Source organism: Schaalia sp. 19OD2882 (assembly GCF_018986735.1).
Taxonomy (GTDB): domain Bacteria; phylum Actinomycetota; class Actinomycetes; order Actinomycetales; family Actinomycetaceae; genus Pauljensenia.
In genome coordinates this window covers 1,723,567-1,781,237 of sequence record NZ_CP065521.1, presented here as the reverse complement: position 1 = coordinate 1,781,237, position 57,671 = coordinate 1,723,567, and the positions used below count along the sequence as shown (strand labels likewise).

The 57,671-nt window shown below is 67.1% G+C and carries 46 protein-coding genes and 2 pseudogenes (2 of these 48 only partly in view); 37 read left to right on the top strand and 11 right to left on the bottom strand.

The genetic code is table 11. The features are described from left to right. Positions 1-350, bottom strand: partial view of a type II toxin-antitoxin system PemK/MazF family toxin gene (locus tag I6B53_RS07885; RefSeq protein ID WP_253953824.1) — the 5' portion only. 316 nt of this gene lie to the left of the window's left edge; only the first 350 of its 666 coding nucleotides appear in the window; it begins with the start codon at positions 348-350; its stop codon lies off the left edge, out of view. Positions 351-517: 167 nt separating this feature from the next. On the opposite strand from I6B53_RS07885, the gene I6B53_RS07880 reads away from it, so the two are divergent. From I6B53_RS07880 to I6B53_RS07745, 28 genes are all read left to right on the top strand, one after another. Beyond that, positions 518-1,675, top strand: a complete 1,158-nt coding sequence (locus I6B53_RS07880) for a hypothetical protein (protein ID WP_216763720.1) — start codon at positions 518-520, stop codon at positions 1,673-1,675. A gap of 135 nt (positions 1,676-1,810) precedes the next feature. Beyond that, complete coding sequence (gene lepA, locus I6B53_RS07875) at positions 1,811-3,670, top strand: translation elongation factor 4 (RefSeq protein WP_216763719.1); 1,860 nt, start codon at positions 1,811-1,813, stop codon at positions 3,668-3,670. Between the two features lie 119 nt (positions 3,671-3,789). Continuing rightward, complete coding sequence (gene trmB, locus I6B53_RS07870; RefSeq protein ID WP_216765415.1) at positions 3,790-4,548, top strand: tRNA (guanosine(46)-N7)-methyltransferase TrmB; 759 nt, start codon at positions 3,790-3,792, stop codon at positions 4,546-4,548. Next, positions 4,545-5,798 carry a radical SAM family heme chaperone HemW gene (hemW, locus tag I6B53_RS07865; protein WP_216763718.1) on the top strand — a complete coding sequence of 418 codons (1,254 nt, stop codon included), beginning with the start codon at positions 4,545-4,547 and terminating at the stop codon, positions 5,796-5,798. The genes trmB and hemW overlap by 4 nt, the downstream gene beginning before the upstream one ends. A gap of 194 nt (positions 5,799-5,992) precedes the next feature. Next, positions 5,993-6,400 (top strand): cupin domain-containing protein, encoded by a 408-nt coding sequence (locus I6B53_RS07860; protein ID WP_216763717.1) that lies wholly within the window; start codon positions 5,993-5,995, stop codon positions 6,398-6,400. 164 nt (positions 6,401-6,564) lie between these two features. Next, positions 6,565-8,529 carry an OPT family oligopeptide transporter gene (locus I6B53_RS07855; protein WP_216763716.1) on the top strand — a complete coding sequence of 655 codons (1,965 nt, stop codon included), beginning with the start codon at positions 6,565-6,567 and terminating at the stop codon, positions 8,527-8,529. A gap of 46 nt (positions 8,530-8,575) precedes the next feature. After that, positions 8,576-9,514: a DUF3097 family protein gene (locus I6B53_RS07850; protein ID WP_216763715.1), complete on the top strand. Its 939-nt coding sequence runs from the start codon at positions 8,576-8,578 to the stop codon at positions 9,512-9,514. Positions 9,515-9,630: 116 nt separating this feature from the next. Then, positions 9,631-10,656 carry a heat-inducible transcriptional repressor HrcA gene (gene hrcA / locus I6B53_RS07845; RefSeq protein WP_216763714.1) on the top strand — a complete coding sequence of 342 codons (1,026 nt, stop codon included), beginning with the start codon at positions 9,631-9,633 and terminating at the stop codon, positions 10,654-10,656. 40 nt (positions 10,657-10,696) lie between these two features. Continuing rightward, positions 10,697-11,809 (top strand): molecular chaperone DnaJ, encoded by a 1,113-nt coding sequence (gene dnaJ / locus I6B53_RS07840; RefSeq protein WP_216763713.1) that lies wholly within the window; start codon positions 10,697-10,699, stop codon positions 11,807-11,809. Between the two features lie 3 nt (positions 11,810-11,812). Continuing rightward, a complete protein-coding gene (locus tag I6B53_RS07835) occupies positions 11,813-12,589 on the top strand; it encodes a 16S rRNA (uracil(1498)-N(3))-methyltransferase (protein WP_216763712.1) in 777 nt (258 codons plus the stop codon). Positions 12,590-12,816: 227 nt separating this feature from the next. After that, positions 12,817-13,881 carry a PhoH family protein gene (locus I6B53_RS07830; protein WP_216765414.1) on the top strand — a complete coding sequence of 355 codons (1,065 nt, stop codon included), beginning with the start codon at positions 12,817-12,819 and terminating at the stop codon, positions 13,879-13,881. Next, positions 13,878-14,324 carry an rRNA maturation RNase YbeY gene (ybeY, locus tag I6B53_RS07825; protein WP_216763711.1) on the top strand — a complete coding sequence of 149 codons (447 nt, stop codon included), beginning with the start codon at positions 13,878-13,880 and terminating at the stop codon, positions 14,322-14,324. Before I6B53_RS07830 ends, ybeY begins: the two co-directional genes overlap by 4 nt. A 7-nt stretch (positions 14,325-14,331) precedes the next feature. Further along, positions 14,332-15,627, top strand: coding sequence for a hemolysin family protein (locus I6B53_RS07820; RefSeq protein WP_253953823.1), 1,296 nt, complete (start codon positions 14,332-14,334; stop codon positions 15,625-15,627). Positions 15,628-15,630: 3 nt separating this feature from the next. Beyond that, entirely contained in the window at positions 15,631-16,746 is a 1,116-nt protein-coding gene (era, locus tag I6B53_RS07815) for a GTPase Era (RefSeq protein WP_216763709.1), read from the top strand. 3 nt (positions 16,747-16,749) lie between these two features. Beyond that, positions 16,750-17,739, top strand: coding sequence for a carbamate kinase (arcC, locus tag I6B53_RS07810; RefSeq protein ID WP_216763708.1), 990 nt, complete (start codon positions 16,750-16,752; stop codon positions 17,737-17,739). Positions 17,740-17,792: 53 nt separating this feature from the next. Continuing rightward, complete coding sequence (locus I6B53_RS07805) at positions 17,793-18,326, top strand: methylated-DNA--[protein]-cysteine S-methyltransferase (protein ID WP_216763707.1); 534 nt, start codon at positions 17,793-17,795, stop codon at positions 18,324-18,326. Between the two features lie 57 nt (positions 18,327-18,383). Next, positions 18,384-19,529: a DNA recombination protein RmuC gene (locus I6B53_RS07800; RefSeq protein WP_216763706.1), complete on the top strand. Its 1,146-nt coding sequence runs from the start codon at positions 18,384-18,386 to the stop codon at positions 19,527-19,529. 123 nt (positions 19,530-19,652) lie between these two features. Then, on the top strand, positions 19,653-20,519 hold the full coding sequence (gene amrB / locus I6B53_RS07795; protein WP_216763705.1) for an AmmeMemoRadiSam system protein B: 867 nt from the start codon (positions 19,653-19,655) through the stop codon (positions 20,517-20,519). After that, on the top strand, positions 20,516-21,151 hold the full coding sequence (gene amrA / locus I6B53_RS07790) for an AmmeMemoRadiSam system protein A (protein WP_216763704.1): 636 nt from the start codon (positions 20,516-20,518) through the stop codon (positions 21,149-21,151). Before amrB ends, amrA begins: the two co-directional genes overlap by 4 nt. Further along, on the top strand, positions 21,151-22,206 hold the full coding sequence (gene amrS / locus I6B53_RS07785; protein ID WP_216763703.1) for an AmmeMemoRadiSam system radical SAM enzyme: 1,056 nt from the start codon (positions 21,151-21,153) through the stop codon (positions 22,204-22,206). Before amrA ends, amrS begins: the two co-directional genes overlap by 1 nt. A 232-nt stretch (positions 22,207-22,438) precedes the next feature. Then, positions 22,439-24,151, top strand: a complete 1,713-nt coding sequence (gene leuA, locus I6B53_RS07780) for a 2-isopropylmalate synthase (protein ID WP_216765413.1) — start codon at positions 22,439-22,441, stop codon at positions 24,149-24,151. A gap of 158 nt (positions 24,152-24,309) precedes the next feature. Next, positions 24,310-25,590, top strand: coding sequence for an OmpA family protein (locus I6B53_RS07775; RefSeq protein ID WP_216763702.1), 1,281 nt, complete (start codon positions 24,310-24,312; stop codon positions 25,588-25,590). A gap of 81 nt (positions 25,591-25,671) precedes the next feature. Then, positions 25,672-26,940 carry an OmpA family protein gene (locus I6B53_RS07770; protein ID WP_216763701.1) on the top strand — a complete coding sequence of 423 codons (1,269 nt, stop codon included), beginning with the start codon at positions 25,672-25,674 and terminating at the stop codon, positions 26,938-26,940. A 49-nt stretch (positions 26,941-26,989) separates the two neighbouring features. Then, the gene (locus I6B53_RS07765) at positions 26,990-28,231 is read left to right on the top strand and encodes an OmpA family protein (RefSeq protein WP_216763700.1); all 1,242 of its coding nucleotides are present in this window, start codon (positions 26,990-26,992) and stop codon (positions 28,229-28,231) included. A 94-nt stretch (positions 28,232-28,325) separates the two neighbouring features. Then, entirely contained in the window at positions 28,326-29,063 is a 738-nt protein-coding gene (gene recO, locus I6B53_RS07760; protein ID WP_216763699.1) for a DNA repair protein RecO, read from the top strand. Further along, complete coding sequence (locus I6B53_RS07755; protein WP_216763698.1) at positions 29,060-29,893, top strand: isoprenyl transferase; 834 nt, start codon at positions 29,060-29,062, stop codon at positions 29,891-29,893. The genes recO and I6B53_RS07755 overlap by 4 nt, the downstream gene beginning before the upstream one ends. Before the next feature lie 40 nt (positions 29,894-29,933). Further along, entirely contained in the window at positions 29,934-30,359 is a 426-nt protein-coding gene (locus tag I6B53_RS07750; protein WP_216763697.1) for a pyridoxal 5'-phosphate synthase, read from the top strand. Further along, positions 30,356-30,571, top strand: coding sequence for a pyridoxine 5'-phosphate oxidase C-terminal domain-containing protein (locus I6B53_RS07745; RefSeq protein ID WP_216763696.1), 216 nt, complete (start codon positions 30,356-30,358; stop codon positions 30,569-30,571). The genes I6B53_RS07750 and I6B53_RS07745 overlap by 4 nt, the downstream gene beginning before the upstream one ends. Positions 30,572-30,721: 150 nt before the next feature. On the opposite strand, the gene I6B53_RS07740 is transcribed toward I6B53_RS07745, so the two are convergent. From I6B53_RS07740 to I6B53_RS07710, 7 genes and pseudogenes are all read right to left on the bottom strand, one after another. Next, positions 30,722-30,961, bottom strand: coding sequence for a YbdD/YjiX family protein (locus I6B53_RS07740; protein WP_253953822.1), 240 nt, complete (start codon positions 30,959-30,961; stop codon positions 30,722-30,724). Continuing rightward, on the bottom strand, positions 30,948-33,314 hold the full coding sequence (locus I6B53_RS07735) for a carbon starvation CstA family protein (RefSeq protein WP_216763695.1): 2,367 nt from the start codon (positions 33,312-33,314) through the stop codon (positions 30,948-30,950). Before I6B53_RS07735 ends, I6B53_RS07740 begins: the two co-directional genes overlap by 14 nt. Before the next feature lie 259 nt (positions 33,315-33,573). After that, positions 33,574-33,978, bottom strand: a complete 405-nt coding sequence (locus tag I6B53_RS07730; protein WP_216765411.1) for a Fur family transcriptional regulator — start codon at positions 33,976-33,978, stop codon at positions 33,574-33,576. 31 nt (positions 33,979-34,009) lie between these two features. Next, entirely contained in the window at positions 34,010-34,936 is a 927-nt protein-coding gene (locus I6B53_RS07725) for a metal ABC transporter permease (protein ID WP_216763694.1), read from the bottom strand. Between the two features lies 1 nt (position 34,937). Further along, a pseudogene (locus tag I6B53_RS07720) lies at positions 34,938-35,711 on the bottom strand (metal ABC transporter ATP-binding protein). Next, the gene (locus I6B53_RS07715) at positions 35,708-36,718 is read right to left on the bottom strand and encodes a metal ABC transporter substrate-binding protein (protein WP_216763693.1); all 1,011 of its coding nucleotides are present in this window, start codon (positions 36,716-36,718) and stop codon (positions 35,708-35,710) included. Before I6B53_RS07715 ends, I6B53_RS07720 begins: the two are co-directional and overlap by 4 nt. Next, the gene (locus tag I6B53_RS07710) at positions 36,715-37,794 is read right to left on the bottom strand and encodes a LacI family DNA-binding transcriptional regulator (protein ID WP_216763692.1); all 1,080 of its coding nucleotides are present in this window, start codon (positions 37,792-37,794) and stop codon (positions 36,715-36,717) included. Before I6B53_RS07710 ends, I6B53_RS07715 begins: the two co-directional genes overlap by 4 nt. Positions 37,795-37,964: 170 nt before the next feature. Between I6B53_RS07710 and I6B53_RS07705 the strand changes: the two genes are divergently transcribed. The 5 genes from I6B53_RS07705 to I6B53_RS07685 all read left to right on the top strand — a co-directional run bounded on the left by I6B53_RS07705 (position 37,965) and on the right by I6B53_RS07685 (position 50,414). Continuing rightward, positions 37,965-39,245, top strand: a complete 1,281-nt coding sequence (locus I6B53_RS07705) for a maltose ABC transporter substrate-binding protein (RefSeq protein ID WP_216763691.1) — start codon at positions 37,965-37,967, stop codon at positions 39,243-39,245. Positions 39,246-39,469: 224 nt separating this feature from the next. Beyond that, the gene (locus I6B53_RS07700) at positions 39,470-41,074 is read left to right on the top strand and encodes an ABC transporter permease subunit (protein ID WP_216763690.1); all 1,605 of its coding nucleotides are present in this window, start codon (positions 39,470-39,472) and stop codon (positions 41,072-41,074) included. Then, positions 41,074-41,979: a sugar ABC transporter permease gene (locus I6B53_RS07695; RefSeq protein WP_216763689.1), complete on the top strand. Its 906-nt coding sequence runs from the start codon at positions 41,074-41,076 to the stop codon at positions 41,977-41,979. Before I6B53_RS07700 ends, I6B53_RS07695 begins: the two co-directional genes overlap by 1 nt. Before the next feature lie 178 nt (positions 41,980-42,157). Continuing rightward, positions 42,158-43,549, top strand: a complete 1,392-nt coding sequence (locus tag I6B53_RS07690; RefSeq protein WP_216763688.1) for a glycine--tRNA ligase — start codon at positions 42,158-42,160, stop codon at positions 43,547-43,549. Between the two features lie 883 nt (positions 43,550-44,432). Further along, positions 44,433-50,414 (top strand): DUF4011 domain-containing protein, encoded by a 5,982-nt coding sequence (locus I6B53_RS07685; RefSeq protein ID WP_216763687.1) that lies wholly within the window; start codon positions 44,433-44,435, stop codon positions 50,412-50,414. A gap of 149 nt (positions 50,415-50,563) precedes the next feature. Here the strand turns inward: I6B53_RS07685 and I6B53_RS11100 are convergent. Then, a pseudogene (locus I6B53_RS11100) lies at positions 50,564-51,211 on the bottom strand (alpha/beta fold hydrolase); the annotation flags it as partial. A gap of 79 nt (positions 51,212-51,290) precedes the next feature. Then, a complete protein-coding gene (locus I6B53_RS07680) occupies positions 51,291-51,815 on the bottom strand; it encodes a PadR family transcriptional regulator (protein WP_216763686.1) in 525 nt (174 codons plus the stop codon). Between the two features lie 192 nt (positions 51,816-52,007). On the opposite strand from I6B53_RS07680, the gene dusB reads away from it, so the two are divergent. Together dusB and aroD are read left to right on the top strand one after the other, a co-directional pair. Beyond that, positions 52,008-53,228 (top strand): tRNA dihydrouridine synthase DusB, encoded by a 1,221-nt coding sequence (dusB, locus tag I6B53_RS07675; protein ID WP_216765410.1) that lies wholly within the window; start codon positions 52,008-52,010, stop codon positions 53,226-53,228. Continuing rightward, on the top strand, positions 53,221-54,075 hold the full coding sequence (gene aroD / locus I6B53_RS07670; protein WP_216763685.1) for a type I 3-dehydroquinate dehydratase: 855 nt from the start codon (positions 53,221-53,223) through the stop codon (positions 54,073-54,075). Before dusB ends, aroD begins: the two co-directional genes overlap by 8 nt. Before the next feature lie 29 nt (positions 54,076-54,104). On the opposite strand, the gene I6B53_RS07665 is transcribed toward aroD, so the two are convergent. Continuing rightward, the gene (locus I6B53_RS07665) at positions 54,105-55,382 is read right to left on the bottom strand and encodes a hypothetical protein (protein WP_216763684.1); all 1,278 of its coding nucleotides are present in this window, start codon (positions 55,380-55,382) and stop codon (positions 54,105-54,107) included. Positions 55,383-55,588: 206 nt separating this feature from the next. Here I6B53_RS07665 and I6B53_RS07660 point away from each other — a divergent pair, with 206 nt between their 5' ends. Both I6B53_RS07660 and I6B53_RS07655 read left to right on the top strand, forming a co-directional pair. Further along, positions 55,589-56,752, top strand: a complete 1,164-nt coding sequence (locus I6B53_RS07660; RefSeq protein WP_253953821.1) for a glycosyltransferase family protein — start codon at positions 55,589-55,591, stop codon at positions 56,750-56,752. Further along, on the top strand, positions 56,749-57,671 hold the 5' portion of the coding sequence (locus tag I6B53_RS07655) for a glycosyltransferase (protein WP_216763683.1). It continues 289 nt past the right edge of the window; the window shows 923 of its 1,212 coding nt (coding positions 1-923); it begins with the start codon at positions 56,749-56,751; its stop codon lies beyond the right edge, outside the window. The genes I6B53_RS07660 and I6B53_RS07655 overlap by 4 nt, the downstream gene beginning before the upstream one ends.

Below are 57,671 nucleotides of genomic sequence, written 5' to 3'. Positions count from 1 at the left end.
CACGTCCACACGACCTCACCCGGATCGGCGTCCCCGTCGTCGGCCGGCGCCCACTGCGCACCCGCCAAGGCAACTGCGCGCGTGACCTCGTGGACGCCGGTCCCGCCCTCGCCCCCCGAAAAGGTGGGGGAGCGGTGCGGTGTCGAAGCGGATGAGGAAGGTGTGGACGAACGCGGCGTCGGCCGCGAGTCCGCGCGTCGACGCTCATTGCGGGTGGCGGTCCCACTCGACGCACTCGACCTGCGTGAGCGGCTTGACGGCGAAGCGGTTCCGCCGATCGCCCCTTGGAGGACCGAGTTGAGGAAAGTGCGACCAAGGCCAAGGAGCATGTCGAGGAAAGGGGAGCTCATGGGCCCATCGTCGCGTGCGGCCAGGAGCTCTGTCCACAGGCCCTGGTCGCACGATCCTCCATCCACAAGGGTCGGGCCGCCACTTGTGGCTGACGGAAAGTGAAGGACAGAATCTTTGTGGAACGAATCGTTTCGACGTGATGTCAACCGTACAAGGAGATGCTCCGATGGCACGACACATGACAGCAGGCAGACGAGCAGGCAAAGGCCGTGGCCAGGCGCGGCGCAGGCCGGGGCAGGGTGGGTGGCGGCGACGCCGACGAAGCCTGTTTCCCCCGCAGGCGTCGCCCATCGAAGCCGACGCCCCCGGCACCAGCGCCTTCCCCGCCCAGCGGCGAGCCCGGATCGACGGGGGAAGCTGGCCCTTCTCCCCCTACGAGGTGCCCGGCCTGTCCGCAGCCCTTCGCACCCATCAACACGGGTCCGTCGCCCGCGCCATCGACATGGTGGATGAAATCCTGGCCGAGCACGGCAGCGAGATCTCGCCGATCGCCAAGATCCACGTGCTCAAACTGCTTGTCGACTGGCATGCCGAGGTCGGCAACGAAATGGAAGCCAAACGCCGGGCCAGTCGGGCCGTGCGTGTGGCCATGGCTGAACTCGGCCCACTGCACGAAATCACCCTCGTCATGCGCAACTCCGAGCTGTACTGGATGTGCGTCTGCGGCTACGAGGACCTGGCCTTGAACGCCTTCGCGCAACTGCTGCGCGACATCCGACGCGCTCCCGAGGTGCCACCCGGATTCGAATTCGTCGTACGCAACAACTCGGCAATGCCCCTCAAGGCCAAGGGTCTGTGGGAAAGGGCCGCCCGCGTCTACCGGGACCTGGTGGCCGACATGCAGGGCACTGTCGACCAGGGCGACCCCATGTACCTCATGACCAGGAACAATCTGGGGGAGGTTCTGGCAATGGACCGACGCTTCGCCGAATCCACCGCGGTATACGAAGGCCTCATGGAGGATCTGCTGGAAAGTCACCACTGTGGCGATGAGAGGATTCTCGAACTGCGGCACCTCATCGCCTTGAACCACCACGAGGACGGGAACGTGGCTCTGGCCCGCGAACAGTGGTCCATCCTGGTCGAGGACTGTCGACGCCACCTGGGTGAGACCCATTCCCTCACCGGCAGGCAGCGCATGCTGCAGGTGGGCCTGGCCCTGGACGACGGTGACACCTGGCGCGCCGCACGCTGGTGCCGCGCCCTCGTCGACAACCCACCCGCCGGATTCGGACCCGAGGAGATCGCCCATTTCACGGACTTGCTCGACATCGTGTCAGGTGAGGGGCCGGCGGGCGAGGGCGGGGATGCCTTCGGACTTTGAGCACCCACCCGGGGGCCGCCCTCGCCGCGCGGGTACGGGCGGAGTGTGCGCGACGCGGCACCGGTCAGGTTGGCGCCGGCGGGTGTGAGGATGGGACGATGGTGGGCAACGCCCGACACCTGACGGAGGTCCTCGTTGTCCCCCATCCCCACGCCCGCCCAGGAGGCGTCGATCCGTCCTGCGCACACCGCGCAGGAACACATCCGGAACTTCTGCATCATCGCCCACATCGACCACGGCAAGTCCACCTTGGCCGACCGCATGCTGCAACTGACCGGGATCGTCCAGGCGCGCGACATGAAGGACCAGTACCTGGACCGCATGGACATCGAACGTGAACGCGGCATCACCATCAAGTCCCAGGCCGTGCGCATGCCCTGGGCCGTGGACGATGTCGCCTACGCCCTGAACATGATCGACACCCCCGGCCACGTCGACTTCTCCTACGAGGTCTCCCGGTCGCTGGCGGCTTGTGAAGGCGCCGTCCTACTGGTCGACGCCGCCCAAGGGATCGAAGCCCAGACCTTGGCGAACCTGTACCTGGCCATGGAGAACGACCTGGCCATCATCCCCGTCCTGAACAAGATCGACCTGCCCGGAGCCCAGCCGGAGAAGTACGCCCACGAACTGGCCCAACTCATCGGCTGTGACGAGGACGAGATCCTGCTGGTCTCGGGAAAGACGGGCGCGGGTGTGCCCGAGCTGCTCGACCGCATCGTCGAGGTCGTCCCGGCTCCCTCCGGCGACCCGCGGGCCGCCACCCGCGCCATGATCTTCGACTCCGTCTACGACACCTACCGCGGAGTCGTGACATATGTGCGAGTGGTCGACGGAATGCTCTCCACCCGCGAGCGGGTCAAGATGATGTCCACCGGCGCCACACACGAGCTGCTGGAGATCGGCGTCATCTCGCCCGAACCCTCGCCCTCGACGGGAATCGGTGCGGGCGAGGTCGGCTACCTCATCACCGGCGTGAAGGACGTGCGCCAATCGAAGGTCGGCGACACCGTCACCGCCCAACACAAAGGAGCCACAGAGCCCCTGGCCGGCTACCAGGACCCCAAACCCATGGTCTTCTCCGGCATCTACCCGGTGGACGGCTCCGACTTCCCCGACCTGCGTGACGCCCTGGAACGCCTGCAACTCAACGATGCGGCCCTGACCTACGAACCGGAGTCCTCGGCGGCCCTGGGTTTCGGCTTCCGCTGCGGCTTCCTCGGCCTGCTCCACCTGGAGATCGTCCGCGAGCGCTTGGAACGCGAATTCAACCTGGACCTGATCGCCACCGCGCCGAATGTCGTCTACCAGGTCACCAAGGAGGACCGCGAGGTCGTCCGCGTCGACAATCCCAGCGAATACCCCGAGGGCAAGATCGCGGAGGTGCGTGAACCGGTGGTCAACGCCACCATCTTGACCCCCACGGAATTCACCGGCACCGTCATGGAGCTGTGTCAGGAACGCCGCGGCGCCATGAAGGGCATGGACTACCTGAGTGAGGACCGGGTCGAGATCCACTACACGCTGCCCTTGGCCGAGATCGTCTTCGACTTCTTCGACCACCTCAAGTCCCGCACCCGCGGCTACGCCTCCCTCGACTACCACGAGTCCGGAAACCAGGTGGCCGACTTGGTCAAGGTTGACATCCTGCTGAACGGGGAACGCGTGGACGCCTTCAGCGCCATCGTCCACAAGGACGCCGCCTACCAGTACGGGTTGCGCATGACCAAGCGTCTGAAGGAACTCATCCCCAGGCAACAGTTCGAGATCCCCGTGCAGGCGGCAGTCGGCTCGCGCGTCATCGCCCGCGAGACCATCAAGGCCTTGCGCAAGGACATGCTGGCCAAGTGCTACGGCGGCGACATCACCCGAAAGCGCAAGCTGCTGGAGAAGCAGAAGGAAGGCAAGAAGCGGATGAAGTCGATCGGAAGGGTCGACGTCCCGCAGGAGGCCTTCATCGCTGCCCTGACCAGCGACGTTCCCACGGGAAAGAAATGACGGCGCCGGTGTCGGGCCAGGGGCGAGGCGGCGAGGGCACACCGACCCTTGGCCCCGAGCGGGCGGGCAATGCCGAACGCCGCCGACGCGAGGGGGATGCGCCCGCAGGCGAAGTCTTCATGGCCCGCACGAAGTCCTTCACGCGACGCTCGCGAGAACTGCCCGCGAACTTGCAGCGCACGTGGCAGGCACACGCGCACCGCTTCGTCGTCGACGTGCGTCGCGGCGTCGGACACACCACCGTGGCCGAGGACTTCCGCCTGGACCTGCCGCACCTTTTCGGCCGATGCGCCCCGGTGACCCTGGAGATCGGCTCGGGCACCGGCGAACAAGCCGTCCACGCGGCCGCAGCCCATCCGGAATGCGACTTCCTGTGCTTCGAGGTGTGGGTGCCGGGCATCGCCAAACTCGTGTCCAAGGCGGTCGAGGCCGGCGTGGACAACATCCGCGTCATCGAGGCCGACGCCCAGCAGGCCCTGCCGATCGTCCTGGGTGAGGCCAGCATCGACGAGGTGTGGACCTTCTTTCCCGATCCGTGGCGAAAGTCGCGCCACCACAAGCGCCGCCTGGTCCAAGCGGGCTTCGCCCTGGAGGTGGCGCGGCTGCTCGTGGACGGGGGCCGGTGGCGCCTGTCCACCGACTGGCAGGACTACGCCTGGCAGATGCGTGACGTGGTCGAGGCTTGCCCCGCCTTGGTCAATCCGCATGCGGGGGAACGGCCCGACGCGGCCGACCCGCGCGGGGACCACGGCGGATTCGCCCCCCGCTGGGACGGGCGCCTGGTCACCCACTTCGAGACCCGCGGACATGCTGCTGGGCGTGTCTCACGTGACGTGCTGGGGGTGCGGCGCTCGCGCGCAGAGGCTGACCCGGCGTGAGCCCCGCCCAGCCCGAGGGGCGGCAATGGCCGTCGGACGGGCGCCTGGACGGCGACCTTGCCGAGGTCGGGGCCGGGCGTCCTTTCAGCGTCTACGTGCACGTGCCCTTTTGCACACGGCGTTGCGGCTACTGCGACTTCAACACCTACACGGTGGGTTTCGGGCCGGGCGCCGAACCCGACTCCTATGCGGACACGGTGGTGGCCGAGGCGCGCCTGGCCTCCACCGTGCTGGGCCGGGCCGGTTTCGGTGAGCGCCCCGCCTCCACGGTCTTCCTCGGGGGAGGGACCCCCACCCTGTTGGCCGTGGGTGAGATCGCACGCATCCTTGAGGGGGTGCGCACCCACTTCGGCGTGGCCGGCGGGGCGGAGGTCACCGTCGAGGCGAACCCGGACAGCGTCGACGCTGCGGCGCTGGCCGGCCTGGCCGCAGCCGGGGTCACCAGGGTCTCCTTCGGGATGCAGTCGGCGCTTCCGCATGTGCTGGCGACGCTGGAGCGCACCCACCGGCCCGAACGTCTTCCGCTGGTGGTTGCTTGGGCGCGTGAGGCGGGTCTGGAGGTGTCGGTGGACCTCATCTACGGCACGCCGGGAGAGAGTCTGGGGGATTGGGAGCGCTCCCTCGAGGTGGCGCTGGGGCTTGGAACCGACCACGTGAGCGCCTATGCCCTGGTGGTGGAGGAGGGGACCCGCATGGGGGTGCAGGTGGCGCGCGGTGAGCTGCCCGAACCCGACCCGGATGACGAGGCCGCCAAGTACGAATTGGCGGACCGCTTGCTGGGGGAGGCGGGCTTGGCCTGGTACGAGATCTCGAACTGGGCCAGGCGCGGAGGGGACGAGGGCGGCCTGCCCGCCTCCGCCCTGCGCCGTGCGAGCCGACACAACCTGGCCTATTGGCGTGACCATGACTGGTGGGGGCTGGGGCCGGGAGCCCACTCCCATGTGGGGCGTACCCGCTGGTGGAACGTCAAACACCCGCGCGCCCACGCGGGGCGCGTCCAGGCGGGTTCGTCCCCGGCGGCGGCGGGGGAGGTCCTGGACCCCGCCACGCGGGAGTTGGAGCGCATCATGTTGGCGGTGCGCACCAGCGACGGGGTGGAGGTGCCAGAAGGGCTCGCCCCTGAGGCCATCGCCGCTCTGGTGGCCGATGGTCTGGTCGACGGTGCCGCAGCCCTGCGCGGGCGGATTCGCCTCACCCTGCCAGGGCGCCTACTGGCCGACCACGTGACACGGGTGCTCACCCAGGAGTGAGGCCGGGACGAATGCCCTTGTCGCGTCGCACGACCTGGAGACCTTCGGCTCGGCACCCGGGTGTCGCCGAATCGTCGAGGCGTGGCGCCTGTCGGGCCCACCCCTGCGCGCAATCGGGAGGGAGCGGGCATAGGATCGAAAGCGCCGACCGCCCGATCGGGGCGGGCGACACGAAGGACTGATGGAGGAGTGTCATGAGCGTGGACCACGGACCCAACCCCTACGTCGTCAACATTGAAGAGGCGACGACGCAGAACACGAACTACCGCACGACCCTGTGGACGGGCAGCAACCTGCAACTGACCGTCATGAGCATCGAACCCGGCCACGACATCGGGTTGGAGGTCCATGAGGACCACGACCAGTTCCTGCGCATCGAGGACGGACGGGCCCGGGTGCAGATGGGCCCCGCGAAGGACCAACTCACCTTCGACGTCGAAGCCTCTGACGATGATGCGATCTTCATTCCCGCGGGCTCGTGGCACAACCTCACGTCCATCGGCCAGACTCCGCTGAAGGTCTACTCGATCTACGCCCCGCCGGAGCACGCGCACGGCACCGTGCACGCGACTCGGGAGGAGGCCATTGCCGCCGAGCACTGATTCGCCCGAGCGTCACAGGGCCGCCCTCGCTCACAGCGGGCGGCCCTGTGACCTGCGTGGAGAGCCTGGTGGCACAGCGTCTTGGCGATCATGGGCGATCGTCGTCAGGATCTGAACCCGGTGATACCCTCCGACTGTCCCAATTCCCACAAGGAGATGAAGACATGTCCGCCCCCACACCCGCCGACAGAGGTTCCCTCAAGGAGCTGACGATTCGCGGAATCGTCATTGGTGGAATCATCACCATCATCTTCACCGCTGCGAATGTCTACCTGGGCCTCAAGGCCGGGCTGACATTCGCGACTTCGATCCCCGCCGCAGTCATCTCCATGGCCGTCCTGCGCTACTTCAAGGACCACACCATCCAGGAGAACAACATCGTCCAGACCATCGCGTCTGCGGCGGGAACCCTCTCCGCGATCATCTTCGTCCTGCCGGGCCTGGTCATGGTCGGCTGGTGGCAAGGATTCCCCTACTGGCAGTCGGTGTTCGTCATCGCACTGGGCGGAATCCTGGGCGTCATGTACTCCATCCCGCTGCGCCGCGCCCTGGTCACCAACTCCGACCTGCCCTATCCCGAAGGCGTGGCGGCAGCCGAGGTCCTCAAAGTCGGCGACACCCATGAAGGCGCCGAGGAGTCCCACAAGGGCCTCATGGCCATCGTCTGGGGCGGCCTGTCGTCGGCGGCCTTCGTCGTCCTGGGATCCCTCAAGGCCGTGGCCACGGAAGTCTCCGGAGTGTTCCGCATCGGCGCGGGCGGCACCATGGCCGCTGGCTCCTTGTCCCTGGCCCTCATCGGCGTGGGCCACCTGGTCGGTCTTGGCGTCGGCATCGCCATGGTCGTCGGTCTGTTGATCTCCTACGGGGTACTGCTGCCCATGCAGACCTGGGGTCACGTGGAAGGAGTCGAATCCCTCGCGGACACCGTCGGCACCGTCTTCAAGTCCGAGGTGCGCCTCATGGGTGCCGGCACGATCGCCGTGGCCGCCGTGTGGACCCTGCTCAAACTGCTCGGCCCCATCATCGGTGGAATCCGCGACTCCCTGGTCTCCTCCTCGCGCCGCCAGGCGGGACAAACGGTGGAACTGACCGAACAGGACCTGTCGGCGAAGTTCGTCATCGGCACCACCATTGCTTCGATGCTGCCCATCGGTGTCCTCCTGTGGCTCTTCGTCCGCGGGACCGCCATCGAACACTCCGTCCTGGGCCTCATCATCGTCTCGATCCTGTTCATCTTGCTCACCGGTCTGGCCGTGGCCTCCGTGTGCGGATACATGGCGGGTCTCATCGGCGCGTCGAACTCGCCGATCTCCGGCGTCGGCATCATCGTCGCAATCGCTGCTGCCCTCGTCGTCAAGGCCGTCCACGGCACCGTCACCGGTGACCAGGTGTCCGCCCTGGTGGCCTACACGCTGTTCACCGCTGCCGTCGTCTTCGGTATCGCGACGATCTCCAACGACAATCTCCAGGACCTCAAGACCGGCCAGCTGGTGGCCGCCACCCCGTGGAAGCAGCAGGTGGCCCTGGTCATCGGTGTCGTCTTCGGCTCGATCGTCATCCCGCCCGTCCTCAACCTCATGCAGACCGCCTTCGGCTTCCAAGGAGCCCCCGGCGCTGGGGAGAAGGCGCTGGCGGCCCCCCAGGCCTCGCTGATCTCGGACCTCATCAAGGGCGTCTTCGGTGGCGATCTCAACTGGAACCTCATCGGTGTGGGCGCGGCCATCGGCGTGGTCGTCATCATCATCAACGAGATCCTCACCCGTACGACGAAGAAGCTGTCCCTGCCGGGTCTGGCGGTGGGAATGGGAATGTACCTGCCCATGGCCATCACCATCATGATCCCCATCGGAGCCCTCATCGGCGTGCTGCACGACAAGTGGGCGCAGCGCCAGAGCGACCCCGAGCGCGCCAGGCGCATGGGCACCCTCATGGCCACTGGCCTCATCGTCGGCGAATCCCTGTGGGGCGTCGTCTATGCGGGCATCGTCGGCTTCTCCGGAAAGGACGATCCCTTGGCGCTGGTTCCCGAAGGCTTCGAAGGTCTGACCCAGGTCATCGGCGTCATCCTCTTCGCCGGGATCGTCACCCTGCTGTACAGCAGGGCCCGCACGGTGGGCGCCGACAAGTGAGAGGGGGACACCGGTGTCGGCAGGCGAGGCGGGCCGGGGTTTCCGGGTGAATCCACGCCGATCCTTCGACGACCCTTACGGCCCCGACATCCTCTCGCACGACCCGCACAGGCAGGGGCCCAGCGCCCGCAGACCACGATCCGCCCCGGTCCACGCCGAGATCGGCATGGTCCTGGAGGACGTGACCACCGGGTGGGTCGGTGCCATCACCCGGGTGGAGAAGTCCGGCGGAATGCACGTCCTTGAACTCGAGGACCGACGAGGCCGCCGCCGCAGTTTCCCCTTGGGGCCCGGCTTCTGGTTGGACGGCAAACCAGTCGAGGTCCTGCCGCCCCGGCCCTCCAGGGCGCCGGCGCGCAGTCCCGGGATTGCGCCCGGCGCTCCGGCTGCCCTGACCACTCCCGGTGGCAGACGCGTCACGAACTCCGGATCCATCGCCGCCCCCAAGGGTCCCGCCCGCGTGGCGCGCGCCTCACGCCTGTGGGTGGAAGGCCGACATGATGCGGAACTGGTCCAGCACGTGTGGGGCGATGACCTTGCCGAGGCCGGGGTGGTCGTCCAACTGCTCGACGGGGTCGACAACCTGGAGGCCGTCCTCGACGACTTCCAGCCGGGAGGAACCACCCGGGCCGGAGTCCTCGTGGACCACTTGGTGCCCGGATCGAAGGAGTCGCGCATCGCCCAGGCCCTCCAGGCGCGATGGGGCCAGGGGCTCCTGGTCGTCGGACACCCCTTCGTCGACATCTGGCAGGCGGTCAAACCCCAGCGGGTGGGGCTCGAGCGCTGGCCGGAGATACCCCGTGGCACGGACATCAAACGCGGGACCCTGGCCCACCTCGGATGGCCCCACGCCACCCAGGCCGACATCGCCCACGGCTGGCGCAGGATCCTTGCCACGGTGCGCACCTACAAGGATCTGGAGCCTGCTCTGCTGGGGCGTGTGGAGGAACTCATCGACTTCGTCACCGCTCCCGGTACCCGCTGACACCCCGGCCCGGAGTAGCATTGGCACTCTGGGCGCGTGAGTGCCAAAGTTGTTCCGTGGCCCCGACGGGGACGCGGATGCTCGTGGGAGCAGCTGGACACGCAGGAGGTGGAGGCATGAGCGAGGACCGCAGACTCGACGTGCTGCGCGCCATCGTCTCCGAGTACGTCCACACGCGCGAACCCGTCGGCTCCAAAGTCATCGCCGCCGGCCACGACCTGGGAGTCTCTTCGGCCACCATCCGCAATGACATGGCCCTGCTGGAGGAAGCCGGCCTGATCTACCAGCCCCACACCAGCGCAGGGCGCGTCCCCACCGACCGAGGCTACCGCCTCTTCGTCGACCACCTGACCACCCTCAAGCCCATGAGCGCCCCCGAAAGGCGCGCCGTGGAGGCGTTCCTGGCCAGGGGCGTGGACCTGGACGACGTGGTCACCGGCACCGTGCGCCTGCTCGCCCAGGTCACCCGACAGGTCGCCGTCATCGAGTACCCGACCCTGCATTCCGCCACCCTGCGCCGGATCGAATTGGTGGACCTGACCCCGAGGAGGCTCCTCGTCGTCGTCATCACCTCCGCAGGATCGGTCGAGGAACGCATCGTCGACCTGGACCTGCCGGTCGACACCGAGGACGTCGAACGTCTGCGCGTGCGCGTCAACGAGGAATGCGAAGGACTTGACAGTCAGGCCGCAGCGGAGCGCCTGAACGCCCTGGTGGACGAGGCCGACCCGGCCACCGACGCAGCGCTGGCCTGCATGACCCAGGCGGTCGCCCAGATCACCGAGGACCTCCTACGACCCTCCTCCGAGTCGCGCATGGTCGTGGCGGGCCTGTCGAACATCGCACGCTCCAACGTCGACTTCCGAGACATCACCCCCGTCCTGGACGCCCTTGAGGAGAAGGTCGCCCTGCTGCGCCTGTTCCAGGAGCTTGCCCTGGACGACTCCATCCACGTGAGCATTGGCTCGGAGAACCAGCACGACGGCCTGGCGCAGACTTCGGTGGTGGCCAGCACCTACGGGGCTGCCGACGGCTCACGCGCACACCTGGGCATTGTGGGCCCCACACGCATGGACTATGCGCGCGCCATGTCCTCGGTGCGCGCCGTGGCCGCCTACCTGTCCCGATACCTGAACCACTGAGCCCCAGCGCCCGCAGGGGCAGAACGAGGAAGCACCGGAAGTGAACGACTACTACGAGATCCTGGGTGTCGACCGAGACGCCGACGCCACGGAGATCAAGAAGGCCTACCGCCGCAAGGCGCGCGAACTGCACCCCGACCATGGTGGGGACGAAGAGGCCTTCAAGGACTTGTCGGTGGCCTACGAAACCTTGTCCGACCCGGACAAGCGCCGCATCTACGACTTGGGCGGGTCCGACCCCACGCGCGGAGGCTTCCACGGTGGCGGCGCCGAGTTCGGCGACCTGGGTGACATCTTGGGCGCCATGTTCGGCGGCTTCGGAGGCGCAGGGCGCGGCCCTGTGCCGCGCACCCGACGCGGACAGGACCAGTTGGTCGGCGTCAAGGTGAGCCTGGAAGAGGCCACCTTCGGCGCCACCAAGGAGGTCAAGGTCGGCACCTACGTGCGCTGCGAGGTCTGCCACGGATCCATGTCCGAACCCGGGTCGACGCCCGTACGATGCCCGACCTGCAATGGGCGCGGCGTCGTCGAACACGTCCAGCAGAGTTTTCTCGGTGCCATCCGCACCCAGGCCCCGTGCGGCACCTGCCAGGGACACGGTGACGTCCTGCCCAAGCCCTGCCAGGAGTGCTCGGGCAACGGTCGCGTGCGCACGACGAAGACCCTGTCGGTGGAGATCCCCGTCGGCGTCGACGAAGGCACCCGAATCAGACTGGCGGGCAAGGGCGAAGTCGGCCTGGGAGGGGGCCCTGCCGGAGACCTCTACCTGGAGGTCCACGAGAATCCTCACCCGGTCTTCACCCGCCGCGGCGATGACTTGCACACGCGCATCACCGTGCCGATGACCACTGCGGCTCTGGGCACCACTTTCCCCCTGACGACGCTGGACGGCCCGCAGGACGTGCGCATCAAGCCCGGCACCCAACCCGGTGACGAATTGCGCCTGGACGGCATGGGGGTGGGGCGCCTGCAGAGGCCGGGCCGCGGCAACCTTTACGTCCACGTGGACGTGGAGATCCCCAAGAAGCTGGACGACCGTTCACGTGAGCTGCTCGAACAGCTTGCCGCCCACCGCGGTGAAGACCGTGTGCACACCCCGAAGGACGGACAGAACCTCTTCGAGCGACTTCGCGACAAGTTCATGGGGGAGTGAGCCGTGACCCGGCAGGTCTTCCACACCAGTGGCCTGGACGTCGACGCCTCCACGGTCACGGTCGGCCAGGAGCTGTCCCTGGGCGGTGACGAGGGACACCATGCCTTCGTCAAACGCGTCGAGGTCGGCGAGTGCATCGACCTCGTCGATGGACAGGGCTTGCGTCTGGTCTGCGAGATCGTTTCCGCCGCCAGGCGGGGCCCGCAGTTGCGGGTTGGCGAGGTCGTGGCCGAGGACGCACCGGCCCCGCGGATCGTCCTGGTCCAGGCCCTGGCAAAGGGTGGGCGCGACGAGCAGGCTGTGGAGACCGCCACCGAGGTCGGCATCGACGCCGTCCTGCCTTGGCAGGCCAACCGCTCCATCGTCCGCTGGGCGGGGCCCAAGGCCGACAAGGCGCGTGCCAAGTGGGAGGGGGTCGCCTTGGCGGCCGCCAAGCAGGCCAGACGCGCGTGGGTGCCCGAGGTCCTCGGGGCGGTGGACTCGCGCTCCCTCGCGCGGTGGGCCCGGGGATTCATCGCCGAGGGCGGGGCCGTTCTCGTCTGCCACGAAGAGGCCGTCGGCACCCTGAGTGCACTTGTGGCCGAAAGGTCCCAGCAGCTGCGGGAGTGCGTCGGCATCGCCCTCGTCGTCGGACCTGAAGGGGGCATCGACGGCGACGAACTCGATGCGCTGACCCGGGTCGGAGCCACCCCCGTCCTGTTGGGCCCGCACGTCCTGCGGGCCTCCACCGCCGGACCCGTCGCCGCCGCCCTGGTCGGCGCCGCGGTTGGACGCTGGTGAAAGGGCCGCCCGGTTCCTGGCCTGTGGGCACAAAATGGTCCGGTGTCATCCCATGGTGCGACCGAGGAACTTCGACGAGGTGGTGATCGTCGAGAAGACGATGGAGACCTTTTGGACACACGGTCGTGGGGGAACGACCCCAGCGACCCTTCTTGGGGAAACAGGGTCGGGCAAGGGGACCGGGATAGACTCGGAGGCGCTGAACAGTGCCACCCACCGACCAGGAGATGACCGACCACCGCATGAGTGAGGACACCCCGCCGCCCGCCCCGACCACCCGGCGCGTGACCATCCCGCCCGAAGTGGACCCGCTGAGTGTCCTGGGCGCCTCGGACCAGGTCCTGCGCGCCGTCGAACGCGGCTTCCCCAAAGTGCGCTTCCTCGTCATGGGGCGCGAGATCACCCTGAGTGGCATGGAGGACGAGGTCGACGTCGCCGCCCAACTGCTGATCGAATTGACCCAACTGGCCCGCCGAGGCCAACCCCTGGACGTCCCCGGGGTCGAACACGCGGTGCGCATGCTCACCTCCAGCGCGCTGGCCGGTCGCCCCGCCGACGAGGTCCTGCAGGTCCGAGGCCGCTCCATCCGCCCCAAGTCGCCGGGGCAGAGCGCCTACGTGGACGCCATCGACCGTTCCACCGTCGTCTTCGGCATCGGCCCGGCTGGAACCGGCAAGACCTACCTGGCCATGGCCCAGGCCGTCCAACGGCTCCTGTCGGGACAGGTCAGACGCATTGTCCTGACCCGCCCGGCCGTGGAGGCGGGGGAGAATCTCGGCTTCCTGCCGGGCAGTCTCACCGACAAGATCGACCCCTACCTGCGCCCCCTCTACGACGCCTTGGGGGACATGCTGGACCCGGAAGCCCTTCCCAGACTCATGGCCGCCGGAACCATCGAGGTCGCCCCCTTGGCGTACATGCGCGGACGGACCCTCAACGACAGTTTCATCATCCTGGACGAGGCCCAGAACGCGACAGTTGCCCAGATGAAGATGTTCCTGACCCGTCTGGGGTTCAATTCGCAGGTCGTCGTCACGGGAGACATCTCGCAGATCGACCTGGCCGGCGGGGCCAAGTCGGGCCTGGCCAGCATCCAGCAAGTCCTGGACGGGATCGACGGCATCGAGTTCTGCCACCTGACCAGCGCCGACGTGGTGCGTCACGCGCTGGTGGGGCACATCATCGACGCCTACGACGCCTGGGATGCACGTGTCGAGGGCCTGCGCCGCCGCGAGGGCGGCCGGCGCACACGAGGGGGACGCCACTTGAGCGGAAGGACACCACGGTCATGACCGAAGTCATCAACGAGACCGAGTACGACATCGACGGCACCGAGTTCGTCGAACTGGCCGACTTCGTCCTGACCGCCATGCACGTGTCGACCTCGGCAGAACTCAACATCCTCTTCATCGAACCCGGCCCGATGGAGGACCTGCATGTGCGCTGGCTGGACCTGCCCGGCCCCACTGACGTCATGAGTTTCCCCATGGACGAATTGCGTCCCGGCAGCGAGGACCATCCCACCGGGCCGGGCTGCCTGGGCGACATCTGCATCTGCCCGCAGGTGGCCGAGGCCCAAGCCCACGAGGCCGGCCACACTCTCACCGAGGAGATGCTCATGCTGGCCACACACGGCATTCTCCATCTGCTCGGCTACGACCATGCACTGGAGGCCGAACGCGACGAGATGTTCGCCCTGCAACGGCGTCTGCTGCTCACCTTCTTGGCCAGGTGACAAGCGCGTGAGCGTCGCACTGGTCCTGCTGAGCCTCGTCGCCTCGGCGCTGGCCCTGTGGCTTTCGGCCGTGGAGGCCGCCGTGGCCAAGCTTTCGCGTGCCTCCGTCCAGGACATGGTCGAGGACGCGCGCCCCCACGCGGAGGTTCTGGCTCAGCTTCTCCTGCATCGAGGACGCGCCGACCTGGTGTTGCGCGGCCTGCGCACCTTCTGGCAGGTGGTCCTGGCCGTCGGTGTCACGCTGGCCCTGGTCGAGGCGAGGTTGCCCGCGTGGGCCACCGGCCTGATCGCCCTGGTGTCGGTCTCCGCCCTGCAATTCGTGGCCGTCGTCCTGGTCGGGGCCCGCCTGGGGTCCCGCAATCCCGAGGGAGTCGCCCTTCGCGGCGCCCGTACGGCCACCCGCCTGGTGCGGGTCTCACATGTGCTGGACCCGATGATCCACCTGGTGCGCGGATGGTTCCCCCAGCCCAGCCGCACCGAGGCCGAGGCCCGTGCGGAAATGGCCGAGGACCTGCGTGAAATGGTCGACCAAGTGGGGGAGACCGAGGGGCTGGAGGAAGAGGACCGGCAGATGCTGCGTTCGGTCTTCGAATTGGGGCACACCTTGGTGCGTGAGGTCATGGTTCCGCGCATCGACATGGTCACCCTGGACTCGGAGGTGCCTGCACGCAAGTGCCTGCGCCTGTTCGTGCGCTCCGGGTTCTCGCGCGTGCCGGTGGTCGGCGACGACGTGGACGACGTGCGAGGAGTGCTCTACTTCAAGGATCTGGTCCGAAGGTGGGAGGCCGCCGGAGGCGCCCTGGACCTCACCGCGGAGCAGATGATGCGCCCCGCCGAGTTCACCGTGGAGACCAAACCCGCCGACGACCTGCTGCGTCAGATGCAGGCCGAGCACTTCCACCTGGCCCTGGTCGTCGACGAGTACGGCGGTATCTCGGGTCTGGTCACATTGGAGGACCTGCTGGAGGAAGTCGTGGGAGAACTCACCGACGAACACGACAAGGGAGTCGTCGAACCCGAGCAGCTCGAGGACGGTTCGTGGCGTGTATCCACCCGCATGGGCACGTGGGAGGTCGGTGAGCTGCTGGGCATCGAGTTGGAGGACGAGGACGTCGACTCGATCGGCGGTCTGCTGGCCAAGGCGATCGGACGCGTCCCCCTGCCCGGAGCGGTGGGGCAGGTGGGTCGGATCCGCATGGTCGCCGAGGAGGCGCGCGGCAGACGCCGACAAGTGGGTACCATCGTGTGTTCACTCATCGACCAGGACGAGGACGGGCCCGAAACTGCCCGACAGGAGGATTGACCCGTGCACTTTCCCAGTGACGACGAGCTCATGGCGGGCCCCAATGCCTTCGATGACGTCGACCTGGACGCCCTCGTCGACGAATTCGAGGACGACCCCGAGGTGGACGACCCCGAGGAGGCGGACTCCGACCAGGTGGAGCGTGCCCTGGCCGACCTGCGGGCCCTGCGCGAGCAGACCAATGCCGGGGCGGACCTGGTGCTTCCCGACCATCCCGAGGATTTTCGCGCCGGATTCGTCTCCATCGTCGGCAGGCCCAATGTCGGCAAGTCGACGCTGACGAATGCGCTGGTCGGGCACAAGGTCGCCATCACCTCCGGTCGGCCCGAGACCACCCGTCACAACATCCGAGGCATCGTCCACCGCCCGACCTCGCAATTGGTCCTCGTCGACACCCCCGGGTACCACCGGCCCCGCACTCTGCTGGGAAAGCGACTGAACGACATGGTCCGCGAGGCCTTGGCGGAGGTCGACGTGGTCGTCTTCTGCCTGCCCGCCAACCAGCGGATCGGGCCGGGCGACCAGTTCATCGCCCGCGAATTGCAGGGGGTGCGTCGCCCGGTGGTGGCCGTGGCCACCAAGTGCGACACGGTGACCCGCGAACGCGTCATGCGTCACCTCATGGCCATCGAATCCTTGGGACAGTGGGCGGCGATCGTGCCCGTGTCCTCGCACGAAGGCAAGGGGATCGAGACCCTGCTGGAGGTCCTCACCGATCTCGTGCCGCTCTCGCCACCCCTGTACCCCAGCGGTGACGTGACCGATGAGTCCCGCGACACCCTCATCGCGGAGTTCATCCGTGAGGCGGCCCTTGAGGGGGTCCGTGACGAGTTGCCGCATTCGCTGGCCGTCCAGGTCGAGGAGATCATCGAGCGCCCGTCGCGCGAGGGGGAGACCCGCAAGCCTCTGCTGGACGTGCACGTGAACGTCTACGTCGAACGCGACTCCCAGAAGGCCATCATCATCGGCCGCAAGGGGGCGCGCCTGAAGGAGATCGGCAAGAAGGCCCGGGCCCAGATCGAGGAGCTGCTGGGGCGCAGAATATACTTGGATCTGCATGTACGCACTGCCAAGGACTGGCAGTCCGATCCGAAGATGCTCGGACGACTGGGGTTTTGAAGGGTGGGACGAAGTGTTGTCGCCCTGGGCGGGAACGCCCTGGGCCTGACCCCGCGTGAGCAGGTCGAAGCGCTGCGCAATGCGGCAGCGGGACTGGTGGACCTGGCGACCTCCTGTGACGGCCTTGTGGTGGCGCACGGGAACGGGCCTCAGGTGGGGCAGATCGAACGGGCATTTTCGCTGGGGTGTGCGGTGGATCCGGGGGTTCCGGAGATCGGCATGCCGGAGATGGTGTCCATGAGCCAGGGCTACATCGGTGACCATGTCGTGGCTGTCCTGGAGGAAGAGGTCTCGCGGCGCCGCTCGGGCGAGGAGTCCTGCGCGGGTGCCGGTGGCCCGGCCAGGGGGCGGGTGGCCGCCCTCGTCACCCGTGTGCGCGTGGACGAGGCCGATCCCGCCTTCGCGCACCCGACGAAACCCATCGGGCCCTTCCTGTCCGCCGAGCAGGCCGAGCGTCGACGCGCCGAGCACCCCGACCACGTGTACGGGCAGGATGCCGGTCGCGGGTGGAGGCGCATGGTGCCCTCTCCGAGACCTGTCGAGATCGTCGAGGTCGAGGCCGTCAGGGCCTTGGTGGATGCGGGTTTCCTCACGGTGGCCTGCGGAGGCGGGGGAGTGCCGGTGGTGTCCGATCCTTCGCGTGGGGTTGCAGGGCTGCGCGCCGTGGACGCCGTCATCGACAAGGACCTGACGGCGGCGTTGTTGGCCCACACCTTGGAGGCGGAGACCTTGGTCATCTGCACGGCGGTGCCGCGGGTGGCGATCGGTTGGGGCACCGACCGGCAGGAGTGGCTCAAGGACATGTCCGTGGCGCGGGCGCGCGAGCTCATCGCCGCAGGGGAGTTCGCCCCCGGGTCGATGTTGCCGAAGGTCCTGGCTGCCGTGGAGTTCGTGGAGTCGGCACCTCGGGGCGAGGCTCGCAGGGCCGTCATCTGCGCTTTGGCGGATGCAGGTCGGGCGCTGGGTGGCGGGGTCGGCACCCTCATCCACTGACCGGTGCAGGTGGGGGTGTTTCCGGGTACGGGCTGCGGCGCTAGAGTCTGGGCATGAGCCGAGCCAGCACCAGCCTCCCGCCGACCCTGGTGACGACCATTGCCACCCCTGACGGGCCCTTCACCTTCCTTCGTGACGGGCAGGACCGGGTGATCGCCACCGGGTGGAACACCGGGGTGCCGCGCCTGCTGGCGCTGCTGCACAAGGATCTGCGGGCCGAGGTCGATGAGTTGGTCGAGGCCCCCGGCGGCTTTGCCGCCGAGGCGGTCGAGGCCTACTACGACGGGGAATTGGACGCGATCGGCGCCGTGCCCGTACGTGAGAAGGGCACCCCCATGCAGGAGGCCGGCTGGCGGACCCTGTGCGAGATACCGGCCGGCCAGGCACTGTCCTACTCGGCCTTCGCGGCGCGCTTCACCAGACCCTTGGCGGTGCGCGCCGCCGCCTCCGTGTGTGCCCGCAACCCTGTGGCCCTTTTCGTACCCTGCCACCGGGTCCTGCGCGCCGACGGAAGCCTTGGCGGTTTCGGGTGGGGCCTGGAGGTCAAACGCTCACTGCTCGAACGTGAAGGAGTCGTCCTGGACTGAGGGCGGCGCGCTGGGCGGGTGCGCGCAGATGTGGGTGGCTCCTGTTGCACTGGAGTCATGGATTCCGTGTTGCTCGTCATTGCCGTGGTACTCACCCTTGCCGCCTTCGTCGGCGGATACCTCCTCGGTCGGCGGTCGGCAGGGCGCTTGGACCAGGCGGCCGCCGATCGTTTCGCCGCCATCTCCGACGCCGCCCTGGACAGGCAGGGCGCAGAGGTCGAGCGCGCCGCCCAAGGAAGGGAGTACCGGACCGGTCAGATGCTTGCCCCGGTGGCCCAGGGCCTGCAGGCACTGGAGGCTCGCCTGCAGGCCATCGAGAAGGAACGCGCTGCCATGGCCGCTGACCTGCGCCGACAGGTCGACTCCGTGAGGGTGTCGGGAGAGCAGGTCCGCCGTGAGGCCCGCATCCTGTCCGACGCTCTGCGCACTCCCCAAGTGCGCGGCTCGTGGGCCGAACAGAGCCTGCGTCGCCTTGTCGAGGCCAGCGGCATGGTGGACAGGGTCGACTTCGACCTGCAGGTCACCTACCGGCCCGACTCCGCGCAGGAGGGTGCGGGCGGCTCGCGCCCGGACATGCGCGTGAACCTGCCCGGCGGCAAGTGCGTGTTCGTGGACTCCAAGGCACCCCTGTCGCGTCTTCTTCGCGCACACGCCACCGAGGACGAGGACGAGCGCGCCGTCCACCTGGAGGGGTTCGTGGCCAACCTGCGCACCCACGTCGACCAGTTGGCCTCCAAACGCTATTGGGACCTGGAGGCCGGATCCCCCGAGTTCGTCGTCCTGTACCTTCCCTCCGACGAGGTCCACCGTGAGGCCATGGACCGCGCCCCGGACCTCCATGAGGAGGCCTCCCGCAAGGGAGTGGTCCTGGCGGGCCCGTCGGTTCTGCTGCCCCTGTTGCATGTGGTGGCCAGCGCGTGGCGGCACGTGTCCATCACCGAGGAGGCCACCAAGATCGCTGCTCTGGGGCGGGACCTGCACACGCGCATTGCCACCGTGGGCTCCCATGTCGCCAAACTCGGCCGCAGCCTGGATGCTGCGGTGCTCGCCTACAACAAGGCGGTGGGTTCGCTTGAGAGCCGCGTGCTGGTCAGTGCCCGGCGCTTCGAGGACTTGGGGGTGGCAAAGGATGCGCTGGCCGCTCCGCCGGTGCTCTCCTCGACCACGAGGCCGATGAGTGCACCGGAACTGCTGGAGGACTGACAGCCTGCTGGAGAAGCGACATTGGATCCCCGAGGCGCCAGGTGGGCGGGCAGCGGGCCTTCACATGGGGTGTGCGGCGGCGATAGCCTTCGAGTCAGCGGACTTCGACGCAAGGGGGCGACGATGGCGTCAACGGATGGGAAAGGCCCGGGAAGGGGAGTGCGACCCTGCGCGGTGGCAGGACTCTTCTACCCGGCGGATCCGGCGCGGGCTCGCGCCGAAGTGGAGGCGCTGCTCACCGCTGCCGACAGCCGTGGGGGTGGCTCTGTCGACCACAGGGATGTTCCCCGGCGTGGGTCGGCCCCGAAGGCCCTCATCGTCCCCCACGCGGGCTGGAGGTACTCCGGCGACCTGGCAGCCCTCGGATGGCGCACATTGGTTCCACTACGAGGCACGGTCTCACGCGTGGTGCTCCTGGGCCCCACCCACCGAGTCGCCGTGCGCGGCCTGGCCCTGCCCGACGCCGACCACGTGGACTCGCCCTTGGGGCCCTTGCGCGTCCCCGTCGACGAGGTGCTCTCCCGCACCGCACACCTGCCCACCCCCGTCCGCGTACACGCCGCCACCCACCGTGACGAACACGCCCTGGAAGTGCACTTCCCCTTCATCCACCGTGTCCTTGGCCAGGTCCAGGTCATCCCCCTCAACGTGGGCGTGGCCGACCCCGCCGACGTCGCTGACGTCATCGAGGAACTCTGGGGCGGAAACGAGAGCGTCATTGCCGTGTCCAGCGACCTCTCTCATCACCTCAGCGACCGCCAGGCGCAAGTCGTCGACGCCGAGACCATCACCCGTGTCCTTGACCGCCAAGACGTCGAATCCGGCCGGGCCTGCGGAGCGAGCCCCCTGAACGGATTGCTGGAGGTGTGCAGACGTCGCGACCTCCACCCGCGACTGCTGGGGGCGCACAACTCCAGCACGGTCAATGGTGATGTCGGCCGGGTCGTCGGCTACGCGACCTTTGCCGTGCAGGAAAAGGCGCGCCCATGAACGCCACGACTCACACGCCTCTGGCCCACGGTGCGGGGCAGGAGCTGCTGCGCATCGTCCGGTGCGCCCTGGAAGAGGAGATAGCCCCCGGGGCGCCGCCCTCGTCGGAGGGAAAGGGCTCCGGAAGGGATGGCTCAGTAGAACCGAGGCTCCAGGTCGCCCCCGATGTCGAGGCAGCCCTGGATGCGCCCGGCGCATGCTTCGTCACTCTCACCCTGGACGGGCACCTGCGCGGATGCGTCGGCACCCTGCAGGCCCACCGCTCCCTTCGTCAGGACGCAGCCGCCAACGCCGTGGCCGCAGGCACCCTCGATCCCCGCTTCCCGCGCCTCACCCCCGGAGAACTCGGGAGGATCCGCATCGAAGTCAGCGTCCTGACGGCCCCGAAACCCCTGGACGTGTCCTGCCGCGACGACGCCCTGGGCGCCCTACGGCCCGGAATCGACGGGGTCGTGTGGATCGACGGAACCCACCGCGCCACCTTCCTGCCACAGGTCTGGCAGCAGTTGCCCGACCCCCACGACTTCCTGGCCCACCTGACCCGAAAAGCCGGCATGCCCTCCCACCACTGGGGGCCACACACGCACCTGCAGACCTACCAGGTCCACTCCTTCACCGAAACGGAGAAGTGATGATCGGGCGCTGGCACACCCGACTCTCGGACGGACGCCTGCAGTGCGACCTGTGCCCGCGTCACTGCCGCCTGCGAGAGGGACAGCGCGGGTACTGCTTCGTGCGCGAGGCCCGAGAAGGCGACATCCACCTGAGCACATGGGGACGCTCCAGCGGATTCGCCGTGGACCCCATCGAGAAGAAGCCCCTCAACCACTTCCACCCGGCAACACCTGTCCTGTCCTTCGGCACCGCAGGATGCAATCTCGGGTGCCGCTTCTGCCAGAACTGGGAGATCTCCACCTCTCGCCGGTGGGACACCCTGGCGCAGGTCGCCACTCCGCAACGCATTGCCTCATGGTGCGCGGACCACGACATCGACCAGGTCGCCTTCACCTACAACGACCCAGTGGTCTTCGCCGAATACGCCGTCGACGTCGCCGACGCCTGCCATGACGGGGGAATCCGTACGGTCGCCGTCACCGCAGGTTGGATCAGCGCCCCGGCCCGCCCCGCCTTCTTCGACGCCATGGACGCCACCAACATCGACCTCAAAGCCTTCGACCGTGACCTCCACCGGCGCCTCACGGGCGCCGACCTGGACGACGTCCTGGAAACCATCGCCTGGGTGGCCGCGCGCGGGCGCATGTGGATGGAACTCACGAGTTTGCTCATCCCGGGCCTCAATGACGACCAGCGGCTGCTGCGCGCCCAAGTCCGCTGGATCCTCGACCACGCCGGCCCCGACGTGCCCCTGCACTTCAGCGCCTTCCACCCGGACCACCGCATGAGGGACCACCCGCCCACCCCGCCCTCGACCTTGACGCGGGCCCGCGAAGTGGCCCTGTCCGAAGGACTGCACCACGTGTACACGGGCAATGTCCGCGACCGCCAGGGTGGGACGACCCGGTGTGCACACTGCGCTGAGGTGCTCATTCGGCGCGACCGCTTCGCCGTCACCGACTACCGCTTGACCCCGGCGGGCACCTGCCCCACCTGCGGGGCGAAGCTCGCGGGCCGTTTCGGCGCGGCGCCCGGCCGGGCCAGCCCCATCCCGTGGCGGGCGTGCCTGTGAGGGCTCTGCGCCGCACACCGTGTCCACGATGTGTGCGCCGTGGCACACCGGCCCAACGGCGCAGTTAGAGTGAGGCCATGCGCGCTCGCCTCCTGCTTCTGAGCCGCGACGGGGCCTGAAAGGGTCGGATCCTCGTCGCGGCTGACGTCGTGCCCGGCCCACCCAGCCCAGCGACGAAGGAAGACCCGCGTTGAAGACCACCGGCCATGTTCCCACCCCCACCTCCTCCGGGATGCCCGTACGCAAGTACCGTGCCTTCCTCGACACGAACCCCATCGACCTGCCCGACCGCCAGTGGCCCTCACGCCGCATGACTGCGGCCCCCCGATGGCTGTCCACCGACCTGCGTGACGGCAACCAGTCCCTCATCGAGCCGATGGACCCCGCCCGCAAGCGCCGCATGTTCGACCTGCTTGTGCGTCTGGGCTACAAGGAGATCGAGATCGGCTTCCCAGCCGCCTCACAGACCGACTTCGACTTCGTCCGCTCCCTGGTCCAGGCCGACGCAGTGCCCGAGGACGTCACCTTGTCGGTTCTGACCCAGTCGCGTGCCGAACTCATCGAACGCACCATGGACGCCCTCGTCGGACTGCCCCGCGCCACCGTCCACCTGTACAACGCCACCTCGCCCCTGTTCCGCCAACTCGTCTTCCGCAATGACCGCTCCCAGACCGTGGAACTTGCCGTGGACGGCACACGTGAGGTCATCGCCCGCGCCGACAAGGTCCTGGGGGAGGACACGATCTTCGGCTTCGAGTACTCGCCGGAGATCTTCGTCGACACCGAATTGCACTTCGCCCTGGAGATCTGCGAGTCGGTCATGGACGTGTGGGAGCCCGCCCATGACCGGGAGATCATCCTCAACCTGCCGGCCACCGTCGAACGCGCCACACCGAATGTGTACGCCGACCAGATCGAATACATGAGCCGCCACCTCAGCCGACGCGACTTCATCGCCCTTTCCGCCCACCCGCACAATGACCGCGGCACCGGTGTGGCCTCCGCCGAGCTGGCAGTCCTGGCCGGCGCAGACCGCATTGAAGGATGCCTTCTGGGCCAAGGGGAACGCACCGGCAACGTCGACCTGGTGACGCTGGGTCTGAACCTGTTCAGCCAAGGGATCGACCCGGGCGTCGACTTGTCCGACGTGGACGAGATCCGCCGCACGGTCGAGTACTGCACGTCGATGGAGACCCCGGCGCGCACCCCGTACGTGGGTGAACTCGTGTACACGAGCTTTTCCGGGTCCCATCAGGACGCCATCAAGAAGGGATTCGCCGCTCGCAAGGCCAAGGTGGCCGAGGCCGGCGGCGTCGAGGAGGACGTCGTCTGGGAGCTGCCCTACCTGCCGATCGACCCGCATGACGTGGGCCGCTCCTACGAGGCCGTCGTGCGCGTGAACAGCCAGTCCGGAAAGGGCGGCGTCGCCTACCTCATGTCCGCCTCCCACAACCTGGACCTGCCGCGCCGCCTGCAGATCGAGTTCTCCCGCGTGGTCCAGCACCACACGGACACCTTCGGCGGCGAGATCGACCCCGGTCAGCTCTGGCAGATCTTCGCCGACGAGTACCTGCCGACCTCCGCAGCGCAGGGTCTGGTCCCGTGGGGTCGTTTCGAGCTGGGCACCTCGCGGGTGGCCACCGACAGTGAGGACACGGTTCACCTGGCGGTGACCCTGCGTGACAAAGGGACTCCGGTCGAGGTCGAGGCCGACGGCAACGGCCCGATCGACGCCTTCGTGCAGGCCCTGCACGGCTTCGACCTGGATGTGAGGATCCTCGACTACGCCGAGCACGCGATGAGTCAGGGCCGTGACGCCAAGGCGGCGTCCTATGTGGAGGCCGCCGTGGACGGGAAGATCGTGTGGGGTGTGGGCATCGACCCGTCCATCACCAGGGCGACGTACAAGGCGGTGATCTCCGCGGTGAACCGGGCCCTGCGCTGAGGGGCCCTGCTCCGGAGCTGCGGGCTGTTCGTCGCAGACCGCGGTGGCTCGGATGACGCCCGCAGGCCCCTGGTACGGGATCGCACGGGTGTCATCAGCGGGTGTCGGGACACGGTTGACCTGCGCGGTCACTGCGCAAGTTCTTGTAGCCTCGGGACATGTCGACTCGCCGCACTCGTGTGCACCGCATGGCCCGGTTGGCTGCATCAGGCGCCCTCGTCCTCGTCCCCCTCACCGGATGTGGGATCACGCTGCTGCACGGCCCGACCGAGGTGGATCCCGCAGCGCACCAGTGGCAGGACGCCGAGGGCCCGGGCCAGGACGACAGTGAAGGCGAGGACGGGGCCGACGGCGACGGACTCGTCTCCGGCGCCGCTCTGGCGAAGGTGCCCACCGTCCCCGGATACGCTCCGGGGCAGATCCCGCCCATCCCGTTGGTCCGCATCCCCGACCCGTCGATCGTCGCCGGAGCCTCCTCCACCTTCACCTCCGAGAGCGCGAAGGCCCTGGCTTCGACTCCGGGAATCTTCGTCGAGCTGGCCACCTGTGAAGGCAGCGGCGTGAAACCCGGGTGGACGGTGCTCCACCCGGACGACGGTGGGGAAACGGCCCAGGACGGGACGTCGGCGGCCGGCAACGGCACGGGCATGGGCACCTACTCGGACGGCACCGTGAACATCGTCAACCACGGCGACGGTTCGGTTGTCCACCAGAACATCGTCACCCAGCAGAACCTCAACGTCCTCCCCGACGGGTCGGGGAACTACAACGACCTGACCAGCGGATTGCAGATCCTGCTCCACTCCGACGGATCCGGACACCTGGACGATCCGGCTGCGGACCTGTCGATCTCCATTGCGGGCGACGGGGGTGGAAGCGTCACCTGGGGGGAGGTTTCCGTGACCAACTTCGGTGACGGTTCCGGACGTTACCAGTCGCGGACCCTGGTCATTTCCAATGAGGGAGAAGGGTGGGCGGACGTCAACGGAGTGAGGGTGGCGGCTGAGCCTCTCCCTCCTGTCGGCAAGCTCGGCAGACTCAAGCCGCTGCCGGCGGTGGCTCCCACCGAGTCCTGTGGCACGCTGATCCTCGTCGAGGACAGCGCGCTCTTCGACTTCGGCAAGTCGGAGGTGCGTGCCGATGCCCGGTCCACCATTTCGACTTTGGCGGGGGTCTTCACTTCCTTGTCCGTTCCCAGTGCCACGGTGACCGGGCACACCGACTCGGTTTCCGATGAGGCCTTCAATCAGACTTTGTCGGAGCAGCGTGCTGCTGCGGTGGTCGAGGCGCTGCAGGCTGTGGGGGTCAAGGCCGCGTTGAGTGCCGAAGGCAAGGGGGAGTCCCAGCCTGTGGCTCCCAATGAGAATGCGGACGGGTCGGACAATCCGTCGGGCCGTCAGCTCAACCGCCGGGTGGAGATCTTCGTCCCGAACTTCTGAGGTTCTCATTCCCATGTCCAGCCTGTGATCGTCTGCTCTTTCGCCGGGACTGGAGACCACAGGCTCTTGTAGAGTCTCCACATGGTGACCCTGCGCCGATCCCGCGTGACTTCCTGTGTGTGCATTGCCGTCCTCGCCTTGGCCGCGTCCTGCCTTACGGGGTGCGGTGGCTCTTCCGGTGGGTCGGGCCAGGACCAGTCCGCCGGGGCCACTGCGGAGAAGACCTCCGTCCTGAGCGATGGTGAGGCAGGCGAGAGTTCCGCCTCCTCATCGCAGGTGCGGACCGACCTGTCCGGTCTGCCTGCGGTGCCCGGCTTCGCGCCGGGCGAGATCCCGCCCATCCCCATGTTCCAGTTCCCGGACACTTCGGTGGTCTCCGGCGCGCAGTCGAAGTTCTCCATCGAGACCTTCAAGGCACTGTCCGGTGTGCCCGGAGTCAGCGTGGCTGCCGCCAAGTGCAACGGGACCCAGGTGGTCTCCGGTACGACGGTCCTGTACGGCGACGGTTCCGGACACACCAGTCAGAGCGGGAGGGAGGTCGTCAACTACGGCAATGGTGCGGGCAACTACTCCGATGGGACGGTGACGATCACCAACTACGGCAACGGCGCCGCCCACTACGAGAACACTGCCACCCAGGAGAGCATCGACATCTATGAAAGCGGCGCCGCCTCCTACAAGAACGTGACCACCGGCCGTGAGGTCAACGTCTACGAGTCGGGAGCCGCGAACCTCACGGACCCGGCGATGGGCCTGGAGATCAACATCTACGACAGCGGCGCCGGGAACTACACCCGCGGTGACGTCCAGATCGTCAACGACGGTGACGGCTCAGGCAGGTACGAAGGCCCGGGGCTGACGATCGTCAATCACGGCGATGGCACAGGCCAGATCAATGACGTGGCCGTGCACATGGAGAAGATCCCGCCTCTGGCCCGCCTCCAGAAGATCCCACCGATTCCCGCTGTCAAACCGATCGAGTCCTGCGGAACGGTCATCACTTTGGAAGACGGTGTGCTCTTCGACTTCGGCAAGTCGGAGGTGCGTGCCGATGCCCGGTCCACCATTTCGACTTTGGCGGGGGTCTTCACTTCCTTGTCCGTTCCCAGTGCCACGGTGACCGGGCACACCGACTCGGTTTCCGATGAGGCCTTCAATCAGACTTTGTCGGAGCAGCGTGCTGCTGCGGTGGTCGAGGCGCTGCAGGCTGTGGGGGTCAAGGCCGCGTTGAGTGCCGAAGGCAAGGGGGAGTCCCAGCCTGTGGCTCCCAATGAGAATGCGGACGGGTCGGACAATCCGTCGGGCCGTCAGCTCAACCGCCGGGTGGAGATCTTCGTCCCGGCCTTCTGACCTGCTCTTTTGTGTGGCGGCTTTGCACAAAGACTTGTATCGTGCCCACATGAGCACATCCCGCACCCCGGTCACTGCCCGATTTGCCCTTGCCCTTCCCGCGATCCTCGCCCTCGTCGGCCTCAGCGCCTGCGGTGGCAACACCGCCCCGAACTCCTCCGCCAGTCCCACCCGGACCGAAGCCGCCCAGAGTGCGGCACCTGCGGACGAGGACGCGGCCGAAGAAAGCGCAGTCGCCGATGCTGCTGGCGTGCCGGCAGTGCCGGGTTACGCGCCCGGGGAGATCCCCCCGATCCCCCTCTTCGTGGTCCCGGACACCTCGCTGATCTCCTCGAAGGATGCAAGCTTTGACCTGTCCACCACCACCGAGCTCACGAGCATTCCGGGTGTGAGGGTCTCACCGGCCAAATGCGGTGCTTCGGGCCTGGTCTCCGGCGCCACGGTCTTCGGCCCGGACGGGTCCGCCAACCGCTCCGATGGCACAGGGGCGACGATCAACGGCGGGGACGGCACCGGAAACTACTCCGACGGTTCCGTGTCGATCATCAACGGCGGCGACGGTTCGGGCAACTACTCTGACGGCTCCCGAACCCTCATCGTCGCCTCCGACGGTTCGGGCAACTACTCAGACCCGTTCATCACGGTGGTGGTGGGCGCTGACGGTTCCGGAAACTACTCGAACTCGCAGACGGGGCAGACCATCATCGTCGGCGGTGACGGGTCCGGCAGCTACTCCGCGGGCACGGTCGCCATCACGAACAACGGTGACGGGTCGGGCACCTATGCCGGCCCCGGCCTCAGCATCGTCAACGACGGCGAAGGCCAGGCCACGGTCAACGGCACCCTCATCGACGCCAAGCCCCTGCCTCCCGTCGGCAAGATCGGCAAGATGGCCCCCGTTCCCGCAATCGCCCCCGTCAAAGCCTGCGGAACCCTCATCACTCTTGAAGACGGCGTCCTCTTCGACTTCGGCAAGTCGGAGATCCGCCCGGACGCCCGGGCCACCATCGACAAGGTCGCCCAGGTCTTCACCACCCTCAAGGTGCCGGCCGCCACCGTGACCGGACACACCGACTCCGTCTCGGACGAGGCCTTCAACCTCACGCTCTCCCAGGAGCGCGCCGACGCCGTGGTCACAGCCATGCAGGGCGCCGGCGTGACCGCGAACCTCACTGCCGAAGGCAAGGGGGAGTCCCAGCCGGTGGCCGCCAACGAGAACCCGGACGGCTCCGACAACCCGGCGGGCCGCCAACTCAACCGGCGGGTGGAGATCTTCGTCCCCAGCTTCTGAGCCGGCAGGCACCTGTCGAGCCGGCGGATGCACCCGATGGCGCCGCCGTGTCAGTGGAACAGCCAGCGCCCCGAGGTGTGACAATACGAGGGTGTTGAGGACCTATCGTGACGAGGCCGTCGTGCTGCGCACCCACAAACTGGGTGAAGCCGACCGCATTGTCACCCTGCTGACCCGCGAACACGGCCAGGTCCGAGCTGTGGCCAAAGGGGTGCGGCGCACCACCTCGAAGTTCGGGGCACGCCTGGAACCCTTCGGCGTCATCGACGTCCAATTGCACAAGGGCCGCACCCTGGACACGGTGACCCAGGTCGAAACCATCACCGCACACGGCCACGACCTGGCCGCCGACTTCGACCTCTACGCCTGCGCGCATGTCCTGGTCGAAACGGCCGAACGCCTCACCGGCGACGGTGAGGACTCCACCCACAGCCAGTACCTGCTGCTCGTGGGCGCCCTCTTCGCCCTGTCCCACCGCAGACACGACCCGAATCTGGTCCTCACCTCGTACATGCTGCGGGCCCTTGCCATCGCCGGATGGGCGCCCTCGTGCTTCGACTGCGCCGTGTGCGGCTCTCAGGGGCCCCACCGGTCCTTCTCCATCCCCGAGGGCGGCGCCGTGTGCCTCGCCTGTCGACCCACGGGGGCGGCGGCGCCCTCACCGGAGGCCATGGACCTCATGGGAGACCTCTTGTCAGGGGACTGGGGGCGGGCCGACGCTTCCGAAACCTGGGCGCGAGGCGAGGCACGCGCCCTGGTGACCTCCTACACCCAGTGGCATCTGGAACGGCGCCTGCGTTCGGTCCAGGTCCTCGAGAGGAGTCGCGCATGACCAGCCCCAGCGTTTCCCGCCCCTGCCCGATGGACCGCGCCCCCGCAGACCCGAGCGCCCCGCTGCTGGGCCCCGGCCAGTGGCACCGCGCCGCCCCGCATTTTGCGAAAGGGGAGGTACCTGGCCACGTCGCCCTCGTCATGGACGGGAACGGACGTTGGGCCAACGAACGGGGCCTGGCCCGTACGGAGGGCCACCGGGCGGGGGAGTACGCCCTCATGGACACCATCGCCGGCGCCATCGACGCCGGCGTGCGCCACCTGAGCGTCTACACCTTCAGCACCGAGAACTGGAAGCGCTCGCCTTCCGAGGTCCGCTTCATCATGAGTTACGCCACCGACGTCCTGGCGCGTCGCACCGACCAGCTGCGCGAGTGGGGGGTTCACGTGCGATGGAGCGGCCGCGAGCCGCGCCTGTGGAAGTCCGTCGTGAACGCCCTTCGACGCGCCGACGAAGCCACCCGCCACAACACCACCTTGGACCTGGTCATGTGCGTGAACTACGGCGGCCGTGCCGAGATCGCCGACGCGGCCCGCGACCTCGCGCGACAGGTGGCCGCCGGACGCCTCAAACCCGACGGCATCACCGAGCGTTCCTTCGCCCGTCACCTGTACCTGCCGGATGTGCCCGACGTGGACCTCATGATCCGCACCTCCGGCGAGCAGAGAATCTCCAACTACCTGCTGTGGCAACTGGCGTATGCGGAGATGATGTTCGTCGACACCCCATGGCCGGCCTTCGATCGTGAACACCTGTGGGACTGTCTGCTGGCCTACGCGGGACGTGAGCGGCGTTTCGGGGGCGCCGTCGACGCCGTCGTGGAGCGTTGACGCGTAGGCCCACGGCACGGTGGCGGCGTAGGCTCGGCCCATGGACACCTCCGGGATGCGCATGAGCTACGAGCGCGGCGAATTGGACGAGGCTTGCGCCACCGACAAGCCCTTGGCCATGTTCACCCGCTGGTTCGAGGAGGCCCGCACGGAGCCCGGAGTGGAGGCCAATGCCATGGTCGTCTCGACGGCCGATGCGACCGGGCGCCCCTCCTCCCGGGTGGTGCTGCTCAAGGGCTTCGACGAGTCCGGCCTCGTGTGGTTCACCAACTACCACTCGCGCAAGGGTCGGGAACTGGCCGAGAACCCTCGGGCGGCGCTGCTCTTCGACTGGCACTGGCTGCAACGCCAAGTGCGTGTCGAAGGGCAGGTCGTCCAGGTCAGCCCCGAGAGTCCGACGACTACTTCGCCAAGCGCCCCCTCGACTCGCGCATCGGCGCCTGGGCCTCGCCGCAGAGCCAGGTGATCCCTTCCCGGGCGACCCTTGTGGCCGGTGCCGCCAAGGCCGCCGCCCGCTTCGGCGTGCGTCCGCCGCGCCCCGACCACTGGGGCGGTTACCGTCTGGTGCCCGAGCAGTGGGAGTTCTGGCAGGGCAGGGTCTCGCGCCTCCACGACCGTCTGCGTTACCGGCGCGGCGACGAGGGCGGGGCGTGGGTGCGGGAACGCCTTGCCCCCTGAGCACCTGGGGCCCTGAACACCTCAGCGCCCCGGTACCACGACCTTGGCCGCCCGGGATGCGGGAAGGGGGATGCGCGAGGGGCCGGTGGGGCATGATGCCCCACCGGCCCCGTCCTCGTCGGAGGGTCGAAGGATCGGCTGGTCAGCGCCTCAGCAGCACCCCGTCGAATGGTTCTTCTCGTCGAAGGTGGAGCGGGCGCGCCAGAACTCCTTCTCCGACATGGGCGCGTGGTCGGGGTGCTCGCGCGCGTGCCGCTCGCAGTAGCGCTCGTAGGCGGAATCGCCCATGAAGTCACGCCACAGGATGCGCAGGTGCGCGGCGCCCCCGACAAGGCGGGTCAGGACCGTGGAGGGCATGCCGTGACCGACCTCGGACTCAGTGAGCGCCATGAGGCTTCGACCCGGGAATCAGGTTCGGATCGCCCACGATGCGGTACTCGGCCTCGAGCTTCTTCATGAGCGGGGAGGCGATCATCGTTTCGGGGGCGAAGAAGTTCGACTCCTGGTAGGGGTCCTCCGAGGTCCACGTGTCCCCGGTGCGGATCGTCTGGATGATGCGAACCAGGGCCATGACCATGACGAAGGCGACGGCCACCAGGAACACCACCGACAAGGTGCCCTGGATGAAGGCGTTGCGGATGATGGCCTGCTGGACGGCGACCTGCTCCGGGTCGGTGATGCCGGGCAGGGCGGCGGTGGCCTCACGCCACTGTTGGAAGTATCCGACCTTGGCATCGGTGGAGAAGATCTTCTGCCATGAGGCCGTGAAGGTCACCACCGTGTCGAAGGCCAACGGGATCAACGGGATCCACACGTACTTCGTGTAGCCCTTCCTCACCACCATGACGGTGACCAGCAGCAGGGCCACTGCCGCGATCAGCTGGTTCGCGATGCCGAACAGCGGGTACAAGGTCTTGATGCCACCACGTGGGTCCGTCACACCCATGAGCAGCATCGACCCCCACGAGGCGACGACCACGGCGGTGGTGCCCCAGGCACCGATGTGCCACGACGGGTCGCGGAACTTCGGGAAGAAGTTGCCCAGGGCGTCGGAGAGTTGGAAGCGGGCCACACGGGTGACGGCGTCGACCGCCGAGAGGATGAACAGGGCTTCGAACATGATGGCGAAGTGGTACCAGAAGCCCATCATGGCCCGGCCACCGCCGATCTGGTGGAGGATGTGCGACATGGCGACCGACAGGGTCGGGGCACCACCCGTGCGGGAGATGATCGAGGGCTCACCCATGTCCTTGGCGACCTGCTCCAGGGCCTCGGCGCCGGTGAAGGTCTTCGGGTTTCCGGCCTCGTCCCACGAATCCCACTCGGGCTCCAACGCCTTGCCGTGGGCGTCGGTGACACCCAGCTTGAGCAGTGCCTCCTCAGCGGTTTCGGCGCTGACCTTGGCCGAGGAGACGTTTTCGGCTCCCGCCAGCTTGTTCAGGGTGGCCGCCGGGGTGTTCATCGCGAAGTAGATACCGGGGTTCAAGGAGACGGCAGCGGCCATCGCCATGATGGCGACGAAGGACTCCATGAGCATTCCCGCGTAGCCGATCATGCGGACCTGGGATTCCTTCTGCACCATCTTCGGGCTGGTGCCCGAGGAGACCATGGCGTGCATGCCGGACAGGGCGCCGCAGGCGATGGTGATGAAAAGGAAGGGGAAGATCGATCCGGCGAAGACGGGGCCGGCGGTGTTGAAGGCGAACTCGGTGACGGCCGGCATCTCGGCGATGGGACGCACGATGATGATGCCAACGGCCAGGATCGCGATGGTGCCGACCTTCATGAAGGTCGACAGGTAGTCACGCGGGGTCAGCAGGATCCACACGGGCAGGACCGCCGCGAAGAAGCCGTAGACGACCATGGCCCACACCAAGGTGGTGGGGGACAGGTGCAGGTACTCGCCCAAGGGGGATTCGGCCACCCAGCGGCCGCCGATGATGACGAGGATCAGCAGGGCGAAGCCGACGATCGAGACCTGCGTGATCTTGCCGGGTTGGACGAAGCGCAACCACAGGCCCATGCCGATGGCGATCGGGATGGTCATGCCGACGGAGAACACGCCCCACGGGGACTCGGCCAGCGCGTTGACGCAGACCATGGCCAGGACGGCCAGGACGATCATGAGCATGAAGAAGACGACCACGGTGGCGACCGTGCCACCGATCTTGCCGATCTCATCGGTGGCCATCTGGCCCAGCGAGCGGCCTCCGCGCCTCATGGAGAAGAACAGGACCAGCATGTCCTGGACGGCTCCGGCCACGACCACGCCGAGGATGATCCACAGGGTTCCCGGCAGGTAGCCCATCTGGGCCGCAAGGACCGGGCCGACCAAGGGACCGGCGCCGGCAATGGCGGCGAAGTGGTGGCCGTAGAGAACGACGCGGTGGGTCGGGTCGAAGTCGCGACCGTTGTTGATGCGCTCGGCCGGGGTGGCGTTGGAGTCGTCGGGACGCATGATCTTGCGTTGGACGTACAGCGCGTAGAAGCGGTACCCGATGACGTAGGTGCACACGGCCGTGACGACGAACCAGACGGTGTTGACCTGTTCGCCTCGGGCGATGGCCAACATCCACCATCCGAGGACGCCCAATGCGGTGATACCGACCCACAGGGCTATTTTCAGGGGTGTCCATTTCGTGTGCGGCTTGATGCCGACCGGTACGCCGGCTTTGTTCCTGATGATGAGCTTTTCCTCCTCCGGGGTGTAAGAAGGCAGCTCAGTCGTCTTTTCAGTGGCCATGATCGAATTTCCCTTGGAGTCGATTTGCTTTTGACGGTGAGGTGCGACACGGGTGTGTGCCACCGCCGATGCTAGTACCGACACTTCGAGCATTTGTCGAGATCGTTGACGAGGCGTGTCCCCATCGAGGATGTACCGTTTCACGGCATGGAAATGGGTGACAAGGGCGGCCATTCGTCCCATTTGCACCCGCGGTCGCCCTCGTCCACGTGGTCCCACCGGCCAGAAGATCTTCCCGGACCCGAAGTGGCGTCGGCCATCAGTGGGAGGCGTTCGCCAAGTCCTCCGTGCAGGGCCGGCACAGGCCGAAGAGTTCGATCGAGTGCTCGACCTCGGTGAAGTGGTGCTCTGCGGCGACGGTGGACACCCAGGGCTCGAATTGGTCGAGGCTGATTTCCTCGGCGTGTCCGCAGTTGCGGCACACGAGATGGTGGTGGTGGTCGGAGTTTCCGCAGGAGCGGTACAGCGACTCGCCCTCAGCGCTGCGCAGGACGTCCAGGCGCCCGTCCTCGGCCAGGGTCTGCAGGTTCCGGTAGACGGTGGCAAGACCCACGCGCTGGCCCTGACCGACCAGGTCCTCGTAGACCTGCTGGGCGCTGCGGAAGTCCCTGACGCGTTCGAGTTCGTCGAGGACGGCCTGCCGCTGCTTCGTCATGCGCTGCACAGGAGCCTCCCGGGAAGTGGAATCGTGGTCGTCATGAGTCTCGGCCACTGCGCTCCGGGTGGTCAACCGGAACGCTCAGCGATCTCATCTGCACGGACTTGCGGGCCTTGACGACCCCGGAGCGGATCGCGAAGCCGACGGCGTACAGGCCGATGGCTCCCACGACGATGGTCGCGCCGGGGGAGAGGTCCACGAATGCCGTCACCGTCAAGCCGGTGCCGCAGAGGACCACTCCCAGTCCCATGGCCCAGGCCATGGTGGAACGGAAGGAGCGAGCCCACAGCTGGGCGATGGCCACAGGGACGATCATCAGGGCCGAGACCAGCAGTGATCCGACCGTGCGCATGGCGACCACCACGGTCAGGGCAGACAGGATCGCGATGAGGAAGGACAGTCCTCGCACCGGCAGGCCCGTGGAGCGCGCGAACTCCTCGTCATTGGTCACCGAGTGCAGTGCGGGAGCCAACAGCACCCCGATTCCCAGGATGACGGCCGCAAGGGCGCCCATGGTGGCCACGTCCGCCCAGGAGACGGTGGAGATCGACCCGAAGAGGTAGGAGTTGAGTTGAGCCGATGTGCCACCCGCGGCGCCGATGAGGACGACGCCGCCGGCGATGCCCCCGTAGAACATCATGGCCAGGGCCACGTCCCCGGAGGCGCGGCCGGACTCTCGCACCCATTCGATGGCGACGGCTCCCACCAGGGAGACGACGAGGGCGCCGGGGACGGCCCATTCGGCGGGTGTGGCAACCCCGGCGAAACTTCCTGCCAGCCAGCCGAGGGCGACGCCGGTCAGCGACACGTGGCCGACCCCGTCGCCGAGCATCGCCATGCGCCTGTGGACCAGGTAGGTGCCGACCACCGGGGCGCACAGGCCCACCAGGAGGGCAGCCAGCAGGGAACGCTGGAAGAGCGGTGTGGACATGACCGCGAGGAACTGGTCGAACAGGCCCGTCATCTCAGTACGACTCCAGGTGGTGGTCCCCGCCGCGGTGGGCGGGGTCCATGGGCGGCTCCGGGTGGGGCGGCCCGTCGTGGACGATGTGGCCCGCCCCCAGGCGGATCTCGCGGTCGAGGTGCGCAGCCAGTTCGCCCAGCTCGTGCAGGACGACGAGGATCGTCGTCCCCCGAGCCTTCGCGTGCGCGACCACTTCGGCAAGGCGCTCGCGGGAGTTCTGGTCGATGCCGGCCATCGGTTCGTCCATGATGAGCAGGTCGGGGGCTCGCACCAGGGCGCGGGCGATGAGGACGCGCTGCTGTTGGCCGCCCGAGAGGTGGTGCACGGGGTCCTTGGCCCGGTGTGCCAGACCGACGCTGTCCAGGGCGGCGCGTCCTAGTGCCCGGTCTGCAGGGGTGAGTCACCACTTGCGGCGGCCGAGGAGCCCGGAGCAGACGATCTCCAGGCAGGAGGAGGTGACTGCCTCGCCGGAGGTGGCCCTCTGCGGCACGTAGCCGATCCGGTCCCAGGGGACGGCACCGCTGGCACTGGTGGCGGCTCCGAGCAGTTCGATCCTTCCCCCGGTGACCGGGGCCGAGGCCAGGAGCGCACGCATGAGGGTGGACTTGCCGGTGCCGTTGGCGCCGGTGACTGCCAGGGCCTGCCCCATGGGAACGGTGAAGCTGATGCCGTGCAGGATCAGTGAGGTGTCCCAGGCGACGTGCAGGTTGTCGACGACGACGGCGGGCGCCCCCGTGGTGGGGGTGCCCGCCGAGGTCCCTTCGGCTGTGCTCACTTGCAGGAGAGCGCGGAGCGCAGGGCGTCGATGTTGGCGCGCATGGCGGCCTCGTAGTCCTTGGCCGGGTCGACCTGGGACTCGATCGGGTCCAGGACTGCGGTGGTGATCCCCAGGTCATCGGCAATGGTCTTGGCGGCCTTGGGGTCGATGAGGGCCTCGGTGAAGATGGTCGTCACACCCTCGGCCTTGGCGATGCCGGCGATCTCCTCGAGGCGCTGGTGCGAGGGCGAGGCCTCCGGGTCCAGGCCGGAGATGCCCACCTGGGTGAGCTTCGTGCGATCGGCAAGGTAGCCGAAGGCTTCGTGCGCGGTGACGAAGGTGGTGTGCTCGCAGGACTTCGTGCCATTGACGAGGTCGGTGGCCAACTGGTCCATCTTCTTCTTCGTGGCGGCGGCGTTGGCCGAGTAGGTCTGGGCGTGGGCCGGGTCGGCGTCGGCCAGCGCCTGGCCGATGGCCATTGCCGCCTGTCCCATGCGGGTCGGGTCCAGCCAGAAGTGCGGGTCCTGATTCATCGTGTGGTCGTGGTCGTGGTCGCCCGACATGGCGTCGTGGTCGTGGCCGGAGGCGGCGCCGTCCTCGTGGTTGCCCGACATCGCGTGGTGGTCATGGTCGTGGTCCCCGTTGCCTTCGAGCAACTGGACCGAAGTGGAGACGTCGATGACCGTCTTGGGGCCGTTCTGCTCCACGGCCTCGTCCACGACTGCCTGGAACCCCTTGAGGTAGACGACGGCGTCGGCCTGCCCCAGGGCGCCCACTTGGGCCAGCGAGAGTTCGAGGTCGTGGGGCTCGCCGCCGGCAGGGGTCAGGGACTCAACCGTGACCAGGTCGCCGCCGACCTGCTCGGTGAGGTACTGCAACGGGTAGAACGCGGACATCACGTGGAGTGTGCTGCCCGAAGCGGCTGCATCGGACTGGGGCGCGGTGTTGCCGCACCCGGTCAGGACAAGAGCAAGGGTGCCGAGGGCGGCGGTGGAAGCGAGGACGGGTCGAATCGTCATGCTCATGCCCCCATTTTCGCCCGCTGATAATGGTTGTCAAAGCCGAGGTGGGGAGATCGTGATCGGGATCTCCCGGGGGCCGGTCCGGTGGATCGGCGCACGACCAGGTCGGGTGTGTACTCGAAGTGACCTTCACGCCACTGGCCCTCGTCGATCATCGCGAACAGGGTCTGGGCTGCGGCGGAGGTGATCGCCTGGACGGGCTGACGCACCGTGGTGAGGGCGGGGAAGACGTGCGCCATGAGGCGCGTGTCGTCGAAACCCACCACGGACACGTCCCCGGGGATGTCCAGCCCCAGGGCGTGAAGGGTGCGAATGGCGCCCAGTGCCTGCAGGTCGGATCCGCACACGACGGCAGTGGTGCCCTGGGTGACCAGAGTCTTCATCGCGGCTGCGGCGGCCTCGTAGGTGTAGAAGGTTTCCACGATCGACGGATGGGCCTGCCCCAACAGGTCGCGCATGACCTCTGTGAAGGCCTTGACCTTGCGTTCGGCCGGGACGATGTGGCTCTTGCCGCCCAGCAGGGAGATCCGAGTGTGTCCCAGCGCCACCAGGTGTTCCACCGCGGTTCGAATGCCCAGGGCGTCGCCCGTGGAGAAGTCGGGAGCCTCGATGCCTTGGCGTGCACCATTGATGGTGACGAAGGGGATGCCGCGTTCGCGCAGCTCGACATACCGGTAGGTGTCTCCCAGGTGGTCCGCGTGGCGTCCTGAGACGAAGACGAATCCACTGACGCCGTAGCCGACCAGGGCGTTGACGTACTCGGCCTCCGAGGTGCCGCTAGGGGTCTGGGTGCACACCAGCGGCAGGCCCCCCGCGCGGGCGATCTTGATCTGCAAGGCGTGGGAGAAGGAAGCGAAGATGGGGTTGACCAACTCGGGGACGACCAGGCCGATGGTCCTTGTGCCTCCGGGTCGTTCGAGGGTGGGTCGTTCATAGCCCAAGGAGTCGATGGCCACCAGGACCCGGTGTCGGGTGTCCTCCGAGACCTGGCCGGTTCCATTGATGACGCGCGAGACGGTTGCCATCGACACTCCGGCATGCGCCGCGATGTCGGTCATGCGGGTGCGGTTCTTCGTCATCGAAGGTCCTTGCTCGTCGGTGGATCGGGTGGTCCTCTGACCCCAAATGTAACAGTCCGGAAACCATGCAGAAACGCATTGCAGAAAGCGCCGTGAAACAGTTACATTTGCTTTCACCGACGGGGTTGTCGGATCGGCAGCCCGTCCCACCCACGACAACAGGAGTTGACATGCGACGAGGCATTGCGGCGATGGGAGCCATCGCGCTGACCGCCACTCTGGCCGCCTGCGGCGGCACCACCACGACCCCGGCCAGCGGCGACGCCATGGGCTCGGGCGCGATGGCGCAGTCCGGCGCAGATGCGAACCAGTCGGCCGGCGGCACCACCGGCGAGCTCGGCACCCTGACCATCTGGGCCGACGACACCCGTTACCCGCAGCTGCTTCAGTTCGCCGGTGACTTCACCGCGGCGACGAAGATCGGCCTCAACGTCGTCCAGAAGCCGACTGCGGACATTGCCAAGGAATTCATCACCCAGGTTCCCACCGGCAACGGCCCGGACATCGTCGTCACCGCCCACGACCGCCTGGGTCAGCTGGTCGAGAACGGCGTGGTCGCCACCGCCGACATCGCCGCCGTCAAGGACAAGTTCTCGCCCGCCTCCGTCCAGGGTGTCACCTACGGTGGCCAGACCTACGGCGTTCCCTACGCCGTCGAGTCCGTCGCCCTGGTCCGCAACAACAAGCTGACCAAGGACACTCCGAAGACCTACGACGAGATGATCACCTCCGGCAAGGCCGCCAATGTCGAGCGTCCCTTCGTCGTCCAGGCCGGCGCCAACGGCGAGCACGACCCCTACCACCTCTACGCCTTCCAGACCTCTTTCGGCGCCCCCGTCTTCAAGCAGGACGCGGACGGCTCCTACACCACTGAGCTCGGCATGAAGGGCGCCGAAGGCACCCAGTTCGCCGAGTGGATGAAGGCCCAGGGGGCGGCAGGAGTCCTCGACCTGGCCGTGACCGCCGACATCGCCAAGCAACTCTTCCTCGACGGCAAGACCCCCTACATCGTCACCGGTCCGTGGAACGTCACCGCCTTCCGTGAGGCCGGCATGGACGTTTCCGTCCTGCCCATCCCCTCCGCCGGCGGCAAGGACGCCCAGCCCTTCGTCGGTGTCCAGGCCTTCTTCGCCTCGCAGAAGTCCACCAACCCGCTGCTCGTCAAGCAGTTCATGGACTACATGAGCTCCGAGGCCGGTCAGCAGAAGATGTTCGACCTGGGTGGCCGCGTCCCGGCCATGACCTCGGTCGCCGAGAAGGTTTCCGATCCTGACCTCAAGGCCTTCGCCGAGGTCTCCGGCAAGGGCCTCCCGATGCCCGCCATCCCGGCCATGTCGGCCGTGTGGAAGTTCTGGGGAGCCACTGAAGGCAACATCGTCGCCGGCAAGGAAGCTCCGGCCGATGCCTGGGCCGCCATGGTCGGCAACATCGAGAAGGCCATCACCAAGTGATGTGACGTCCTCCAGGGGCCCCGGGCGCATCGAGTGCGTGTGCGTCCGGGGCCCCTTGGCAAGCGGGCCCTACGGCCCGGCGCGAGGTCGACGAAGACCCGCGACCAACCCCGTCGTCATTTCGTGTGCACCGATCTCCATCGATCCGGCACCGTCATCCCCGACGATGGGTGGAGCGATGCTCCTCCTCGTGAACCCCTCCTGAATGACCCGGAAGTGATCACATGAGTTCCACACCCACAGTGCCTCCGACCTCGGAAGCGAAAAAGCCCTCCTACAAGCCCTCACATGCGCGTGACGTCACCAAACCGGGCTTCCTCGTCAAGCTCGTCCTCATGGCCCTCATCGATGCCCTCGGCATCTACGGGGTCGTCACCGCCGGCCTCGTCCAGTCCTGGACCATCGTCGTCGTCCTGGTCCTGTTCCTCATCGCCTTCAACTACATCTACTTCTCCACCAAGATGGTGCCCGGGAAGTACCTGATCCCCGGCATGATCTTCCTGCTGGTCTACCAGGTCTTCGTCATGGGCTACACCGGCTACGTGTCGCTGACGAACTACGGCCAGGGTCACAACTCCACCAAGGAGGACGCCGTCGAGGCGATCCTCACCCAGAACCAGGCGCGCGCCGAAGGCGCCGTCGACGTCCCCGCCGCGATCCTCGACCGAGGAGACCACCTGGGACTGGCCATCGTCGACCCCGAGACCAAGAAGGTCATGGTCGGCGACGCCACCACCCCGCTGGCACCCGTGGAGGGGGCCACCGCCACCGACACGGCCATCACCGAGGTCCCGGGAGAGACGATCCTCACCTTCGAGCAGATCGTCGCCCGACAGACCCAACTCAAGGAACTGTCGGCCCGGGCCTCTGAAGATCCCGACGCCGGCTTCTACAAGTCGGACACCGGCACCACCGCCTACCTGGCCAAGTCGCTGCTCACCTACGACCAGGCCGCCGACACCATGACGAACTCCCAGACCGGAGTCGTCTACAAGGCCTCTGCGGACAAGGGCTTCTTCATCGCCGACAACGGTGAGACGCTCAAGCCCGGCTGGCGGGTCTTCGTCGGAGTGGAGAACTACACGAACGTCTTCGCCTCCTCCGACCTGGCCGGCCCCTTCTTCAAGTCGCTGGGCTGGTCCTTCGCCTTCGCGATCCTGTCAGTGCTGACGACCTTCGCCTTCGGACTCTTCCTGGCTCTGGTCTTCGCCGACGAAAGGGTCAAGGGACGGCGCCTGTACCAGTCGCTGCTCATCCTGCCCTACGCCTTCCCCGGGTTCCTGGCGACCCTTGTGTGGCGAGGGATGCTCAACGAAAAATTCGGTTTCGTCAACCAGGTGCTCCTGGGGGGAACCGAGGTTCCGTGGCTCACCGACGGCCTGCTGGCCAAGGTCGCGATCCTGGGCGTGAACCTGTGGCTGGGTTTCCCCTACATGTTCCTCGTGTGCATGGGAGCCCTGCAGTCGCTGCCCAGTGACTGCATGGAGGCCGCGAAGATCGACGGCGCAGGTCCCCTGCGCACCGTCTTCTCCGTCAAACTGCCGCTGGTGCTGCAGTCGACGGTGCCGCTGCTCATCGCCTCCTTCGCCTTCAACTTCAACAACTTCTCGCTCATCTACATGCTCACCAACGGCGGCCCGACCTACCCGGGCCTGTCCGTACCGGTGGGTGAGACCGACATCCTCATCTCGATGGTCTACAAGATCGCCTTCGAGGGCGGCACGAAGGACTACGGCCTGGCCTCGGCCATGTCGATCGTCATCTTCATCGTCGTCGGTGTCATCGCCTGGTTGGGCTTCCGCCAGTCCAAGGCAATGGAGGAGATCTGATGTCCACCACAACCGCATCCTCGAAGCCTCAGAAGCTCCACACCTCCCTGACCGGATGGCGTTGGGTCAGTGAAGTCGGCTGGCGCCACGTCGTCGGCGTCCTCGTCATCATCTACTGCGTCGTGCCGCTGCTGTACGTGTTGTCGGTGTCCTTGGTCCCCAACGCGACCCTGACCGGCTCCAACCAGCTGTTCACCTCGTTCTCGGCGGACAACTACATCGCCTTGGGACAGCGCAACGGCGGCCAGTACTGGAACTGGATCGTCAACTCGCTCATCGTCTCCTCGATCACGGCGGTCGGCACCGTCCTCATGGGCGCGGCAGCGGCATACGCCTTCAGCCGCTTCCGTTTCCGCGGCCGCAGGGGCACACTGACCTTCCTGCTGCTGGTGCAGATGTTCCCGCAGATGCTGGCCTTCGTGGCCCTGTACCTGCTGCTGCTCGGCATCCAGGACGTCTTCCCGATCATCGGTCTGAACTCGAAGCTGGGTCTGGTGGCCGTCTACCTGGGCGGTGCGCTCGGGTCGAACACCTTCCTGCTCTACGGCTTCTTCAACTCGATTCCCCGAGAGTTGGACGAGGCCGCCATGATCGACGGCTGCTCGCACTCCCAGACCTTCTGGACGATCATCATGCCGCTGGTGCTGCCCGTCCTGGCAGTGGTCTCACTGCTGTCCTTCATCAGCAGCTTCGGTGACTTCGTCATCGCCAAGGTCGTCCTGCAGCAACCCGACCAGTTCACGCTGGCGGTGGGCATGTTCAACTGGGCATCCGACGAACGCAACGCCCCGTGGGGCGTGTTCGCCGCAGGTGCCGTGGTGGCCGCCATCCCGGTCATCGCCCTGTTCCAGCACCTGCAGAAGTACATCGTCTCGGGCCTGACCGCCGGCGCGGTCAAGGGCTGACGGGTCCGAGCCTCCCACCGGGGGCGGTGCCGTCCGGGTTTCCGGGCCGGCACCGCCCTCGTGGCGTGTGGGGGAGTGGAGGTGGGACGAGGACGGGGCAGGCGCGGGGCGCCGGTAGACTTCCCCGTGACAGTGGCGCCCCAGCCAGGTGCGCCACCACATCACAAGGAGCACACACGTGGCAAAGGGCCCCTCGCGTCTCGATTCGGTCATCAGCCTGGCAAAGCGCCGAGGCTTCGTCTTCCCCTGCGGTGAGATCTACGGTGGTACCCGCAGCGCCTGGGACTACGGGCCCTTGGGAGTGGAGCTCAAGGAGAACATCAAGCGCCAGTGGTGGCAGTACATGGTCCGCTCCCGCGAGGACGTCGTGGGCCTGGACTCCTCGGTCATCCTGCCTCGCGAGACCTGGGTGGCCTCCGGCCATGTCAAGGCCTTCACCGATCCACTGGTGGAGTCCCTGCACACCCACAAGCGTTACCGTGTCGACCAGCTGATCGAGGAGTACGCCGAGCGCAAGGGTCTGGACCCCGACGCGGTGACCCTGGACATGGTCCCGGACCCGGTCACCGGCCAGCCCGGCAGCTGGACCGAGCCCCGCGCGTTCTCCGGACTGCTCAAGACCTACTTGGGTCCTGTCGACGACGAGGCGGGCCTGCACTACCTGCGTCCCGAGACCGCTCAGGGCATCTTCATCAACTACGCCAATGTGGCCACCGCGGCGCGCAGGAAGCCGCCTTTCGGCATCGGCCAGATCGGCAAGTCCTTCCGCAACGAGATCACCCCCGGCAACTTCATCTTCCGCACGCGCGAGTTCGAGCAGATGGAGTTGGAGTTCTTCTGCGCGCCGGGCACGGACGAGGAATGGCACCAGTATTGGATCGACCACCGGCGTGACTGGTACGTGGATCTGGGTATCGACCCGGAGAACCTGCGCTTGTACGAGCACCCGGCCGAGAAGCTCTCGCACTACTCCAAGCGCACTGTGGACATCGAGTACCGCTTCGGCTTCCAGGGCGGCCAGTGGGGAGAACTCGAAGGCATCGCGAACCGTACCGACTACGACTTGAGTGTGCACGCACAGGCTTCGGGCACGAAGCTCGACTTCTTCGACCAGGCCACCGGCGAGCGATGGGTCCCCTACGTCATCGAACCTTCGGCGGGTCTGACCCGTTCCCTCATGGCTTTCCTCGTCGAGGCCTACCACGAGGACCAGGCTCCCAACACCAAGGGTGGGGTGGACACCCGCGTGGTCCTCAAGTTGGATCCGCGCCTGTCCCCGGTCAAAGTGGCCGTCTTCCCGCTCTCGCGCAAGGATGAACTGACCGGCCCGGCGAGGGAGTTGGCTGCGGAACTGCGCCAGATCTGGAACGTCGACTACGATGACGCCGGCGCGGTGGGCCGCCGCTATCGCCGCCAGGACGAGATCGGCACCCCGTACTGCGTCACCTACGACTTCGATTCGGTCCAGGACGGGGCCGTGACCGTGCGCGACCGCGACACGATGGTCCAGGAACGCATCCCGCTGGGTGAGGTCAAGACTTGGCTGATCGAGCGCCTCGGCGCCTGCTGAGGGCGTTGCGTCCCATGTGACGACTCGGGGCCCCGGCGCGTCAGAGGGTGTCGAGTTCTCACAGTGGTGAAGACCCCTGGATCTGTTGGGTGAATGCCCGACAGGGGTGTTCTCATGGGCTTTTCGAGTTGAGAAGTCGGCTCGTGAGTTGATTTCTGGATCGTCTGCGGTGGCGACTAGTGTTCAAAGGTCCGGCATCGTCGTCGGAACAGTGCGTGTGAGCCAAGGAGTGGTGTCCGTGTCGGTGAACGAAGGGGTTGTCAACCGCGTCGTGATGGAGATTCTCCCGCCCTACTTGGGTGCCCATGTGCGCCGACGGCTCGCGGAGGAGCTTCCCGACATCGATTGGGAATCAGCATCCCGTCATTCGTCGTGGGAGCACCGTTCCCTTGACGACCTCTCCCAGCAGATCCGGGTTCTCACTGGTCGGGATTCCGATGGACGGCCCTTCCTCGCCACTGACATCGCATTTCGTTCAAAGCTCCACGAAATCCGTCATGCGCGGAATCGAGTTGCCCACCAACAGAGGTTGCAGGACCATGAGGTCTACACGATCCTCGGTCAGGTGATCGATGTCCTGGATGCCATCGATGCCCCTGAAGGAGCTGCAGAAGTTCGAAGGCAGCTCATTGAGTACTCCCGGATCAAAGCCAATGAGGACTCTTCCGGTCCTGATGCGTCAACGAGTGGCGGTGGTGCTCCCGTGCACGAACCGGTTCCGACTCCGGGGTCGCCCACAGGTTCGCAAGAATCAACTGATGGAGCATTCGCGGCCTTTGCGCCCGGGGCGCCTCAGCCGCTCCGCGTGGACACCTCCTGGAGTCCACAGTCCCCGACTGGGCCTTTCGAGTCGGGCTCGGCCCTCGATTCCCTCGCAGTGGAGGTGAGCCTTCCTCCGGTTCTGTCCTACGCCCACGCGGTCGCACGTCTGACGCCCACCCTCACCCTTCGAATGCATGTGGCACGAGCAACGCCGCAAGACGATGTCGATGCGGATGACGAACAGGCCGTGTACCACGACTTCGAGGACGGTCTTCCCGCAATCGTGCTGCCGGCTGTTCGTCCGGCGGAAACTCCCACAGAGGTGGATGACGTCCGTGTCTCGCTGACGATCTCGGACGACTCGTCGATGCTGGTGAAGCCAGTGTCGTTCCTTCTGCCCAAAGTCGACACCGCCCCGGTGGAGCACAGCGTCGAGCTCACCTTCGAGGACTCGGCGCTGCTCCAGGCGATGGAGGAATCCCGCTCGACGCTCACGCTCACACTGGAGTCCGGAGGGGATTCCCGATCCGAATCCGTCCCCGGACCACGCGTCCTGTCCTCCCGACAGTGGATCCTTGCGGGGGATGACCACTTCGCCGCCGCGAGCTTGGCGACATTCGTCCAGCCACAACACCCCGAGATTGCGCGCCTGGCAAAGGAGGCCTCGGCAGTATTGGCGGAGCGCACCGGTAGTTCTGCGCTGGACGGGTACGCGGGTGCGCCCGGAAGGGTCGACGCCACGGTCGAGGCGGTGTGCACCGCCTTCCACGACCGAGGGATCTCGTACGCCCTGCCCCCGACCAACTGGGGAGAAGTCGGCCAACGAGTTCGCACGGCTGAAGAGGTCCTTGACGGAGGACTTGCCACATGCCTCGACTCCACGCTCGTCCTTGCCAGCACACTCGAATACCTGGGGATCGAACCCCTTGTGATCGTCCTGGACGGGCACTGCCTTCTCGGATATCGCAAGTCCGACGACCACGAGTCCGAATCCTTGAGCATGTCCGGCTGGCGAATCGTCAACCAGATCGACCGCAGTGCCATTGAGGTGCTCGAGACCACGCTCCTGACTGCCGAACAAGAGCCGAGCGCAGCTTCACTTCGCAGGGAAGCGCACCATGGGATCGGGGAAGGGGGTTCGAAGATCCGCTTCGTCCTGTCCGTCCATGAGGCTCGAACCATGGGGATCTTGCCGCAGAAGGCAAGGGCACGCGACGATGACGGGAACATCGTGGAAGTCGCCGCACCTGTGACCGTGCGTGCCAACGTCGTCACCCTGGGCGAGAACATCGAACGGGTCGTCAGACCCGCGCGCCTGCGTGAACGCGCCCCCGAACGGGTCGAGAAGTGGAAGGCCGACCTGCTGGACCTCAGCCTGCGCAACCGCCTCATCAACTGTGCCCCCAGTGCCGTTTCCTCCCACAAGGTCATCGAACTCGCCATCCCGGAGGCGATCCTCGGCAGTTTCGAGGACATCATCAGCTCCGGTACCGAGATCAAGCTCATCGCCGCAGGAGAACGGGCAGCGGTGGCCAGACGCGTGGGGCGCGGCTTCAACATGGAGCTGGAACCGCCACAGCTTGCGCCCCTGCTCGCGGACCACAAGGAAGTGCAGGTCGACCTCTCGGACGAGGTCTACGACTCGACCCTGAGGAAACTCCGCACCTCCGCCCGAACGCTCATCGACGAGACGGGTGCCAACAACCTCTACCTCGCCCTGGGCACCTTGGTGTGGGAGACCAAGGGCAAGGAAGTCCGTTCGCCCCTCGTCTTCGTCCCGGTGGAGCTTCTCCGCGTCTCCAAGAACAGTCCGTACAAGCTCAGACTCGACTCATCGGGATCCTCGACCCCGAACTACTCACTCATCGAGCGACTGCGCACGGATCTGGGGCTGCGCATGCCGGAATTGTCCGATCCGGCAGCCGATGATGCCGGCCTGGACATCCCCCTCCTTTTCGACACGGTACGCAAGACGCTGTCCGAGAATCGCCTCCCCTTCCGAGTCGAGGCGACCACTTATCTCGGGATCTTCCAATTCGGCACCTTCCGTCTGTGGAGGGACCTCGAAGAGTCGTGGCGCCTCTTCGCCCGCAACCCGCTGGTCCGTCACCTCATCGAAGCTCCGGGCGAAGTGTTCGAGGATCCTGCTGCCTCGAATCCGATCCCCGACCTTGAAGAGGTCCTGCGAACCCTGCCGACTCCGGCTGACGCCTCCCAGATCGATGTCGTGGCGAACTCTGCAGCGGGACGCACGATGGTCGTGGAGGGCCCGCCAGGAACCGGCAAGTCCCAGACGATCACGAACCTCATCATCCGCGCCATCGCGGACGGCAAGAAGGTCATGTTCGTCGCGGAAAAGCGTGCGGCACTGGACGTGGTCGCCAAACGCTTGAAACGCGCAGGAGTCGGCGACCTGGTCCTCAATCTTCACGATCGTACGATGCGCCCGGACGACATCAGAGGAGCGCTCCTGAGGGCTGCCGACCACACGGTCCGCCCCGACACGACGGCTCTGGCCGTGCACTCCGGCCTCGCTGAGAAGGAACAGAGTGCTCTGGGCAGATACAGGTCGACTCTGCACTCGAAGGCACCTTCGGGCTTTTCGCTCTACACTGCGCGATCGACGCTCATCGCCTACGGAGACTCAGTTCCTGCACTGCCGTTGAAGCCGTCGGAAATCGAGAGGCTCGATCCGGCATGCCTCGACACGCTCAAGCGTTCCGCTCTCGTCGACCTGGCCGACCTCCAACTGCGGCTTCCCGCAGGTGCCGGTCGGGCGTATTCCTTCCTGACCCGACCGGTTCCGCCGGCGCAGGCCGAGCGCCTCTTCGCAGTGATCGAGGACGTGCAGAACCTGCCCGAAATCGGCCTGAGGGCCGATCTGGTCACCAGCATTGCCGCCTGCGAGCCCGCCGATCGTGAACGCATTGCGTGTGCCCTGGAATCCTCCCAGTTCAGCTGGCAGACGCTCAGACGAGCACATGAGCCTGAATGGGGGCACGCGTGCGAGCTCTTGGAGGAAGCGCTCCAGGAGTGTGAGGCGCAACCGGTCATCGCCCTGGACCACTTCTCCTCGTCGGTCCTCGACGAGGATCTGGTGGCAGTCCGCGACGCCCTCGTCAATGCGAAGAACGCCTTCTTCGGAAAGACGAGGAAGTCCGAGCGTGCCCTGGGTCCTCTGGCCGCCCACCGACTCGCACTGCCCTTGCCCGAACGGCCTGCAGAACTCTTGGCCATCGTGGACAACCTCCTTGCCCTGCAACGCCATCGTCGCAACCTGCGCGACCTCCTTCCCGCAGTCCTGCCCGAAGAGGTCGTCGGACCGATGAACAGGTGGTCTCCTTTCGAGGCGACCGGCATTGCCAGAGCTCGTGAGGCAGTGGCGTGGATTCGCTCAATGGCATCGATCGTCCCGGCGCCAGGCGTTCGCCCCAATGCGCTTCAACAGCTCGCGGAGGAGCTCTTGTCGAGTGCCGACCGGGTTTCGACGGCAGGGCTGGTGCGCAGGTGCGCCGATGTCGCGGCGGCTGCTGCCGACACGGGCGCCCTCGAAGGTGTGCCCCTTGTCGAAGTGCTTGACGCTCGTCGCCCGAGCGATTCGCAAGAGGAACGCAAGGAGGACTTCCGCGCGCGGCTGGCGCTGCTCGACGCGGTTGAGCCCTTCCGGGCCGCTGGACTTGTCACGACTGCAGATGCCTTGCTCGACGGGCAGGCGCGAGCCGATGATCTCCGTTCCGCCTTCGAGTGTGGCTTGGCGATGGCGACCGTGGAGGCACGGGCAACCGCAGGCGCCTTGCGAGGATTTTCCGCTTCCCTCCAGAACGACTCCACTGAACGACTCTCGACGGAGCTCGCTCGCCTCCAGGACCTGTTGCCGGACTCCGTCGTTTCGAGGGCCATTGATGCACGATCCTTCGGATCCGACAAGCCGCTCAACCCTCGCTTCGCGAAACTTCGAAGCGACCTGGAAAGGAAGCGCAGGAAGCGTCCCATTCGAGACCTCATCTCGGAGTACGGGGATCTCATCACCGAGCTCACTCCTTGTGTGCTGGTCTCGCCCGACTCCGTGGCCCGGTTCTTCCCCGCCGAACGCCAGGACTTCGACCTCGTCGTCTTCGACGAGGCCTCACAGATCACCGTCGCCTCTGCGATCGGGGCGATGGGACGAGGCCGCGCCATCGTCATCTGTGGGGACTCGAAGCAGATGCCGCCGACCTCCTTCGCGGAACTGACGCGCGACGAGGACGATGACAGCGTTCCTGTCGACGAAGAGTCGATTCTCTCCGAATGCGTCGCCGCACACGTGCCACGCAAACAGCTCACTTGGCACTACCGCAGCCAGGACGAGTCGCTCATCGCCTTCTCCAACGCCCGTTACTACGAAGGAAAACTCTCTTCCTTCCCCAGTCCGCTCTCGGGAACCTCTGCGAAGCCTCCCGAGGGGTACGGGATTTCTCTGCGTCGGGTCGAGGGCGAGTTCCTCCGCTCGATTCCGAGGGGACGGTCCCGAAGGTTTTTCCGCACGAATCCCATCGAGGCCGATGCAATCGTCGCGGAGATCCGCTCCCGATTTGCTCGCACCGAGAATCCGTCGATCGGAGTCGTCACATTCAACATCCAGCAGCGTGATCTCATCGAGCAGAAGCTGCGGGACCTCGACGACCACCGCGTCACGGTGTCCCTCGACTCGGATGACGGCCTCTTCGTGAAGAACCTCGAGAACGTCCAGGGGGACGAAAGGGACACGATCTTTTTCTCCGTCGCATTCTCGGCGGGCGAGAACGGTCAAGTTCCGCTGAACTTCGGTCCTCTCAACAGGTCGGGCGGCGAACGCAGGTTGAATGTGGCCATCACCCGCGCGCGAAAGGAGGTCGTCCTTTTCGCGAGCTTCGCGCCTGCCGCCCTTCATGTCGAGCGCTCGCAGTCGGAGGGGCTCAGAGACCTCAGGGCGTACCTGGAACTGGCGGAAGTCGGCGCCTGTGCCCCAAGTGCGATCCGCGGCAGAGGCTCAATGCCCGATAGTCACCGTGACGAGATCGCCGCAGCGCTTCGTCAGGCGGGTCTGGTCGTCTCCACCGATGTGGGACTGTCCGAGTTCCGTCTGGACCTGGTGCTCGCGCGAGCAGAGACTCCTGAGGAGCCCACTGTTGCGGTGATGCTCGACGGCGCGGGTTGGAGCCTTCGCCGAACTGCGTACGACAGGGATGTCCTGCCTGCAAAGGTCCTGAAGCACTCGATGCACTGGCCGCGAGTCGAGCGCATCTGGATGCCGGAGTGGTTGGCCGACCCGCGCGCTGTCACCGACAAACTGGTGCGTCTGGTCAATGCTGGGTCGCCTGTGGCGGCCGCGGAGGCCGACGCCAGTTCGCCGGGTGGCGGCGAGTCGCATCATCGCACGGCCCCCACGTCGTCCAAGATCCTGCCTCCGCCTCCGGACCGCCACGCGCTCTCCTCGGGGCAGATCGCTTCGATGGCCATTGGGGGCGAGACCTTGACCGGGACCCCGGCGCCGAGTTCCCCGAGGGGAGTTGAGCACCGTCATGCCGAGGCTGAGGAGCGTGTGCTCACCAGACCGAGCCCCTTCGTGGGAGCGAATGAGGTGCCGGGTGGCGACCGGGCAACACTCGACGACGCCGTGGTCGATTCTCGGGCCCGTGCCAAGGTCGTGAACGTGGCCGGGCAGATCCTCGCGATCGAGTTTCCTGTCGAGCAACGGCGGTTCCACGCCCTCATTGCCCGAGCCTTCGGCTTGGCACGCATGAAGCACGCCAGGCAGGAGCAGATTGCCCAGATCCTGCGAGGTGGACCTTGGCGCACCGACGAGTACGGATTCGTCTGGCCTGCCGACGTGCCGCCCACGAGCCTCCGTTCCTACCGGATTGACATTCTCGACCATCTCCAGCTCGAGGAAGTCCACCCTCAGGAACTCGACAACGCGGTGCGTGACATTCTCGGCACTCGCAGGACCACGGGGCTCGGGCACGTCGACAAGGTCCGTGCGGTCTTCGAAGGCCTTGGAACGCGAAATCGTCGGCTCACCTCGGCGGTACGGGAACGCATCGAGGAATCGATCCGCAGGGTCACGGAGGAGGCGGGCAGGTGAAGGTCGGAGCCGGCCAATCCAAGGCCTCCGACCCCGCCCTGTAATTCGGGATTCCTGTCAGGCCCTGGTGTGGCGGAGGCTCCGTCTTCCGCTTGCGGCCAGCGCCCGGTGTCGACCATGCTGCGGACCATCCGCGTGAACAATTCCGGGTCCTCGGCGCTCCACGGATGATGCATACCCGGTGCCACCCATGTCTGGGTCTGGGGCAGCAGTTCGGGCAGACGCGTCAGGGCCCGGTGGATCGAGCGTTGGTCGTGCTCGGCAGCCACGGCCAGGAAGGGTCGCGGATGGTCGAAGTGGGCGCCTGCAAGCGTGTCGACTGCGCATGCCCTGCCCAGAGCACGGTTGGTTTTCGCCGAGGCGGCAGCCCCCATGGTCGCGAAGCCCGCACGTTCTTCGGCGGGGATCATGAACGCGAAGGACTGGAGGTACCAGAACCACCGGTGGGTCCACATGGGTGCGCTCAGCATGCCCGGCAGGATGTCGAGCCGGGAGTATCCGCACAGAGCGGATCCGGAGATGGTGCACGAGGCGACCAGATCGGGGTAGCGTCGTACGAGGGCGGTGGCAATGAAGCCTCCCATCGACAGGCCCACCACGTGGGCACGTCCGCCAATGGCACGCTGGCGGACCAGGCCCGCCATCCAGTTCGCGCAGGCGGCGAAGCCCGGGAAAGTGACGTGGGCCAACACCCCATAGCCCGGCAGGTCGGGAGCGAGCACATGTCGGTCGCTCAGCCCGTCGACTTGATGGCTCCATGTGGCCGCACACATGTTGCCGCCGTGGAGGAAGAGGATCGTTTCTCCGGTGCGGGCCCGTGTTCAAGGGGGAAGCCCCCGAGTTGGAGGTCATCGGCGGCAGGAAATTCGGAGGTGCTCATTTTGGGATCCTTTCGAGCTTGGTGAGGAGGGCGTCGAGCCAGTCGAGTTCCGCGCGGGTCATCGCCACTCCCAGGTCCAGGGTGGATGAGCGCAGGACGGCTGCGAGGTCGTCGTCGGTGGTGGGCAGGGATTCGAGTTCGGCCAGGTGTGCTCGGGTGAGTTCCTGGCGGGCGCGCAAAAGGTCGATGACCCGCTGGGGGCCAAGTTGTGCGGCGAAGAAGACTTGCGCCATGAACGGGACCTTGACCTGCTCCGGCTCCGGTGTGCAGGCCAGCCACGACTCGAGTTCTGTGCGACCGGCCCGGGTCAGGGAGTGGACCTTGCGGTCCGGGCGGCCGTCCTGCCTGATGATTTCGGTGGAGATCAGGGCGTCTTTGGCCAAGCGGTCCAGTGCCCGGTAGACCTGCGACTGGTTTGCGTGCCAGAAGTGGTCGACGGACTTCATGAAGACTGTGTCGACCTCGTAGCCGCTCATGGGGCGGATCGACAGGAATCCGAGGATGATGTGTTTGAGTTCCACGCGAATACGCTATGACGCAAGTATTTGCATGTGCAAGTATCTTGGGGCTCCAGTAAACTCGGCCCCAGATCCACGGCCCTTTGACCGTACCCCGACAGATCCGGAGCCCCGGTGCCCACCACCCCCGCCCCACGACCCGAGTCCCTCGACATCGGACCGCTGCGCCTGTGGTCGCCCGTCGTCCTGGCACCCATGGCCGGGGTCACAGACGCCCCCTTCCGCCGGTTGTGCCGTCTCTTCGGAGAGGAAGGACTGCCGTGGCACCTGCGTCCGGCCGACACCCGTGCCGTCGCCGACCAGGACCCGGCGGGTGGCTCCGCCCTCGTCCCCGAAGAACCACCCCGACCCGAACCCGGAGTCGATGCGCCGGCCGGCCTGTACGTCATGGAAATGGTGACTTCCCGCGCCCTGGTCGAAGGAAATGCGAAGACGCTGGACATGGTGCGCCCCGACCCCGCTGAGCGGGTCCGCTCCGTCCAGCTCTACGGGGTCGTGCCCGAGGTCATGGCGGCCGCCACGCGGATCCTTGTCGAACGCGACCTGGCCGACCACATCGACCTCAACTTCGGATGCCCCGTCCCCAAGGTGACCCGCAAGGGCGGGGGAGCGGCCCTGCCCTGGAAGAAGGACCTGTACTCGGACCTGGTCGGCGCCGTCGTGCACGCCGCAGAATCGGCCGGCCGGACAGCCGGACGCGAGGTACCCGTCACCGTGAAGATGCGAATCGGCATCGACGAGGACCACGTGACCCACCTGGACGCCGCCCGCACCGCCCAGGACCTGGGGGCCGCCGCCGTCGCCCTGCACGCGCGTACCCAGACCCAGCACTACTCCGGCACTGCCAAGTGGCAGGAGATCGCCCGCCTCAAGGACGCACTGCGCATCCCCGTCATGGGCAACGGCGACGTCTTCAGCGGCGCCGACGCAGTGCGGATGATGCGCGAGACCGGCTGCGACGCCATTGTCGTGGGCCGCGGCTGCCAAGGGCGCCCCTGGCTCTTCCGCGACCTCGTGGCCGCCACCCACGGATGTGACCCACGACCCGGACCCGGCTTGGGCGAGGTCGCCGAGGTCATCATGCGCCATGCCCGCTGGTGCGTCGAGGACCGGGGGGATGACTTGCGCGCCATGCGTGAGATGCGCAAACACGTGGGCTGGTACCTGCGCGGCTTCGCCGTGGGGGGCAGGGCCCGCGGGGAGCTCAGCCGCGTGTCCAGCCTGGCTGAACTCAGCGAGCGCCTCGGAGCCCTGGACCTCGACCAGCCTTTCCCGCCCTCCGCCGAAGGGCCACGAGGCCGGGCCGGCACCGAAAAGACCCCGCACCTGCCCCACGGGTGGTTGGACTCGCGCACCCTCACCGAGGCCGAACGCGCCCAGTTGCACCTGGCGGAGGAAGGAGCGGACGGTGGCTGACACTTCCACCCCGCCGACCTCTCTCGGCCTGCCGGTGGGCCGCTGCCCGGAGGGGCCCCGCGGCTCCACGGATCTCGGCCGTCGCACGCGCATCATCATCCCCCTGACCGGCTGCGACGAGGACGCCCTTCGGGCCGAGGTCGCCGCCCTGGCCGCTCACCCCCACGACCTCGTCGAATGGCGCGTCGACCATTTCAGGGCGCTGGAGGCGCCCCCCTCCACTCGCGCCGCCGGCGCGCGACAGTGCGCGGGCCGGCCGCAGGTGATGGCAGCCCTCGATCTCCTGCTGGGCGCCGTCGACGTGCCCCTGCTGGCCACGGTCCGCACCCGTGACGAGGGCGGGGCCGCTGACCTGGACGACGCCGCCTACCACGACCTGGTCGGCCACCTGGCGTCCCGGGCGGATCTGGTCGACGTGGAGATCCAACGCCCCGACTCCGCAGGTCTCATTGCCCGGGCCAAGGCGGTCGGCGCCCTCGTGGTCGCCTCCTTCCACGACTTCACGCGCACCCCGCCCGCCGACACGCTCGACGCCCTCGTGGCGCAGATGTCCGCAGCCGATGCGGACATCCTCAAATTCGCCGTCAACTGCCAGGATGCCGAAGACCTGCGCACGGTCCTGGCGGCGCAGAAGCGCGCCGCACTCAACCACCTGCGCCCCGTCATCGGCATCGGGATGGGAGCCCATGGCGCCCCCTCACGTGTGGCCGGGATCCGGGCACACAGCGCCGCCACATTCGCCACGGCCGGCGCAGCCTCCGCCCCCGGGCAGTTGAGCGCACGCGAAACGCGTGCCGCCCTCGACCAGGCGGAAACAGGGCTGGATGTGGGCAAGGCCCGCGCCTGAAGGACGCCCCTTCCCGAAAGGACGACCCCTCAGAACTGGACGGGTGTGGGAGGCGCCTCCACACGTGGAGTGACGAACCACGCGCAGGACTCGGGCACGACGTCGAAAGCGCCTCCGGCCTCCGCTTCCGCTCCGGTGGAGGACACGAGCAGCTCGTACTCGGACGGGACTGTCACCGGAGCCCGGGAGGTGTTGAGGACCACCAGCACCCCGGACACCAGGTGCACGCCCACACCCTCGTGGATCCAGTCCAGGCCGTCGATCGTGGCCATCGACCCGGTCCCCATGCCGCGGCGTGTCCTGGTGCGCAGGACCAGGCCGATGCGTTCCTGGCGCACGTGGCGCAACGGAGCCTTGGACCACACTCGGTGGACGGTCGCATCCTCGCCCACCAACACGTCACCACCCACGTCGAGCAGTGGTACGTGCGCGCTGCCCGGCAGCGACAGGGCGAACAGACCCATGGCGTCGCGCCTGGCGGCCGAGGCACCGTTCTCCCACGAGGTCGCAGGCAGCATCCCCGACGCAGCCGGGTGGGCGAAACGCGGCACCTCGAGAGCGTCATGCAGGTGGTGCATACGCGACCAGGTCCACGCACTCACGCGATCGGCCCAGTCACGCACCCGATAGTTGGCGGACAAGGTCTCGTGCAGGCGCCGAGCATCCCACGGGCAGTTCGCCAGCGACGCGTCACGCAGCATGTGGAAGGCATCCTCACGAAGCTGCGAGGTCAGCGACACCGGGTCGCTCACCGGCGACTCCGCAGTGAGCACGGGGGCGCCCTCGTCCTGCCCCAACTCCGAGAGCAACACCCGCACCAGACGCGAGAATCGCTGCGCCTGCCAGGAGGCGACCTCAGGGGGCACATCCCCGCGCAAGTGGGCCGGGGGAGAGATCCGCCCCAGGTCGATGCCGTCCACGCCGGCCTCCACGCAGGCGCGCACCCGTCCGACCAGCGTCGTCAGGCCCTCGGAGATGTCGACCTCGGCCTCGGGAGCGGGCAGGTCGGCGCCCGGCAGCCGCACGAGGACCTTCAGGCCCACCCGGTGCATCCTCTCCACGAAGGGCGCAATGTCCGCCGCATCGCCCCACACCTGCTCCTGCGAGGCCAGGGCCACACTGACCGCCTGGAACCCCAGACGAGCCAAGTCGAAGGCCAGCGGCTCGACCTCACGCAACTGGAGCTCGTCCACACCACCTGGAACGTCGCAGATCACCGCCGACTTCCACCACGGGTTCGAACCCGAGCGACGACGGTGGACCAAGGTGGTCCTCACCTCGGCCGACTCAGGAGGCAATGTCTGCACGCCTCCCATGGTGTCACGCCCCGCCCCTTCCATGTGGGCCGAAGCCTCCTGTCGGACACGGATGCTGCCGCAAGGGCCCGGTGGGCACGAGTGTTGGAGGTTTCTCATCCTGTCTTCATGGTCCTCTTCCCCAGGTTTCCCACCATGGGAACACGCAGGTCGACCACGAAGGAGGTGACGCGGTGGGAGGAGATCGCACGAGGATCGTGCTCAGCAGTCATGACTCCCTGGGATTGGGGCATGTACGCCGAAATGCGGCAATCGCCCACCGACTGGCCGACGATCTGCCGCAGATGACCGGTGTGAGGGTGTCGGGCCTGTTGCTCACGGGGGCGTCCCCGGCCCTGGGGCTGCGGGCTCCTGACGGATTCGACTGGGTGGGTGTGCCCGGCGTGAGCAAGGACGAAGAAGGATATCGTCCGAGGAGTCTGCGCGAGGACACTTCGCTGGTCATCTCCCTGCGTTCGACACTGATCGAGGCCGCGTTGGAAGTGTTCCGCCCCGACCTGGTGATCATCGACCGACACCTCCTCGGAGTGCACGACGAATTGCACACACCCTTGCACGCTCTGCGCCAGGCCCTGCCCGAGTGCCGAATGGTCCTCGGGTTGCGAGAGGTCCTCGACGATCCTGCCGCGGCTGCACGCGAATGGGCCAGACCAGGTCACGAGGCCGCCCTGAGGGACCTTGTCGACGAGGTGTGGGTGTACGGGGACCGCGCAGTCCACGACCTCGTGAGCAGCGGAGAAGTCCCCGCCTGGGTCGACGAGCGGACGGAATTCACCGGCTACCTGGCGACAGGGCGGCCTTCAGCACCCGATCAGGTGCATCCGCCCGACGACTACGTCCTGACCACCGTCGGAGGTGGGCGCGACGGCCGCGCCCTGCTCGAAGCCGCTGTCGCCATGCCGGTGCCGACAGGTCTGCGGCACCTGCTCGTCGCCGGACCACAGATGCCGCAGGAGGACCTGCAACGGATTCGCGCCCGGGCAGGGGCAGCGGTCACCGTTGTGTCTTCGTGCCCGGACGTGGCCGCCCTCGTGGCAGGGGCGCGTGCGGTTGTCACCATGGGCGGCTACAACACGATCTGCGAGGTCCTGGCCGGCACCACCCCCGCCTTGGTGGTTCCGCGCGAACACCCGCGTCGCGAGCAGCTCATCCGCGCCCGGGCACTGCAAGAAGTCGGTGCCGTCGACCTCGTGCGAAGCCAGGACCTCTCACCGCAGGTGATGGGCAGATGGTGCGCACACGCCGTGGGACGCGGAGTCGACCGGTCGCACATCGCACGCGACGGACTGGCCCGCGTGTCGACCTTGGCGGCCCGACTGCTCGCCCCCACGAACCACACGCCCGAGGAGGAAACACCATGACACGCATCGGATACGTCCTCAAGGTCTACCCGCGCTTCTCGGAGACCTTCGTGGTCACCGAGATCCTCGCCCGCCAAGCACAGGGCGAAGACCTGCGGATCTTCGCCCTTCGCCCCACCCGTGACACCCATTTCCACCCGGAGATCTCCCGCGTGCGCGCACCCGTACGGTGGATCGCACGACCGCACGACGCCTCCACCTTCTGGGAGCTCATCGGCCCCATGGCGGCCGAAGAACCTCTGCGCTCGCGCTTGGCGCAGATCCTGCCCGACCTGGCGACCCTGCCCGCATCCGAGGTCGCACAAGGCATCATGCTGGCTCGCGCGGCCCTGGAGGACGGCATCACGCACCTGCACGCCCACTTCGCCTCCCTGGCGGGGCGGGTCGCCTGGATCGCCTCGCGCCTCAGCGGCATCCCCTTCACGGTGACCACTCACGCCAAGGACATCCACCACCGGGACGTCGACATCGACTGGCTCCGACGCATCGCGGGCGGCGCCGCACGCGTCATCGCCATCAGCCGCTTCAACGAGGAGCACCTGCGCCGCATCCTGGCAGACACGAGGGCCAGGATCGACCTGTGCCGAAACGCCCTGGAACTGGAGCGATTCCCCCACCGCCAGCCGGAAGGCCCACACCGGCCCCTGCGAGTGGTCGCGGTCGGGCGACTGGTGCGGAAGAAGGGATTCCCCGACCTGGTCGAAGCCTCCCGTGTTCTGCGCGAACGAGGCGTCGTGTGTCGCGTGGAGATCGCCGGGGAGGGCGAACAACGCCAAGAGCTGGAAGCCCTCATCGCATCTGGTGGCCTCCAGGACAGGGTCCGCCTCTTGGGGCCCCTCACCCAAGACAAGGTGCGCGAACTCCTCGAAGGAGCGGACGTCTTCGTCGCCCCCTGCGTGGTCGCCGAGGACGGAAATGT

What these genes read in the sequence shown, in the direction of transcription:
- amrB (WP_216763705.1), top strand. Translation starts at nt 19,653, where the DNA reads ATGGCGTCAACGGATGGGAAAGGCCCGGGAAGGGGAGTGCGACCCTGC.
- I6B53_RS07805 (WP_216763707.1), top strand. Translation starts at nt 17,793, where the DNA reads ATGAGCCGAGCCAGCACCAGCCTCCCGCCGACCCTGGTGACGACCATT.
- amrS (WP_216763703.1), top strand. Translation starts at nt 21,151, where the DNA reads ATGATCGGGCGCTGGCACACCCGACTCTCGGACGGACGCCTGCAGTGC.
- trmB (WP_216765415.1), top strand. Translation starts at nt 3,790, where the DNA reads ATGGCCCGCACGAAGTCCTTCACGCGACGCTCGCGAGAACTGCCCGCG.
- I6B53_RS07735 (WP_216763695.1), bottom strand. Translation starts at nt 33,314, where the DNA reads ATGGCCACTGAAAAGACGACTGAGCTGCCTTCTTACACCCCGGAGGAG.
- I6B53_RS07800 (WP_216763706.1), top strand. Translation starts at nt 18,384, where the DNA reads ATGGATTCCGTGTTGCTCGTCATTGCCGTGGTACTCACCCTTGCCGCC.
- dusB (WP_216765410.1), top strand. Translation starts at nt 52,008, where the DNA reads ATGGCCGGGGTCACAGACGCCCCCTTCCGCCGGTTGTGCCGTCTCTTC.
- I6B53_RS07830 (WP_216765414.1), top strand. Translation starts at nt 12,817, where the DNA reads ATGACCGACCACCGCATGAGTGAGGACACCCCGCCGCCCGCCCCGACC.
- I6B53_RS07880 (WP_216763720.1), top strand. Translation starts at nt 518, where the DNA reads ATGGCACGACACATGACAGCAGGCAGACGAGCAGGCAAAGGCCGTGGC.
- leuA (WP_216765413.1), top strand. Translation starts at nt 22,439, where the DNA reads ATGCCCGTACGCAAGTACCGTGCCTTCCTCGACACGAACCCCATCGAC.
- I6B53_RS07855 (WP_216763716.1), top strand. Translation starts at nt 6,565, where the DNA reads ATGTCCGCCCCCACACCCGCCGACAGAGGTTCCCTCAAGGAGCTGACG.
- I6B53_RS07700 (WP_216763690.1), top strand. Translation starts at nt 39,470, where the DNA reads ATGAGTTCCACACCCACAGTGCCTCCGACCTCGGAAGCGAAAAAGCCC.
- I6B53_RS07705 (WP_216763691.1), top strand. Translation starts at nt 37,965, where the DNA reads ATGCGACGAGGCATTGCGGCGATGGGAGCCATCGCGCTGACCGCCACT.
- hrcA (WP_216763714.1), top strand. Translation starts at nt 9,631, where the DNA reads ATGAGCGAGGACCGCAGACTCGACGTGCTGCGCGCCATCGTCTCCGAG.
- I6B53_RS07725 (WP_216763694.1), bottom strand. Translation starts at nt 34,936, where the DNA reads ATGACGGGCCTGTTCGACCAGTTCCTCGCGGTCATGTCCACACCGCTC.
- amrA (WP_216763704.1), top strand. Translation starts at nt 20,516, where the DNA reads ATGAACGCCACGACTCACACGCCTCTGGCCCACGGTGCGGGGCAGGAG.
- I6B53_RS07710 (WP_216763692.1), bottom strand. Translation starts at nt 37,794, where the DNA reads ATGACGAAGAACCGCACCCGCATGACCGACATCGCGGCGCATGCCGGA.
- I6B53_RS07775 (WP_216763702.1), top strand. Translation starts at nt 24,310, where the DNA reads ATGTCGACTCGCCGCACTCGTGTGCACCGCATGGCCCGGTTGGCTGCA.
- I6B53_RS07750 (WP_216763697.1), top strand. Translation starts at nt 29,934, where the DNA reads ATGGACACCTCCGGGATGCGCATGAGCTACGAGCGCGGCGAATTGGAC.
- I6B53_RS07860 (WP_216763717.1), top strand. Translation starts at nt 5,993, where the DNA reads ATGAGCGTGGACCACGGACCCAACCCCTACGTCGTCAACATTGAAGAG.
- I6B53_RS07715 (WP_216763693.1), bottom strand. Translation starts at nt 36,718, where the DNA reads ATGAGCATGACGATTCGACCCGTCCTCGCTTCCACCGCCGCCCTCGGC.
- ybeY (WP_216763711.1), top strand. Translation starts at nt 13,878, where the DNA reads ATGACCGAAGTCATCAACGAGACCGAGTACGACATCGACGGCACCGAG.
- I6B53_RS07755 (WP_216763698.1), top strand. Translation starts at nt 29,060, where the DNA reads ATGACCAGCCCCAGCGTTTCCCGCCCCTGCCCGATGGACCGCGCCCCC.
- I6B53_RS07695 (WP_216763689.1), top strand. Translation starts at nt 41,074, where the DNA reads ATGTCCACCACAACCGCATCCTCGAAGCCTCAGAAGCTCCACACCTCC.
- I6B53_RS07740 (WP_253953822.1), bottom strand. Translation starts at nt 30,961, where the DNA reads ATGGCGCTCACTGAGTCCGAGGTCGGTCACGGCATGCCCTCCACGGTC.
- I6B53_RS07770 (WP_216763701.1), top strand. Translation starts at nt 25,672, where the DNA reads ATGGTGACCCTGCGCCGATCCCGCGTGACTTCCTGTGTGTGCATTGCC.
- I6B53_RS07765 (WP_216763700.1), top strand. Translation starts at nt 26,990, where the DNA reads ATGAGCACATCCCGCACCCCGGTCACTGCCCGATTTGCCCTTGCCCTT.